This is a genomic window from Enterococcus sp. DIV2384, assembly GCF_050534975.1.
GTDB classification, from domain to species: domain Bacteria; phylum Bacillota; class Bacilli; order Lactobacillales; family Enterococcaceae; genus Enterococcus; species Enterococcus faecalis.
The window spans coordinates 2,387,672-2,445,342 of record NZ_CP172905.1 but is presented as its reverse complement, the minus strand read 5'-3'; the positions used below and the strand labels follow the sequence as shown (position 1 = coordinate 2,445,342).

The window sequence follows — 57,671 nt, the reverse complement described above, 5'->3', positions numbered from 1 at the left end:
TAATCAATGCCCGAACAGGCCAAGTTACGTATTATCGTGATACTAAAGTCGGCATTATGGATAGTGATGGCGCCATTTCTATCGCTTCAAAAATTTATCCAGAAAAGAAATGGAAAGCTAGTATGCCAGTCCTTTATAACATTGATGGTGTACCAACGTGGATTGTTTCGTTAATGGACAGTAAAGGGATTTTCAAAAAATATGTCTATATAAATGCTGTAGATAATGATATTGTAATTGATGCAGACACGGCTCAAGGCGCATTAGACGCTTATCGAATTGAGTTAGTAACAAAAGGAAGCAACAATGAAAATACAGACAAAGCCAACTTGAAAACGATGCAAGGTAAAGTAGCTCGTGTCTCAGTAGTAGCTGGGGAAGCGCAAACGGTAGTTTCATTTTTACTAGAAGATGAAAAAACCATTTTTAGCGTAACAACTAATAACAGTCCGCTGGCGCTATTCTTAAAAGAGGGCGACCAAGTGACATTTAAAGCCGTAGTGACTGAAAATGCTAAAGCAGCGAATGTTGAAGAATTGAAAATTGCAGGATTAAACTAAATAAAACACCTCTTTTCTATAGAAAAGAGGTGTTTTATTCTTGGAAAAGAAGAAAAATCCACTTATTTCTGCTATGATAAGAGAGAAAAAGAATACGAAGGAGCTTCGCCCATGCGCAACATAAAATTAACCATTGAATATGATGGTAAAAGATACTCAGGTTGGCAACGACTAGGCAATTCAGAGAAAACGATTCAAGGGAAAATTGAAAGTATTTTAACACAAATGACGGGTGAACTGATTGAAATTATTGGCTCAGGCAGAACGGATGCCGGCACACATGCACGTGGTCAAGTAGCGAATTTTAAAACGACTAGTTCACTAACAACAACCGAAATGTTATCCTTTTTAAATCGATATTTACCTGGCGATATTGTTGTTAAAGAAGTTACAGAAATGCCTGAACGTTTTCATGCACGGTATAACGCCACAGGCAAACAATACAGCTACTATGTTTGGAATAGCCCAATTCCTAATGCCTTTGAACGGTATCATAGTTTTCACTTTCCCAAAGCGTTGGATCAAGAAAAAATGGAACAAGCTTGCCAAAAATTAATAGGGACCCATGATTTTATTGGTTTTTCAGCATTGAAAAAAACCAAAAAATCGACTACTCGAACGATTGAAAAGATTACGATTGAAAGAAACGGCGAAATGTTACAGTTCACTTTTGTGGGCAATGGGTTCTTGCATAAAATGGTCCGCATCCTCGTTGGGACACTTTTAGAAATTGGTGTAGGCACCAAAGAATTAGCGATAATTGATGAATTGTTCGCAACAAAAGTCCGAGAAGGCGCAGGTGAAACGGCTCCTGCACAAGGGTTGTTTTTAGATGAAGTGTATTATAAATAACAAAAAAATAAATTTTCTTTAACCACACCAATTAAAAAGTTGAACTTTATCTAAAAAGTGCTAACGTTAAGAAGAGATTAACAATAGAAAGAGGTCATTTTTTTGCTATCTTTACTTATTTCTGTCAAAAAATTATTTTCATCTTTTTTAGGTATCTTAAAAAAAGAAGACACTCGTGCCTTGTTCTTTTTACTGGCAACCACGTTGTTGAGTGGGACTATTTTTTATTCAACAGTGGAAAAATTGTCGCCATTAGATTCGTTATATTTAAGTTTCATGACGTTAACCACGATTGGTTATGGAGATGTGCATCCAGTTACTGACTTGGGAAAAATTTTCACCATGATTTATGCTACAGTAGGCTTGGGGATTATGGCTATGTTTATTTCGGTCGTAGCAAAATCCTACTTGTATTCTAAACAAAGTCATCACCACCATCACCATAAAAACAAAGAACATTCAGCGGAAAAGTCTTCAGAAAAATAGACGAAATTGATGAGTTGACCAAGTGTTTCTCGAAAAATGAAAGTTTTTTGAGAAACACTCTTTTTTTATCTTAATAATTATGGTAGTATGTCCCAAACTGTATTTTATTTTAAAGGAGCGTGAAGTGAATGGTCAAAGCGATTCGGAAATTATCGTTAATTCAAAAAATCATGATAGGGATTGTGATTGGAACCACCTTGGGTTTCTTGGTGCCGGAATGGACCTTCATCAGCGTTCTTGGTGAATTGTTTGTGGGCGCCTTAAAAGCAATTGCGCCGATTTTAGTTTTTGTCTTAATTATTGCGTCGCTAGCCCAACAAAAGGCTGGGGCGAAAACATATGTTGGATCAATTTTAGTTGTGTATCTGTTAGCGACATTTTTGGCAGCTGTTGTTGCCGTGACGGCAAGCTATCTGTTTCCCGTTAAGATTGTCTTGGAGGCGGCGCAGGAAGCGCAAGCAGCCCCAACGCAACTTAGTGATGTTTTAAGCAATGTGTTAACAAGCGTTGTCCAAAATCCGATTCAAGCGATGATTGAAGGCAATTATTTATCTGTTTTATTTTGGTCCTCATTAATCGGTATTGGGTTACGTCAAAGTTCGGTCGCTACCAAGGATGTGATTGCCAATCTTTCAACAGGGATTACCACGGTCGTTCAAATGATTATCGGCATTGCGCCAATTGGAATTCTAGGTTTGGTGTTTCATTCGGTGGCAACAACAGGCATTGCAGGGTTAGCCAAGTATGGTCAGTTACTATTATTGTTAATTGGTACGATGGCCGTGGTTGCTTTAGTCGTTTATCCAGCGATTGTTTTTTGGAATATTCGGCAAAATCCGTATCCGTTAGTCTTTTTTGTATTAAAGGAAAGTGCGATTCCCGCATTCTTTACACGCAGTTCTGCGGCCAATATTCCCATTAATATGGAATTGGCGAAAGCAATGGATTTAAATGAAGAATCTTATGCGGTCTCTATTCCGCTAGGCGCAACGATTAATATGGGTGGCGCAGCCATTACGATTACCATTATGACATTGGCGGCAGTCCACACATTAGGCATGTCCGTACCAATCTATTTAGCATTATTGTTGAGCATCATCGCCGCTGTTTCTGCTTGTGGGGCTTCAGGAATTGCTGGCGGCTCCTTGTTGTTAATTCCGCTTGCATGTAGTTTGTTTGGCATTTCCAATGACATTGCCATGCAAGTCGTCGGCGTTGGCTTTATCGTCGGCGTAGTCCAAGATTCCATTGAAACAGCGTTGAACTCTTCTAGTGACTTGTTGTTTACCACCTCAGTTGAGTTAGCAGACCGACGTAAAAATGGTGAAATTATTGATGTCAAAGCATTAATTGGCAAAAGTCAATTGGTGGTCGAACAAGAAAATATTTAAAAGAAAGGAACAACCCGCTAAAATGCTGGTTGTTCTTTTCTTTAATAATCTCGGCCCCATTTTTTTCAGGGGCCACTGAAATTATCGACCATTTTGTGAAGAAAATCCTCTCTATAATAAAGGTATCAAGTAAATAGGAGGTACACGAAATGAAATGGTATCAACTTTCCTCAACAAAAGTAATCGAGCAGACTAAGACGAAGCAAACGGGTCTTTCTAGCGAAGAACGTCAGCAACGTTTACAAACGAATGGTCCAAATAAAATTGAAGAAAAACAACAACTGAAAACGTGGCAAAAGCTAGCCAAACATTTTACAGATTTACTAATGATGGTCTTACTCGCTGCCGCAATTCTAAAATTTGCCACAGGCGAAGTGGTCGAAGGAAGTATCATTTTTCTAGTGGTGCTTGTCAATGGCTTTGTCGGTTATTGGCAAGAGCGTAAAGCAGAAGAATCATTAGACGGCCTTAAACAGATGATGGGCCAAGAGGCAGTCGTTCTAATTGATGGACAAAAAACAACCGTTTCTTCTGAAACATTGGTTCTGGGAGATGTAGTCACGTTACAAGCTGGTGATGTAGTCCCAGCAGATTTGCGCTTATTTGATGTTCATAATCTGATGATTGAAGAATCAATTTTGACAGGTGAATCAGAAGCCGTGGAGAAAATTACCAGTTCCTTGAATGAAGAATTGCCAACAGGCGATCAAAAGAATTTGGCTTTTTCAGGAACACTTGTCCAAGCAGGTTCGGCCTTAGGTGTTGTAGTAGAAACAGGAGATTCCACTGAAGTTGGAAAAATTAATCACGCGTTGCAGTCAGTAGATCAAAAAACAACGCCGCTCGTACGGAAAATGCACCAATTAAACAAGCAAATTTTCCAAGGGATTATGGTCTTGATCGTGTTTCTGATTTTCTTTACCACTTTTCGTCATGGCATGGAATGGAGCCTCTTATTTTCTGCGATGATTGCATTAATTGTAGCAATGATCCCAGAAGGCTTACCTGCTGTGTTAACGATGATTTTATCGATGGGTGTTCATGAGATGGCTAGAGAAAATGCGATTATTAAAGGCATGCCTTCCGTTGAAACATTAGGTTCAATGACAGTTATCTGTTCAGACAAAACAGGAACACTAACTAAAAATGAAATGACGGTAATGGATGTAGTGACTGAAGAAATGACCATTGTCAAAGAGATTATGGCCAACTGTCAAGAATTGAAATTACAAGACCAACAAAAAATCGCCGACTTGCAAGGGAATCCTACCGAGTTAGCTTTACTACAATATGTTGATCAGGATCAACTGTCTTTACGCCCTGTAGAAAAGAAAATTCCGTTTAGTTCAAGTTACAAATACATGGCCACTCGCCATCCGCAAGCAGAAGGTTCAATTATTTATGTCAAAGGTGCGCCAGAAGTATTGTTACAACTTTCTACGTTATCTGATAATCAAAAAGGTGCTTGGCAAGCACAAGCTGCGCAATTAGCGCAAAAAGGACAACGGGTATTAGGTTTCGCTTATAAGGCAGTTACGTCACAACAGGAACTGACACATGAAACATTGTCAGGATTGACGTTTACTGGACTGGCAGGCATCATCGATCCGCCAAAAGAAAGTGCCATTCAAGCCGTCAAAGAATCTCAAGAAGCAGGTATTTCCGTCAAAATGATTACCGGAGACCATAAAGATACAGCGCAAGCCATTGGCGAGCAAGTTGGTTTAAAGCATACGAAAAAAGTCCTTGAAGGATTAGAAATTGATGCTATGTCAGATGAAGAATTAGCTCAGCATGTTCAAAAAGTCGATGTATTTGCACGAACGACGCCAGAACATAAATTACGAATTGTCACGGCGTTACAAAACAATGGCGAAATTGTCGGAATGACCGGCGATGGCGTGAACGATGCGCCAGCACTAAAGAAAGCCGATGTCGGAATTGCCATGGGAATTAAAGGAAGTGAAGTAACCAAACAAGCCGCAGATATGGTTTTGGCAGATGATAATTTCCATACGATTGCTAAAGCCGTGAAAGAAGGACGCCGCATTTTTGATAACTTGAAAAAGACGATTACCTTCTTCTTGCCAACTTCTTTGGCACAAGGCTTAATTGTTGTCTGGGCGCTTTTAATGAATCATCCTCTACCGTTGACACCTGTCCAGATATTATGGGTAAACATGGTAACTACGATTACTTTGTCTTATGCATTAGGTTTTGAAAAAGCGAGTGCTGATACCATGAAACGACCACCAAGAGATGTCAACGAAGGCATTTTAACAAAGTACAGTATTTTTAGAATCGTCTATGTGTCGGTACTCATTATGGTACCAGGTTACCTCATGGCGTTACAATTTGAGGGCCCAGCCTTACAGCAAACGTTCCTCTTACAAAGTATCGTCTTAGCGCAAGCAGCGTATATGATCAACTGTCGTAAGTTGGTTGATCCGTCGTTAAGCACAGGCTTTTTCCAAAATAAAGTGTTGTTTGCTTCATTAGGAATCCTCTTTTTACTACAAGCACTAGTGGTCTACTTGCCAGTAGCGCAGCAATTAATTGGCACAACTTCTTTAAATGGCCTTCAATTAGCAATGATTTTCGTCCATGTTGTGAGTCTGTTTTTCCTTGTTGAAGGGGAAAAATATATAACCAAACGATTCATGACGAAAGAAAGCCAAAAAACTAGCGAATGTCCTCGCTAGTTCCTTTAAAAATAAGAATGAAGAGTGAGCTCTGCTAGTCGGCGGAGTTCATTTTTTGTTGGAATTAAAGAGAGATAAAAGACAGGAAAATCAAGATGATCCAAGGGGAAATTGGAAATAATTATGTCGGCTTCATTTAACGTCAACTGGCTTAGTTCCACATATTCAATAGCTTGTAATTTCACACGAGTACCTAAATAAGCAGCTAATTCTTGTTGTAAAAAAGCTTTCCAAGCAGGTTCCCCTTGAAAGAGGAAATAGGCAGTCATCGTTTGCGCCTGAATGGAATAACTGGCTTGTTTTTCTAACAAAGAAGCCAAACTAAGAAAATAAGTCGGTTCTTCAATCGTGGTGTAGCGAGATAAAATCTCCAAAAGTTCTTGGTTGCTCTTTGATAACGCAAGGTCCTCTGCGGCTTGTTCGGTCATTAATTCTTGATATTCCAATTGAAATTGCTCAGAAAGTGTTGGGGACTCGGTATATTTAATGAATAACAATAACAGATTATCCAATAAATTTGTTTGGATTAAATCAGGCCGGGCTTCTTCAGTGGACAAATTAGTGACAAACTGTTGTAACGACTTTCGCAGCTGACTGTAATGAGTGTGGAGCGCAGAAGCCAACGTTTCGCCATAGACATTATCGTAATTCCAGCTTTCTAAGAAACAAAAGAAGGCGAAAAAACTTTCTTCCCCTTGCAAATAGATGCCTTCAGAAGCATAAAGCTTTGCCAAGGACGGTTGATAAAGTTGAAACAAGACATCTTTTGAGTCAAAAGAAAATTGACTCACTCGGCAATTGGCTTTGTTGCGAATCGTGTTAATGAAAAACCAACAAGCACCAAAAATTTCTTCCGTTTCCACCGTCAACTCACTACTGTAAACTTGTTTCAAAAATTGAAAATAATGCTCCTCATGAATAGAATAATCGTCAAAAAAATAATTATTATGAGTAAAAGGCACCAACAAACGATGATAAAAAATCCGAATATTACTTTCTGCCCCGATTAGCTGAATGGTCGTCGTGGTTAGTTGAATCGTTAAATGAAAATCACGTAAGGCCTGATTCATTTTTTTGATATGTCGCTTCAAAGTTTCATAAGAAACACCACTAGTGCTCAAAAAAGAAGTTGTTACTAACTCTTTCGTAAATAGTAGCTCTTTTAATAGCTGAATACTAATGGATTGAGGTAAAAATAATGACCAAAGCTCATTGGTTTGCGCATTCCCCTGATTACGTAACCGAATACCACTGCTATCGGTTTCAATGGACCAGTCGGCGGGTAATTGACTGCGAATATACTGTAAATCCGAAAAAACGGTTCGCTCTGTCGTTTGGATTTGCGCAGCTAAACGCTTGGCTGTCAGCTGGGGAACATTTAACAACTGTTCCAACAAACGAATTTGCCGAAGCAAATCTTTTTCCGTTATCACACGTTTTAACATGGAGTACATGGCAAAACCTCCTTTTGCTTAAGAATACGGATAAAAAGGGGATTGGTCAATCAAAAAAGGGGAGAAGTGTGAAAAGGGATTGACATTTATTGAGTTAATTCATTACACTTACACTGAGGTACTGTGTAAGTTCAAAATTTCTATCTTTGGAAATCAATCTTCACAGAAAATTCAGACAATTAGAAAAGAGGATAATATCTTGGGAGCAGAATTAAATCAACGGTTATTCAGCGCTGCAGACAATCTTAGAAGTAAAATGGATGCGTCTGAGTACAAGAACTACTTATTAGGATTAATCTTTTATAAATATTTATCTGATAAATTATTACAAACAGTAGTGACTTTAGCAGATGAGTCACTAGAAGAATATGATACGCCAACAAAACAAACAGAGCTATATAAAGAATTGCTAGAAGATGAGGACTCTCGTCAAGACTTAATTGACACCTTAGTCGATACATTAAGTTATGATATTGAGCCAGATTATTTATTTAGCAGTTTAGCAGAACAGGCAAAACAAAATGTTTTCCAATTAGATGACTTGAAAAAAGCCTTTGTTTATTTATCTTCAAATTATAAACAATTTAATGGCTTATTTGATGATGTTGATTTACAATCGAAAAAATTAGGTTCCGATGACCAACAACGAAATGTAACAATTACGGAAGTATTAAAAAAATTAAATGATATTGATGTCACGGCTCATGAAGGCGATGTGATTGGTGATGCGTATGAGTTCCTAATTTCGCAATTTGCGTCTGAAGCTGGAAAAAAAGCAGGAGAATTTTACACTCCGCATCAAGTTTCGGATATGATGGCGCGGATTGTGGCATTAGGTCAAGAAGATAAAAAGTTGTTTAGTGTTTTTGACCCGACAATGGGCTCCGGCTCGTTGATGCTGAATGTCCGTAACTACTTGAATTATCCAAAAAGTGTCAAGTATCATGGACAAGAGCTGAATACGACTACCTTCAATCTTGCAAAAATGAACCTAATTTTGCATGGTGTGGAAGCGGAAGATATGAACTTACGGAACGGAGATACGCTCAATAAAGATTGGCCAACAGATGAGCCATATACCTTTGATTCTGTAGTTATGAACCCACCATACTCGGCAAAATGGTCGGCGGATGCCTCATTTTTAGATGATTCACGCTTTAACCGTTATGGCAAATTAGCACCGAAATCGAAAGCAGATTTCGCCTTTTTACTGCATGGTTATTATCATTTAAAAGATTCAGGAACTATGGCGATTGTCTTGCCGCATGGGGTTCTTTTCCGTGGTGCTGCCGAAGGTGTTATTCGTAAAAAATTATTAGAAGATGGTAGTATTTACGCAGTTATTGGCATGCCTGCCAACTTATTCTTTGGTACATCAATCCCGACTACGGTTATTATTCTTAAGAAAAATCGTGACAATCGAGATGTTTTATTTATTGATGCAAGTAAAGAATTTACAAAAGGGAAAAACCAAAATAAATTAGCACCCGAACATATTGATAAAATTGTTTCAACTTATATTGAACGTCAAGATGTAGAAAAATATGCGCATGTGGCGACTTTTGAAGAAATTGTTGAAAATGATTATAACTTGAATATCCCACGCTACGTGGATACATTCGAGGAGGAACCGCCTGTGGATTTGGTGGCATTAAATAATGAAATCAAATCCACAAACCAGGAAATAAAAAAAGTAGAAGCTGAGTTATTAGCTATGCTTGATGATCTGGTGGTAACGGAGGAAACTCAAGCACTGATTGATGCTACGAAAGAGGTGTTTGGAGGATGAGGGACGAGATGAAAAAGGTCCCTCGGCTCCGTTTCCGCGGGTTTCAGGAAGATTGGGAACTGTGTAAGTTATCTAGCCTGATGTCATTTTCAAATGGTATCAATGCCCCGAAAGAGAATTATGGCAAAGGACGTAAGATGATCAGTGTAATGGATATCCTCGATGAGCATCCTGTAAAGTATGAATATATACGTAATTCTGTTCAAGTTAATGAAGAAATTGAATCAAAAAATAAAGTTGAGTATGGAGATCTAGTCTTTGTGAGGTCATCTGAAGTTCCAGAAGAAGTAGGGTGGGCTAAAGCATATTTAGAAGAAGAATATGCTTTATATAGCGGGTTTTCGATTCGAGGAAAGAAAACAAATGAATTTAATTCACATTTCGTTGAACTTACATTGAATTCTATCAACAGAAAACAAATAGAAAGAAAAGCAGGTGGTAGTACCCGTTTTAATGTTAGTCAAACTATTTTGAATAGTTTAGAGCTACTGGTTCCGAAAATTGAGGAACAGAATAAAATCAGTTACTTATTCAAAAAACTCGACGATACCATCGCTCTTCATCAGCGTAAGCTTGATCAGTTGAAAGAGTTGAAGAAAGCGTATTTGCAAGTAATGTTTCCTGCAAAAGATGAACGAGTACCTAAGGTTCGTTTTGCTGATTTTGAGGAAGAATGGGAACTGTGTAAGTTGAATACTATTTATAAAAAAATTAGAAACGCATTCGTTGGAACTGCAACTCCGTACTATGTAAAAGAAGGAAATTTTTATCTTGAATCTAATAATATTAAAGATGGAAATATCAATCAAAATACTAAAGTTTTTATCAATGATGAATTTTATGAGAAACAAAAGGATAAATGGTTAGAAACTGAAGATATAGTCATGGTTCAATCAGGACATGTAGGCCATACTGCTGTCATACCAAAAGAATTGAATAATACAGCTGCTCATGCATTAATTATGTTCCAAGAACGAAAAAGAGAGACCAATCCATACTTTCTCAATTATCAGTTTTTAACTGATACATCAAAAAGAAAGCTGGACATGATAACTACAGGTAATACAATCAAACATATATTAGCTTCTGAAATGAAAAGCTTTGAAGTTTTTGTATGTGAATCTGCAGAAGAAAATCTAATTTCAGATTTTTTTAGGAAATTAGACGACACTATCGCTCTTCATCAAAATAAATTAGAGCAATTAAAGGACTTGAAAACATCTTACCTCCAAAACATGTTCATCTAATTCAATCCCAGTTACTTCTACATGTAGCAGTAACTGGGATTGTTTACACAAACGATTGTTCAAAGTTGTACAATGTCATCGAAAGGAGTATCCTTGTTATGAGAAAGAAAGGAGGACTATCATTGGCAAATAGCTTGCAAGAAGAATATCAAAAACTTGTGAAAATGAACTATCCTGAACTTGTCACGTACTTAAATAATAAGTATGGTCCAGTTCCAGGTTCTTATTTCAGGACTCCAACTTGTAAATCAAAAAATTCTAAAATTACTCGGTCAATGGAAGGTTTGGAAGTTCATCATGTTGGTGAAGATAAGTATCCTAATTTATCGGATATAAAATATGCTTTAACTGCGCCATGGGAAGAACAATTACCAGACCGCTTAGTCTATTGCAATTTATTAGAACATACCTTATTACATACTCTGATTTCGGAAAAACATGGGACTTTACAGCCTTATTTTTCATTTAAAGCTGATCTGATTCGAGATATTATTAATGATTACGAGTTTAAAAGAGAATGGCTAAAAGTTGTTTATTCGCAAATGAAAGACAATAAAGAATTGTTAATCGAATTGTATGATCGTGTAAATGCAAAATCTTTACTTAACTTATAACGAAAGAAGCACTCCGAAATTTGGAGCGCTTCTTTCTACATCAACATCGACAAATGGCGCATAATTTTATCATTATCCTGATTCTCTAGTTCCTGAATAATATGCAGATAAGTTTCTTGCGTAGTTGTCATACTAGAATGGCCTAATCGAGTCGCCACGCTGGCAATTGAAACACCAGCAAATAATAACAGCGAGGCATGTGTATGACGCAAACTATGGACAGTAATCACTGGAATCTGCGCACGTTTACATAAGACTTTTAAGCGACTATTAATCGTAGAATTAAAGACACGTCCTTTCACAAAAATTGGTTCCATTGGTGGCATATTTCTTATCAATTGAGAAAATTGCATTGCTGTTTGCCAGTCAATTTGTACTTTGCGTTTAGAAGATTCATTTTTTGTTGATTGGAAAAAACCAGTGGGGTTCTTATAATTCCATGTTTTTTCAATAGTTATTTTTTGTTTAGAAAAATCAAAATCTTTTGGCGTTAGTGCCAATGCTTCGGAAAAGCGTAGGCCCGTTTTAACTACCAATAAAATAAACCAATCCCAGTTTAGTTGCTCACCTAACTCTAATTCTTTCAAAAGAGCTTGAACTTCAAATTGGTTTAAAAATTTTGATTTTTTAGGACGTGGTGCTTTTCCTTTAATGACAATTTTTCGTGTTGGATTTTTTGAAATAAGTCCTTCATCGACTGCATCTAAAATTGCTCCTTTTAATTGATGATGAAAATCCATAGTTGTCTGCCGTTCGTGGGTTAACGCATAGTCATTTAATAACTGCTGATACCGTTGCCGATCCAAATGTTTTACTTTTAAACCAGGTGCCAACTCAGCAAGCCGTTGTTCCGCAATATAATATTTTTGCAACGAAATATCCCGAATCGCTCCTACCTTGTATAGCTCCACCCATTCACTAAAATACTCATGAAATAACTGCTCTGTTCTCTTTCTCTTAACCAAAATAAAACCTCCTTGATAATTGTTGATGAACGAATCATCTTTTTTATTATCTCGGAGGTAGGAAAGTGTGTAAATATTCAGTTTTATATGAACATATTTTGGAGGTAGGATTTTTTTAAGTTCTTTAGTTGGTTAAGCTTGTTTTGGTAAAGTGCTGTGATATCATCTAATTGTTTACAGAGTGTACTAATCTTAAGCTGTTCATCTTTTGAAGGAGTATTGATTTCCAAATTCATCATAACTTCAGAATTTAATTTTGAACGTCCTCCACCAACTAAAAAAGGCTCTATATTGATACTTTTTATTGCATTCATTAAAAATTTGTTATCAGCTTTAGACCTTTTTGCTTGGAGAACATGTGCATGATTATTAACCCAAACTTTACCATTGACGTATTGAACCGGATAATCCTTTAAATTGCTAGCTCCATCTTCTGCTACTAAAATGAACTCTCCATCATGTGTGTATCCCTCAACAAAATCTTGAATTCCGTTAGCTCCATAGTAGGGTGTATTTCCATAAATACGTTTAGATGCTGTTATTGGTATACGCAAATTATTATATTTGTTTGCTAAATCTTCCAACTTACACTGTTCCCATTCTCCTTCAAAATCAGCAAAACGTAACTTCGGTACTCGTTCATCTTTTGCAGGAAACATTACTTGCAAATACGCTTTCTTCAACTCTTTCAACTGATCAAGCTTACGCTGATGAAGAGCGATGATGTCATCGAGTTGCCGGAAAAGACTACCAATCTTTTCTTTTTCGTCTTCATCGGTTGGCACTGTGAAGTGCATCCTCTTAAATTCACCAGTTGTGATTTGGTTTATTGTCGCCCCAAGATTTTTATGAATTTCCACGTTGAATTGTTGTGTATCAAGTAATGCCTTCAAAAATTTTGGTGATGGAGAACGAAGACCGGTCATGAACGCTCCAATGACTGTATTCGGCATTTCACGATTGATAGGAGCGTGTTTTCCAATAAGAGAACGTGATCCATTTCGGACAACAACAATTACATCGCCAACTTGCACATGTTCAGAGTTTGCTACCTCGTTTCTAACATAAACGTTATCAGCTGAAACTATCGCATTATCTTTGACGTTTGATGAGCGTAAAACAAAAGTTCCATCTTTTTGAACATTATCAGGTGAATAGGTTAATCCCGAGAAAAAATCTGTTAGCTTTTCAAACTTACACAGTTCCCATGTGTCATCATAAGTTTTTTCACCAAAATATAGTTATAAATTTATCAAAATGATATAATTTAATTAAATAAAACAATGTGAGGGTCAGGTTATGAAGCTAAGTGTCAACGATGAAGCAACAGTGGAAAACAAGTTAATTGCGATTCTTGGGGAAGATCGTAATCAGTGGACGTATCGAGCAGATTTAAAATCGGAACAAGATTTATGGCGTAATTTACGTGAAAAAATCATTCAAAATAATTTAGCCGCAATTGGGGAACACCCTTTAACAGACCAAGAATTTGAACGCATCAAAACAGGATTATTAGAACGAACACGCACGCCTTTTGAAGCAGCGAAATGGCTAAAAGGGGAAAATGGTATTGCGAAAATTACCATCGAACGAGAAGATGCTTCTCTAGGAACAATGAGCTTGATTTTATATTCGAATCGTGATATTGGTGGGGGAATTTCTAGTTATGAAGTCGTGAATCAAATTGCAAAAAAGAATACTAATTCTGCAAAGCATGATAGTCGGTTTGATGTGACATTATTAATTAATGGGTTGCCTATTGTCCAAGTCGAATTGAAACAAGTGACAGCGAAAGATGGTGTATTTCAAGCATTTAATCAAATTAAAAAGTATGCCGAGGAAGGTATGTTTCGTAATAATATTTTTTCAACTTTGCAATTATTTGTTGTTTCCAATGAACAAACCACTCGCTATTTTGCGAATGCGCTACCACAATTTATGCATAAAAAATTCTTATTTAGTTGGCGAACAAAAGACAATAAAAAAGTTGAAAATCTTTATGAGTTCTGTCGCCAAGTGCTAAATATACCAGATGCCCATCGCTTAATTGCCGATTATACGATTGTTAGTGAAGAACAAGACAACAAAGTATTAATGGTTTTACATCCTTATCAAATTCATGCGATTGAAGCCTTATATGTTGCCGCTAGTAAGCACACCTCCGGCTATATTTGGCATGCTACAGGTTCTGGAAAAACATTAACCAGTTTCGTTTCTACTAAATTATTAGCGCGTAAACCAGGGATTGATCGGACGATTATGCTTTTGGACCGAAAAGATTTAGATAATCAGACAACTAGTGAGTTTACTAAATTTGCTTCGGAGTTTAACACAGGGATTTCATCAGGTGATGGTAAAGCTAATAGTCTGATTGTCGGGACAGGCAGTGCCAAAGAATTGAGTAAAACATTGTTTGCTGATGCGAACTCTAACGTAGTCATTGTGACGACGCGTCAAAAGCTGGATGCTGCTTTGAAATATGCACGAAAACAAGAAGAGCAGAAGGGCACAAATCGTTTTCAAAAATTAATGGGGCAACATATTGTTTTTATTGTTGATGAATGCCACCGAGCAGTTAGTGCGGAAAATATGATGGATGTTAAAAAAGTATTTCCTAGATCCACTTGGTTTGGCTTTACAGGAACACCAATTTTTGAAGAAAATAAAAAGCAAGCGCAAGGACAACTAGCCAGAACGACACACGACCAATATGGAGAAGTTCTACATACGTATACAATCAAAAATGCGTTAGAAGATAAAGCTGTTTTGGGCTTTCAAGTGGAACATGAAGATACGATTGATAGCGAGTCGTTGTATAAAAAAATCTATGATGGTTTGTCTAACGAAACCAAATATGCAGAATACACGCCAGAAGAGTTAGCGAATGAAGTAGAAGCAATGGACAACATTCAAAAAGAGAAAATGTTGGATCGTTCTATTTATGAAAATGATAAGCATATTCAAGAAGTCATTCATAAAATGTTCCGCCCCAATAATGCTTATACTAAATTTGATTTTGGGAATGGTCGCCCTCGAAAATCAGCAATTTTAACAACAAGTTCAATTGATATGGCGAAACGTTATTATCATGCCATTAAAAAAATGACAGCGAAAGAAAATTGGTTAGAAAAAGAATTTCCTAAGCATCAGATTCGTCAAGGGAGAACGATGGAAGACCCTGATTTTCCGCGAATTGCCATTACTTATTCATTAGAAGAAAACGCTGAGAATAGTAGCGCACAGCAAGACGAGTTAGCAAAAATTATGGCCGAATATAATGCGTACTATGGTACTTCATGGACCTTACAAGACATTGAGCGCTATAACGGAGACATCAACAATCGCTTAGCTCGTAAAAAAGCAGAGTTTAAAGAATTTGGCCGTCATGTTGATTTGGTTATTGTGGTTGATCGGCTGTTAACAGGTTTTGATGCACCTACGATTCAAACGTTATTTGTCGATCGTAATTTAGAATACGCCAATTTGATTCAAGCATTTTCAAGAACTAATCGCACCTATCCTGATAAAACAAAAGGCTTAGTGGTTACTTTCCGAAAACCTCACACAATGGAACAAAATGTCGCAAATGCGACTCGTCTTTATTCAGAAGCAAAAGAAGAATCTGGACTAATCTATCCAACCTATAAAGAATCAAAACAACGATTTAAAAAAGCCTTTCGTAAAATGCAAGAATTTAATCCAGAAGAGATAGATGAGAACCAGCCGATTGATGTGCGAATTGATTATGTTCAATCATTTCAAGCGTTAAGTAATAGCTATGAAGCATTAGTGACCTATGATGAATATAATGATGAAATGGAAAAATCACCAGCTTTAGCTGAGCAAGTCCATTTGATTGAAGAACAGATAGGAACATACGAAACAATCAAAGGCTCTTTAGTAGAAGTAGAACCTGGGACAGATAAAGATTTTTCGGAGATTGAATTTTACAGCGATAATCATGCCAAAATGTACGACATTGACTCTTCTTATATTGATCAATTATTAGGAAATTATTCTGCAAATAGCCAAGGCGTTCGTGAAGAAATTGAAAAGGCTTTGCAAAAATTGAATAAAACGGAATGTGTTAAAGAAGTGTATCGGGAAATTTTAAATGCAATGGATAATGAAAAAGTAGATCAAAAAGAAGATGTATTTGTTTTGAAAAGACGCTACTTCACAGGAACTAGAAATCAAGTGATTGCACAATTTGCGCAAGAATGGTTTGTTTCAGAAGATCAACTTCATTCATCCGCTATTCAATATATGATTGGTATGAACCCAATCCCAAACATGGGGGACATTATCAGCAGCAAAGACTTCGAGTCATATAAAGCAACGCACCCAGAAGCAAAACCATTTAAATACCCGCAACAAATGAAGCGTGCTTGGCGTCAAACGTTAGATGAATATTTAGTACCGTTGGAGGATGAATTACGATGATGGAGGAAGAATCACATGAATTTGTCTCATCAAGACTTCAATCTATTCAACCGAGAAATCTTCACATTTAAACAACTCAAAGAGCAACAAACATCAGCAGAAATCGATGCCTTAAAGCAAACCTACAAGCAACATTGGGAAAAGTGGAAAGCCTTAAACCTCGCAATCGCTCAAGGTTTACCAGCTGAACTCGGCATCACTAAGCCGAAAATCGAAAGCTGGACCAACGGCTGGAATTTACGCAGTCATTTCTGGGCTGCGTATCGCAGTGAGCAACGCCAAGCGGAAAATGCTTGTCTGGCGTTGTTATTAAATAAAAAGCAATTTCAAGTATATTTGATGTTTCAACATTACAAAAGTGAGGAGCGGACAGGCTCAGTCGTCGCTTACAATCAATTGCTTAATCGTTTAGAAGCTTGGAGTCAAACCATCGACTGCGAAGGCTATTATATTTGGCCGCAGGAAGAGCATGAACTAGTGGACCATTTGCCTTTAAAAGATTATTTAGCAGATGAAAAACAACGGAAAATTCTAGAAGAGCGGATAGGCAATCGCTCATTTCAGATTGGTAAGTTGTGGTTCGCGACGGGAAAGCTTGAAACGATTGAAGAAAAAAGTTGTCAGGCGCTTCAAGAATTAGCGCCGTTGTATAACGCATTATCTGAAAAATGAACGAAACAACGTCTCTGACCAATTACCTGGTCAGAGACGTTGTTTGTGTTTTTATTGATTTAAATCTGTTAGTAGTAGCTCGTTAGAAACAGCAAAAGTAGTAACTTCTGTTAAAGCTGGATCCAAAGTGTATTTTGTAAATGAGGTAGTACTTTCTGGTTGGACATACATGGTTAGATTAGTCACATCATATCCTGACCAATAATGTGTGAAATCAGACAGAGAATTACTTTGACCTAAATGGCCAATCCCCCGAGGAATCATCACTGTTTGGAAGGCGCGATAGAGTTGCATAATCCCTTCAGAGCTATCAAATTCTTGGAGATTGTCAGAATAGTATAACGCACGAATGAAGCGTGACGGCGAAGTGAAGTCTCCTGGGATTCCTAATAGTCCGTAAGAAGTCCCACCTTCAATTGGGTCAAGTGTTGCGCCTGATTTTAAAGTGTAAGGTTCCTTAATAGCATAGTTGCGCATCCCGATATAGTTTCGTGCATTGGTTAAATGATAATTGTATTCTGGGCTGTTTGTGACTACGCCAAGCGAATCATAAATGACGAACGCTCCGTTATCTGTTGGTTGCAAAACGATACTATTATTATTTTTATCATTAATGGTCCAGTGTAAGGTAAAATGAACTTCCCCCAATGAATCAAGTTGGAATTTTTGATCTAACAGGCCGATTTTTTCAAAAGCTACTTTTACTTCGTCAACGCTTTCAAAATTACTCAAAATATAAGCGAGAACTTCTTCTGCAATATGAGGTGTTAAACCACGATCTGCTAAACTTTCAGCAGGTGCTGTTGAAGATTCCATTAAATATTGAATATCACCAGATAAGCCGGCTTCGTTGATACCATCTGTGATAGCAAGGCTGACGGTTTTACCATCGTTCGCTGGTTGATCTGTGCCTGACATTGCTAGTCCCATAAAGGCATATTTTGCCGTCCAAGGATTTAGTTGGCTGTTTAGAACTGTACCTTTTGGAAATTGAGCAATTAGAGTAGGGATTTTTGGTGCAATTGGATCTTCGTTGCCAAAAAAGTCAAACGTAAAATCCATCGTACGTCCATAAAAAATATCATTTGTTTTGGAAATAATCTTGATGCCTGTACACATAATAGTTTCCCCCAATTAATGTAAGTTTGTGAAGCCTGTTTACTAGTTAAGCATATCATACTCTAGGAAACAGCGGTGGCTAAATTCTTAAAATATTAGACAATTTTGTCTAAATGAGGTGAAAAAAATTTTTTAGCGATTTCCTTCACAAAACACCTTATTATCTTTCCGAAAATATGATATCTTTAGAATGGAAATTTCATGAAAAGAGGATGCGAATGTTTAAAAAGTACACACAAATGATAAGGGATGAATTTAAAGGGTATAATCAAAAAAAATTGAAAAAAGATTTCTTGGCAGGTTTGACTGTCGCAGCCGTCGCGTTGCCGTTAGCGTTAGCGTTTGGGGTCTCTAGCGGCGCCACTGCAGCAGCTGGCATGATCACGGCGATTATCGCTGGAATTGTGATTGGGAGCCTTTCAGGTGGGTTTTATCAAATTTCAGGACCAACAGGTGCGATGGCAGCTATTTTAATGTCAATTGCGGCAGTGCATGGCATGCAAGGGATTTTGTTGGCCACCTTTTTGGCGGGAATTTTCTTGCTTTTGGCAGGGATTTTGCGTTTAGGGAGCTTGACTTCTTTTATTCCGTCACCGGTCATTACCGGGTTTACTTCAGGAATTGCTATTATTATTGCGTTGGGGCAGCTTGATAATTTCTTTGGGGTTCGTTCAGAAGGCCACAATTTAATTGAGAAAATCAGCAGTTATCGTTCATTGGGCTTTGATTTAAGTATACCAACGACGGTTATGTCGATTTTAGTGGTGCTTGGATTAGTGTTCTTTCCGAAAAAGTGGAATGCGATGATACCAGCTTCATTGGTGATGATTATTTTAGCTACGTTAGCAACAGTGGTTTTTCAACTGCCAGTGGCCACTGTAGGGAAAATTCCGACAAGTATTTTTAGTGATACACGTTTGGAACTTGGTTCGCTTCAATTAAGTGCGTTTCAGGATATTTTGGTGCCTTCGATTAGCATTGCTATGTTAGGTATGATTGAAAGTTTGCTTTGTGGCGCTTCGGCTGGTCGCATGACAGGGAAGCCATTAGACAGTAATCAGGAACTAGTGGCACAAGGAATTGGCAACTTAATTTTGCCATTTTTCGGTGGCGTGCCTGCGACGGCAGCGATTGCCCGCACGAGCGTAGTGATTAAATCTGGTGCGCAAACACGTTTAGCGGGTATTTTTCATGCAGTCTTTTTATTGTTATCGATGTTGCTTTTATCGCCAGTCATGTCTAAAATTCCCATGCCTGCGTTAGCTGGTGTTTTAGTGGTGACAGCGTGGCGAATGAATGAATGGTCGGTGATTAAAGAATTCTTCCAGAAACGTTTCCACACAGCCTTATGTTTATTCTTTTTAACGATGGTAGCGACCGTTATTTTTGACTTGAGTTTAGCGATTGTTTTAGGGGTCTTAGCGGGTTGCCTGTTTTTCATTGCGAAAAGTGCCGTGATTACGATTAATGTTGAGGAAGTCGATTGGTCAAGAATGGGGCTAGTACCGACCGATTGTACAGAAAATTGGGTGGTGGTTTATTTGAGTGGTCCGTTATTTTTCATGTCTTCTGAACGATTGAAACAAACGTTACTGCAATTGGAAACAAAAAGTGGTGTAGTATTTTCAATGCGAGGAGTTCCTAGCATTGATAGCACGGCGTTAGATATTTTAGAAGAATTTTGTCTCGCAGCAGAAGGTCGTGGACAACAAGTTCAATTTGCCGCTCTGCAACCAGAAGTTGAAAAAATGATTCGAACCATTCAAGGAAATCAAGAGAAAGAATACCATTTCTCAGTCGCAGAATTTTTACAAACGGTGCATGTTGCAGAACCATAATTCATTTTCAAATGAAATGTTCTATTTTCTATCGCGAGCTTAATGGGTGAAGAAATAAGAAAAATAAGTGGGGGCTAAAACGAGTTTCTAGAGGAGTTCCTAAAAAATAATAAAGAGAAAACTTCTAAGTATGAAGTTTTCTCTTTATTATTTTTTTTTGGTTATTTATTGAATTACTTCTAGCATAACGTCTTTTTGATCATCCGTAACATTGCCTGCGTAGTTAGGAGTGATTAAAGATATCGAACCATTTTTATTGTTGAATAAGTATAAAGTGCCCGATCTATTTTGTTCATCGTTTGAAGAAATATTAGTTCCTAAAATTAACTCTGTATTTACTTTAACGGTGCGAATACTGTTATCGGCCGCTGAAAATATTCTAATCTCTTTTGTAGGAATTGTATTTATCGATAGCTCATATTTATTAATGGCTTCTTTCACTTGACCATTTTCAGCCCCAAACAATTTAGTTCGGAAGGTAGCAGTTGGTGTTGAATTTAAGTTCTCTAACGTAATTGAAGTTGGCACATTCATTCCTTTAAAATTAAATACGAGTGGATTGTTTAAACTACTAAGATCGACAGCATAAGGTGTTGCTTCTAAAGAATTTGCTTCTTCGACATTTGTGGATACTTCATTTTTAGACTTTGCCGAAGCTTGAGTGGTACTGGCACTTTCTGAAGTTTCTTTTAGTTTATTATTAGAGCTTGTTTCTGTGCTAGAACTGTAATGATTAGCACTGCTTTTCATTGATGTTGTATGATTGGTAGAATTTTCTTGTTTTTTAGGTTCATTCGCTTTTTGAGAACTACAACCTGTTAAAAAAATAACTAAAATAACACAAAATAATTTTTTCATACTATTCCTCCTATAGACGCTATAACTAATTTTATCTTACTTGTTAATATAACAAAAGAAATAATTATTTTATTTTCACGAATGCTCAAATTGTTTAAATCTGTAGTTTTTATACTTATTTTTGTTGCATTTGCAACAAAAATAAGTTAAAGTAATGACAATCATAAAATATTAGCGAAAGGAAGTGTCCTAGTGACAGATATTTTAAGAGAAATTGGCATGATTGCGCGGGCCTTAGATTCAATCAGTAATATCGAATTTAAGGAATTATCTTTAACACGAGGACAATATCTTTATTTGGTCAGGGTCTGTGAAAATCCTGGAATTATTCAAGAAAAGATCGCCGAACTGATTAAAGTTGATCGAACCACAGCGGCGCGGGCGATTAAGCGTTTGGAAGAACAAGGCTTTATTTATCGTCAAGAAGATGCAAGCAACAAAAAAATTAAGCGGATTTATGCCACAGAAAAAGGGAAAAACGTTTATCCAATCATTGTGCGCGAAAATCAACACTCGAATCAAGTTGCTTTGCAAGGCTTGTCAGAAGTGGAAATTTCACAATTGGCAGATTACTTAGTCCGGATGCGTAAAAATGTCAGCGAAGATTGGGAATTTGTCAAAAAAGGGAACACTCGAAATTATTAAGGAAAGGACGACTGATTGATGGGAGAAATAAAACAATTAACAATAGAAGATGCACCAGCGTTACAAGAAATCAGCATTGAAACTTATACAGATACTTTCGGACCATATAATACCCCAGAAAATATGCAAGCCTATTTAGTAGAAGCCTACAATTTAGAAAAATTACAAAAGGAATTGGCTAATCCCCACTCTGACTTTTATTTTATCTTTGTCGATAATCAATTAGCTGGCTACATGAAATTAAATCGTGAGACGGCACAAACGGAACCGATGGGGCCAGAAAAGCTCGAGGTTGAGCGATTGTATATTTTGCCTGCGTTTAAAGGAAAGAAGCTGGGGACACAATTGTTAGAACTGGCGGAAGAGAAAGCTCGTGAATTTGGTAAAAACGCACTGTGGCTAGGTGTCTGGGAACACAATGATGCGGCGCGGGCATTTTATAAAACGATTGGCTACCGCTATTATAGTCAACATTCGTTTTTTATGGGAGACGATGAACAGACGGATTTTATTTTGTTAAAGAAATTGTAGTAGAGAAAAGTTAAAAAAGTGAAAATAATCAAAAGGTGATTATTTTTACTTTTTTATTTTTATATAAAAAAATTATATTATTTTTTTTTTTTTTAGATTTCGTTTATCTTTAGAAGGCTGTTTAGTTAAGTTTTTTGTTTATATAACATTTATTTGTTTTTTAAAATATAATTTTAAATCTTATTAAATTTATTGTTAGTGAAAAATATTTTGATTTTAGTTATCATTTTATTTATAATTGATTTAGTTTGATGTGGGTAAAAAAATGAAAAGGAGTGATGAGGAAATATGGTAAAAATCGCATCCAATCAAGGCACTGCCCAAAAGGCAATTGCCGGGATCAAGAGTGTATCTGTGAATAAAAATCAAACATGTCGTTTAGGAGAAAGCAATATTTCAAGTATGAAAAAAGGGGTTAAAGTCAGTAATCAACTGCTCAATCAATTAGCAAAAGTAGTCAATGGTGTCAACGCACAAGCCAATAAATTCCCCAAGTTAGCGGCAACGATAGCGGCTAGAGATAGCCAAACAACGTTCAAATAAGGAGAAACGATGGAAAAGGATACGAATGAAAAATTAAGAAGGAACTATGCGGAACAGATTGTCGAAAAAGAACGGGCGATGGATCAATTGTCGAAGGAAAAGAAGCAAATCCAAACCATTTTTGGTACACTAGAGTATGAACTAACCAGAAATTTCCGCGAACTTGAGCAACTCAACGCAGAAGTGATTCATAAAGGCGGTAAGTCGACGTGTTGGGAGCAAGAGGAACTCTCTGGAAAACAACGCTATTTAAAGGGCTTTTTACAACAACAGACACATGAATTAAGTCAAAGATACACAAAAGCAACCGCACAATCGAATGAAGAACGACTACAGCTCCAAAGAGAAAGGAGCGCGTTATCATGGGATTAATCTATTCTAGTGCAGACTCATCAGAATTAATGAGTGCTCTGGCTAGTAATCTATCTGTCGCACGAACGACCACCAGTGAATTAACAGCTGGTTGTCAACAACTAATCGCAGCCATCGACGGTCATACATTGTCTGGTGCTGCCTATAATGCGGGAAAAGGGCTATTTTCAGAATTAGTGATTCCGACGATTCATCGAATGACTGCCGCCGTTGATAATGTCCAAAGTGATTTGGCCAAATACAGCGCTGCGGATGCGTTTATTGCCAGTGAAGGTTTTTTAGATGAAGACAAACTCAAATTGAAAATAAAAATCATGAAAGCCAACCAACAATTATTGCACGATTCTGCTAGGGCAGTCGCCACATTAGCCCATAGTCAGCCGATTCCAGGAATTTATGAACTCTTACAAAATGCCCAACGGACCTTTATTAAGATGGCTGATAGTATGCAACAAGACATTGACAAGCTCCACAAGCAAATACAAAAGCTCAATGAGTTTGACCGACAAACTAAAAACCTATTCGCCACTAGCTTAGAGGAAATGCATTATAAACAAAGATTTCTGATAAAATCAGAAATCTTTGTTTATTTTTTTGATTAAAATTAAGCATTTTTTTATTTTCAAAATGTTATTTTTTAAAACGTAAAAATTGAAAAAGAAGATTTTGAATCTGTGAAAAGTTGTCGATCTTGTGAGAAAACTCTTTTGTCAGTGTCTTTTTTCAGGATGGGTCTCTTCCTGAAAATCCACTTCAGTTTATCTGGTTTGTGTGTGTTTGATTAAAAAATGTTGTGTTGGATTTCATTTAACTGTATAATTTATTTATGTCATTTTTAATAATAAGCGTATTTTAGCATTTAAAAAGAGAATTTGTACATAATATGTGAATAAAAAGATTTGTTTCTTACTTTCTAGAGTGAGAGGACGATATAAAAAAGGTTGCTATTTTTTCGTTCAAAGTGAACAAAGAATCGTTTGTTATTTAGTTGGGGTAACTAATGATTGTTGTTATAAAAAGCGCTTACAATTTGTGTGATGAGAGTAGTACGCATGTTTGTGCAAAAGTGACAAAAAAGAGAAGGCAGGGTGTTTTAATAGAAAAAAATTTTTTAATAAAAAGGAGAGTTTGTCGTGGAGAAAAATGTGTCTCAAGTAACAGCTCAAGAAGAAACAGCGCTGAAAGCACGTGGCTACAATGAGGATTTGTTGCCAAGTAGCCCGAAACAACGGACAATGAGCGCGCGCAATTTTTTTACATTATGGATGGGTTCGATTCATAATATCCCGAATTATGCAGCAGTGGGCGGCTTTATTTTCTTAGGTTTATCGCCGCTGCAAGTTATGTTGGCAGTTGTGTTAAGCTCATTCATTGTAGCAACTTTCATGAATTTGAATGGCGTGGCTGGCTCTAAATATGGCATTCCTTTTGCGATGCACTTACAGTCTACTTACGGCAGTCTCGGGGCAAAACTGCCAGGGTTCTTAAGAGGTTGTGTGGCCGCGATTGCTTGGTTTGGTCTGCAAACATTTACAGGATCGCTGGCTTTATTAATTATTCTCGGGAAATTTTGGCCGAACTTTTTAGAAATTGGTGGATCATTCCAGTTTTTTGGTCTCAGGCTACCTGAATTAATGGCGTTTACTCTTTTCTGGCTCTTAAATGTGGCAATAGGTTTCGGTGGTAGCAAAATTTTGAACCGTTTTACCGCCATTTTAAGTCTGTTGATTTATGTCGTTATTATTGGATTAACGATTTGGGCCATTCGAGCTGGGGGCGGTTTAACACCAATTTTGTCCTATCAAGTTTCTGGTGCGATTCGTTCAGTCAATCCACTGGTGGCGTATCTGATTATTTTTAACTCGGTTGTGGCCGTTTGGTCAGCGCCTGGTGCGAGTGTGGCGGATTTTACTAAGAATGCGCGCTCGACACGTGCTCAGGTTGTGGGGCAAACAGCAGGTTTAGTTGTTGGTTATGGGATTTTCGCTTTTTCCAGTGTGGTTATTCTGTTAGGTGGTTCGTTGTATTTTGGGATTCAGGAATGGAATATTTTAAACATTATTGATCGTTTAGATAATGTGGCAGTGGTGGTCTTAGCCATGTCGGTTTTCTTATTAACGACTATTTCAACGAATGCAACGGGGAACATCATTCCGGCAGGTTATCAATTGGCGGCGCTATTTCCTAAAAAAATGACGTATAAAAAAGGCGTCATGATTGCCAGTGTTATCAGCTTTCTCATTATGCCTTGGAAACTGATGGAAAACGCCGATAGTATTTTTATTTTTCTGAACGCAATTGGGGCTGTTTTAGGACCAGTCGCTGGTGTGATGATTGCGAATTATTATTTTGTTCAAAAGCAACAAATTGATTTAAATGCTTTATACGTAGATAAACACAAAAAAGAGGAAGCCAATCCTTTTTACGGATTAAACAAGCCGGCATATGTTGCTACTATTCTAGCGTTGGCTCTTTCCTTAAGTGGTCAATTTATTCCACAGGTTAAAATCATTGCTGATATTTCGTGGTTTGTGGGCTTTGCCACAGGTTTTGTGCTGTACTTAGTGTTAAAAAAATGGACTTGGGATTCAAAAAAAGTGAAAGAAACAGCTTATCAGGAGGGAAAATAAATGCAAGCAGAGTTAGTGATTAAAAACGGGTTAGTTATTTTAGAAACTGGAGAAGTCATTACGGATGTCGCCGTTCAAGGAGGAAAAATCGTAGCGATTGGGCAAGACTTGTCAGGAGAACGTGTAATTGATGCGACGGGTTTAGTCGTTAGTCCTGGGATGGTGGATGCCCATGTTCATATCACCGATCCTGGTGGTGGTTACCGCGATGAATGGGAAGGGTATGTCACAGGAACAGCCGCTTGTGCCAAAGGGGGCGTGACGACCTTTATGGAAATGCCTTTAAATCAGATTCCAGCAACTGTGGATAAGACCTCTCTTGAGATCAAATACAAGGCAGGAGAAAATAAACTAAAAGTAGATGTAGGGTCATTTGGCGGCGTGGTCCCGACCAACTTGGCTGGTGGGATTCAGGAACTTGATGAAGGAGGCGTTTCCGGCTATAAATGCTTTTTAGGAACGTGCGGCGATCGTTCAATTGAAGGAGATTTTCAAAATGTCGACGATTATTCACTATATGAAGGAATGAAACAAGTTGCCAAGACTGGCAAAGTGCTAGCCATCCATGCAGAAAATGCGCCAATTACGGATAAATTAGGCGCGTTAGCTTATCAAAATGGTGAAACGACTTTAGCGGCATATGTAGCTACACGTCCTGTGTTTACCGAAGTTGAAGCGATTCAAAAAGCTATTTTATTTGCCAAAGAAACAGGTTGTCGGATTCATATTTGTCATGTGGCTTGTCAAGAAGGTGTGGAAGAAGTTTTAAAAGCCCAAGCAGAAGGGATAGATGTGACTTGTGAAACATGTACGCATTATTTATATTTTACCACGGATGAACTTGATGCCATTGGTCCAGTTGTCAAATGTTCGCCGCCGATTCGTGACGCGGACCAACAAGCCGCCTTATGGAACCACGTGCAAACAGGCGGCATCGCGTTTGTAACCTCTGACCATTCACCTTGTACGCCAGACTTAAAATATACAACCAATGCTTTTGAAGCTTGGGGCGGCATTTCTGGTGTTCAAAATAACGTCGATGTGTTATTCGATGAAGCCGTCCAAAAACGTGGTTTATCCTTGAAACAATTCGCGGATATGATTGCAGCAAACCCAGCTGACCGTTATCACTTAGCACAAAAGGGCCGCATCAGCATTGGTAAGGATGCCGATTTTGTACTAATTAAACCTAATGCGCCATATATCTTAAAAGCAGAAGATTTAGAATATCGAAATAAAATTAGTCCTTACATTGGTCGTGAAATTGGGGCCCAAGTGATTCAAACAGTTTTAAGAGGCGAAACAATTTACGCACAAGAAACTGGGGTAACCGAGGCGTTTAACGGCATATTTATCAAAAATTAAACACCTATTTTAGAAATGAAAAGGGACAGAAGTGTGATTGAATTAGCGCCTCTGTCCATGAGTTAGAGGATGTTTATTGGTTGTTTTGCACAAAAAAAGGCTTAATTTTGTTTGATAAGTACAATGAAGATAACTAGGGAAACGTTTACAATCAGAGTGTAATCAGTCAGGAGGTTTTGTGATGGACTTGGAAAAAGTTTTAAAACAAAGAATCGAAGAGTTGTCAGCAATTGGGAGTGATCCTGCAGGAGGGATGACACGCTTACTTTATACAGATTCGTGGTTGGCAGCACAAAAGTATGTGCAAAGCCAAACTGAGGCGTTTGGACTGGAAACGCAATTTGACGAAGTCGGGAATCTGTTTTGTCGAGTGGCAGGAACGGAATTTCCTCAGGAAACGATTTTAACTGGGTCACATATCGACACAGTAGTTAATGGTGGGACCTTAGATGGTCAATATGGTGTTATTGCTTCCATGACGGCTGTTCAATATTTATTAGACAAATATGGGAAACCACGGCGTTCTCTAGAAGTGCTTTCCATGGCTGAAGAAGAAGGGAGTCGTTTTCCAACGGTTTTCTGGGGAAGCAAAAATGTCGTTGGTGAAGCCAAACGTGAAGAAGTAGTCGATATCTCTGACAACGAAGGTAAAAAGTTTGTTGATGAGATGCATCGCCAAGGCTTTGATTTTCGGCAGGAGCAAACAAGACGTGAGGACATTGAAGCATTTGTCGAAATTCATATTGAACAAGGCAATATTTTAGAGAACGAAAAGCTCCAAGTCGGTGTTGTTCATAGTATTGTAGGACAACGTCGCTACACGGTTAACTTAAAAGGGCAAGCCAATCATGCAGGCACTACGCCAATGAGTTACCGTCATGATGCGGTGTACGGCTTTGCTAAAATTTGTGCAGAAGCCATTGATCGTGCGAACGAAATTGGGGATCCGTTAGTTTTAACATTCGGTAAAGTCATTCCGAAACCCAATACAGTCAACGTGGTGCCTGGAGAAGTGGAATTTACAATTGACTGCCGTCATACCGACGCTGCTTTTTTACGACATTTTACAGGTGAATTAGAAGAACGGATGAAGACAATTGCTCAAGAATTAGGATTAACGATTGCGATTGACCGCTGGATGGATGAAGCCCCTGTACCGATGAATCAAGCAATTGTAGAAGTTATTGAACAAAAAGCCAAAGAAGGCAAGTATCAGTATCGTATGATGCATAGTGGTGCTGGGCATGATTCGCAAATTATTGCGCCCCATTACCCGACAGCGATGATATTTGTGCCAAGTATTGGTGGGATTAGTCATAATCCAGCAGAAGCAACGGCATTTCCAGATTTGGTTGAAGGCGTCAAGCTTTTAGCAGATACCTTATATGAATTAGCGTATAAATAAGATAGAAAAGGAAGAATTGTGATGGGTTATAAAAATAATCGAGTTGGTTACCAAAAAGAATTGTTAACATCAAGAGCTGTGATAAAAAAAGACAATTACGCCATTATTCCCCATGATGGTTTGGTGCAAAATGCAGTACCTGGTTTTGAAAATGTCGATATTTCCATTTTGGGATCGCCTAAATTAGGTGCGACATTTGTGGATTACATTGCTACGTTTCATAAAAATGGTCAACAAACAACTGGTTTTGGTGGCGACGGGATCCAAACGTTGGTTTATGTCATTGACGGTCGTTTGCGCGTTTCAGATGGTCAAGAAACTCATGAACTTGAAGCAGGGGGCTATGCCTACTTTACGCCTGAAATGAAAATGTATTTAGCAAACGCACAGGAAGCGGACACAGAAGTTTTCTTATATAAAAAACGCTATCAGCCGTTGGCAGGCCATCAACCTTATAAAGTGGTTGGGTCAATTCATGACCAACAACCAGAAGAATATGAAGGAATGACAGACGTGTTACTTTGGAGTTTATTGCCGAAAGAGTTTGACTTTGATATGAATATGCATATCTTATCTTTTGAACCAGGTGCTAGTCATGCCTATATTGAAACGCATGTCCAAGAGCATGGTGCGTATTTAATTAGTGGCCAAGGGATGTACAATTTGGACAATGAATGGTATCCAGTGGAAAAAGGGGACTATATTTTCATGAGTGCCTATGTGCCACAAGCAGCCTATGCGGTTGGCCGTGAAGAACCGCTAATGTACGTTTATTCCAAAGATGCCAATCGTGAACCAGAATTATAAAGAAAAGCCGAATGTAAAGTAATGACCTCGGAACAATAGGATTTGAACACGCAGTGGTGAACGGTAGAGTCCTTTTTCTTGGTAGACGTTACTTTTATTCGGCTATTTTCCTGTTAATTATTTTTCTGAAAGTTCTAGCGCTACCCGTAAGAGTAAACTCGTCTCAGGCTCTTGAATAGAGGTGCCTAATAATTTTTCACATTGATTCATGCGATATTTAATGGTGTTTCTGTGAAGGTAAAGAGCGTTGGCCGTTTTAGTAATTTCACAATTGAAATCTAAAAAAACTTTCAAGGTTTTTCGTAATTCTTGTAACGTCGGTTCCGTCGGATAGGCCAACTCTTTCAATTGTTGCTGGCAAAAGTATTCAACATCTTCAGTGCCAATCTTTTCAAAAAGTCCAGCTAGGCCTTTGGGATGGAACAATTGCACAGTCGCTGGTTTTTGAGCGTGTAAAGAAGCCTCTAATGTCGAGGAAGCTTCAATATAAGAATTAGGCAATTCTTCTAGGTTTTCATAAGCATTGCCTAAAGCAAAGCGAATGGTAATAGGCAAAGCCTGTTGCAAACGTTCAGCGAGGTTTTGCAAAATCATCAAATGGTCATTTTTCTTAGATTGAAAAATCAAGATACTTTTATTTTGATTTTTTAATTTAAACAAGGCGACATCTGGCAGGATTTCCGGCAATTGTTCTTTGAGCCATTGGAAAATTAGTTGCCCTTCCGCTTGCTGATAACGAATATGGGTTTCATTTTCTGGTTTAGTCACGCCGTAGACAATCGCTAATTGATAATAATCACTGTTGATTAAACGATAATTTTTCCAAAGTTCCAACCAATTTTGATGTTTACTCAGCGCTTCTTGATGTGTATCAAGCAAGCGGTCCAAAAAGTCTGTTTTGAGATGTTCAAAAGATTCAGCAATTTTCTGGTTTTTAAATAACATAAAAGTCAAAACTAAAATGGCCTGATCAATGGCAAATTCAGAAATAGGGTAAGGAATCTGTTCAGGAGATAAGACCAATAAATAATAGGGAAAATAATCGTTCACACGAATTGGAAAGCCAGCTACTTGAATGTTTTCTTGTCGCTCATCCTGTAAACGAAAGATTTTCTTTTCTTGTGCCAATTGTTGAAAGTGGTCTTTTGATAATTGTTCGATGAAAAACTCCGCCGATTTTTGATTGCCATAAAAATAATTCGAGTGGGCAATCACCTGTTGCCAAGGACTTAATAAAATAATTGGCGCATTTAAAATTTTCGCAAATTCAGCGATGAAACGCGTAGCATCAACATCTTGCATTAATAATGTTGAAAAACGCTTTTGGATGTCAAATGCTACAGACATCTGTTCGGTTTTGCTATCACGAAGATAGCCTACAATTTCATGCAACAACCCGCCTAGTGGCTGTGTGCTAGGAATTTTAATCAGGGGCAAATCAACGGCACTGGCATAGGCAACAATTTCTGGTGAAATTTCGTCAAGGAACCGCCCAACTTTGATTCCTAAAGCCGTACATTCTGCTTGTTTTAGCGAGTCAATAAAAGGTTTCAATTTTTCTTGATCATCTTTATAAATCATTGCCGTTGTTAAAATCATGACATTTTTAGGGATAAAATCAGCCACATCAGGTGTTTCCGTGATTTCTACACTTTCCAAGGGCTGTGTTAAGTTTGAGTGAGACGATAATAATTGTAAGTCAGAAAATCTTGGTAAAGCCAAGACCTCAGCTAATATTTTCATCACAACAACCTCCTTTTTTTATAGTATAGCGAAGAATAAAAAGGAGTACAAAAGATAGTTATTGAATATGTCTAAAAAACAAAGTCAAAATAGTGCAAATTGAACAATGAATTTCTGGGTTTTTCCAAAGATAATAAAAGAGAAGAATTAAAAATGAAGTGAGGGATTACTATGTATCAACAACCAAATTTTGTACGGCGAACAATCATGACGCCGGGACCAGTCGAAGCCCATCCATCGGTACTTCGTCAAATGGGTCAACCAATTTTAGGGCAATTTGATCCAGAATTTCTACAGATTATGGACGAAGTTCGGGAAATGATTAAAGTACCTTTTGCCACAAAGAATCAACAAGCCTTTGCCATTGATGGCACGTCACGTTCAGGCTTAGAAGCGGGGTTATTTGCATTGATTGAGCCAGGTGACAAAGTGCTTGTGCCTGCGTATGGCCGGTTTGCTTATTTATTAGGTGAAATTTGCGAACGCGCCCGGGCCGAAGTCATTTATTTAGAAAAGGACTGGCTCGCACCGTTTGAACAAACAACGGTGATTGAAGCGATTAAAGAACATCAACCAAAAATTGTTGCGATGGTCCACGGCGAAACGGCGAATGCACAAATGCAACCGCTGGATCAAATTGGCGCCTTTTGTCGGGAAAATGAAATTTTCTTCGTAGTAGATATGGTGGCGACTTACGGCGGTGTCGAAACAAAGGTCGATGATTGGAAGATTGATATTGCGGTAGCAGGCACTCAAAAATGTGTCAGTGTACCTTCAGGCCTTTCTTTGATTACTTACAACCAACGTGTGGCCGACTATCTGGCGGGCCGTTACCAAAAAGAGTTAGGGCTTGGCGCGGATGCGCGGAATGAACGGTTCATTCAAAGTAACTACTTGGATTTATCGCAATTAGAAAAATATTGGGGACCAGAGCGCTTAAATCACCATACAGAAGCGACTACAATGATTTACGGGCTACATGAAGGGCTGCGCTTGTTACTTCAAGAAGGCATGGAAAATGTCTACGCACGCCATCGGAAAAACGATCGTATTTTAGTTGAAAGTCTGCAAAAAATGGGCTTAGAAATTTTCGGGAAGTTAGACACAAAAACACCAACAGTCATTCCTGTGGTCATTCCAGAAGGAATTGATGGTGAAAAGGTGCGAAGCTTATTACTGGATCATTTTAAAGTTGAAATTGCCTCTTCCTTCGGTGATTTAAAAGGAAAAATTTGGCGGGTCGGTAATATGGGTTACAGCAGTCGCGAAGACAATGTGTTGCATTTTTTAAGTGCCTTTGAGACTGTATTGAAACACCAAGGCTATCAATTTGAAGGCGGTAGCGGTAGTACTCATGCATTGGCTGAGTATTTAAACTAAAAAAGAAGGTAGGACAAAGGTCACTACGTAAAAAAGCGTAGTGCTTTTGTTCCTTGTGAAACGTTAACCAAAAAAATGATTGGTGGAGGAAAAGAAAATGACAGACAAGACAAAAAGTTCGTTGGCTTATTGGAAAAAAATCGTTATTTTACTATGTATGGGCTGGGTAACAATCTGGATTTATCGTTCCGCGCTTTCTCCTGTTTATCCACAAATTCGCGCGTCTCTAAATGGTAACGCTTCCGATACGGCCCTAGGGTCCATTTCTAGCTTTTATTTTCTCGGTTACGTAGTCATGCAGATTCCTGCAGGCTTCTTGGTAGACAAAATTGGGAAAAAACGTGTATTAATTCCAGGATTTATCTTGTTTGCGCTGGCAGCATTACTGATTGCCCAAGCCCAAACGATTGGAACAATTTACTTAGGTAGCTTATTGGCAGGCTTAGGATGTGGTTCTTTCTATGGCTCGGCTTACTCGTTGACGTCGCAAAACATTCCTCAAGCCAAAAAAAGTTTTGCAACAGCTATTGTCAACAGTGGTTCAGCCGTTGGTTCAGGTTTAGGAATGATTTTATCTAGTTATTTAGTTGCCCAAAAAGGATTACCTTGGCAAGTGATGATGTACATTTCCGCCTTTATGATTATTTGTATGTTAGTGGCTTTTCAAGTGATTATTCGCAATCATAAAGAAGACATGGCCTTGATTCAGCCAACCGTTGTTGATGAAAAAGATAACGGAGCGGTAAAAGAAAAAGTGCCCTTTAAAAAACTGTTTGCGCCACATATGCTATTTGCGTATATTTTATATTTTGGCACTTGTTATGCATATTATATGATTGTGACTTGGTTACCTAATTTTTTAAGTACCGAACGCGGTTTCCAAGGAGCGGCAATTGGATTGTCCTCTTCGCTGGTCGCATTTGCCTCTATTCCAGGAGCGTTATTTTTTAGTCGGTTGGCGGATAAGTACATGCATAAAAAAGTTCAATTCATCGTTGTTTTAGAATTTTTAGCAACAGCTATGCTCTTGTTAACTGTACAAGTAAGTAATGCAACGTTGTTATTAATTGCTTTAATTATGTATGGGTTCTTAGGAAAATTAGCTGTAGAACCGATTATTATTTCTTGGCTAGGTGAAAATGCACCAAAAATTGGAATTGGCACTACTTTGGGCGTGTTTAACTTTTTCGGCATGATGTCATCTGTGATCGCCCCAGCTTTAACTGGGAAAATTTCAGACACAACGGGTTCGAAAGTCATGGGCTTTTATATCGCCGTCGTGATTTTACTAATTGGCACGATTCTTTTTATGCTTGTTAATTTAAAAAAACGCGGGGCAGATTCGTCTAATAAATAAAAAAACAACGCAAACTTATCTTTCGCTGAATAAGTTTGCGTTGTTTTACTTTTTGACAATCATATTAATCGCTTGTGCTAATCGCTCTTCTTGTTCTTTAGGATCTTTTTCAGGATTTTCAAAGCAATGCTTTAGATTCTCCGCAACTATCATTCCCATTACGCGATCAATACTAGAACGGACCGCACTCAACTGAGTGATAACATCGATACATTCTTTTTCTTCATCAATCATTTTTTGAATCCCGCGAATTTGACCTTCTGTGCGGCGTAAACGATTCAGCACTTTCTTTTTTTCTTCAGTCATTTTGCCCCTCCTTAAGAGTAGTGATTGGTTTAAAATATACCTATACGAGGTATTTTTGTCAACTATCTTTTCTTTGAATCTAAAAAGAGCAGAAATCTCTTCAGTTGACAAGTCTAACTTTTTCATGTTAAATATACCCCATAAGGTATATAAGAGAAGGAGAAAAAGATGTTATTTCAATTGTTTAAAAAAACGCCAAGTATTTCAACAAAAGAATTGCAGTCACGTTTATCTAAAGAGATAACGTTATTAGATGTCCGGACACCTAGCGAATACCGCGCAGGGCATATTCCACAAGCGATTAATGTCCCACTTAACAAAATTCCCGCCTACAACAAATCCGCTAACGAGGTCTATGTGATTTGCCAGTCCGGCATGCGCAGCAAAAATGCGGCCAAAATTTTAGCGAGAAAAAACTATCACGTGATTAATGTTCGTGGCGGGATGTCCCAATGGTCTGGTCAAATTAAAGGAGGAAAATAAATGAAAATTGTAATTATCGGAGGCGTGGCTGGTGGTATGTCAGCAGCGACACGCTTACGTCGTTTAATGGAAGATGCTGAAATTGTTGTCATGGAAAAAGGCCCTTTTGTTTCATTTGCAAACTGTGGTTTGCCTTACTACGTTTCTGGCGAAATCGCAGAAAGAGAGCAACTGCTTGTTCAAACACCCGAAGCGTTAAAGGCACGGTTTAATTTAGATGTTCGTCCTCACCATGAAGTCGTGGCTATTGATCCAATAGAAAAAGTGATCACAGTGAAACATGAAACAGAAATTTTAACAGAACACTATGACAAATTGATTCTATCACCAGGGGCGAAACCTTTTGTGCCACCAATTACAGGATTGGCAGAAGCCAAAAATGTTTTTTCATTAAGAAATGTTCCTGATTTAGATCAAATTATGACAGCCTTGACACCAGAAACAAAACGAGCCGTCGTGATTGGCGCAGGCTTCATTGGCTTGGAAATGGCAGAAAACTTGCAAAAACGCGGATTAGAAGTCACTCTCGTGGAAAAAGCACCCCATGTTTTACCGCCATTAGACGAAGAAATGGCCGCTTTTGTCAAAGCTGAATTAAGCAAAAACAATGTTCAAGTAATTACGGGACAATCTGCGGTTGCTTTTGAAGAAGAAGGGCAAGTGATTCGCTTAGAAGACGGTCAAACATTAGCTTCTGATTTAACCATTTTGTCGGTGGGTGTCCAACCAGAAAATACCTTAGCAGTTGAAGCAGGTGTAGCAACTGGTTTACGTGGCGGAATTGTTGTTGATGAACACTATCAAACGAATCAACCCGATATTTATGCGGTTGGGGATGCTATTGTAGTGAAACAACAAATCACTCAAGAGGATGCGTTGATTTCTTTAGCTTCTCCTGCCAATCGCCAAGGACGTCAAGTAGCGGATGTGATTGCTGGGTTAGAGAGAAAAAATCAAGGAAGCATTGGGACCGCCATTGTGCGAGTCTTTGATTTAACCGCTGCTTCAACTGGTTTAAGCGAACGGGCTGCTAAAGCTGCTGGACTAACAACAGCTGTTGTGCATATCAGTGGAAAAGACCATGCGGGGTATTATCCTGGCGCAACAGATCTTCAGTTAAAATTAGTTTTCCATCCTACGACAGGGGAAATTTATGGCGCACAAGGAATTGGGGCAAAGGGCGTAGATAAGCGGATTGATATTCTTGCGACCGCTATTAAAGGACAGTTAACTATTTTTGATTTGCCTGAATTAGAGTTTACCTATGCGCCGCCGTTTGGTTCAGCGAAAGATCCTGTGAACATGTTAGGCTATGCAGCGATGAACCTTGCAGAAGGATTGAGTGAAAACATTCAATGGTATGAGCTATCCAACGAATTAGCTAAGGGGGCTGTTTTATTAGATGTCCGTAATCCCGCCGAACGAGCCAATGGTCAATTTAAAAATGCTGTGTCTATTCCTTTAAATGAGTTAAGAGAACGTTTGGAGGAATTAGACAAGTCAACGGAGTACATTGTTAGTTGTCACAGCGGTTTGCGTAGTTATATTGCAGAACGGATGCTAAAACAAGCAGGCATCTCAGCCAAAAATTTAGATGGTGCTTTTGCGCTATATAGAATGGTAAAACCGGAGGAACTAGAAAATGTATAACACGATTGGCATGCCTGAATTTTATCAGGAAGCAAAACGAAAAAAATTACCGATTATTGATGTACGAGAAGAAATGGAATACCAACTGGGGCATGTCCCTCAGGCCATCAACTTACCTTTAAGTACTTTAACCGAAAATTATCAGCAATTAGATAAAAACCAACCCTATTATCTGATTTGTCAAATGGGATCGCGCTCCGCACAAGCGTGTGCGTTTCTCAGTCAACAAGGGTATCAAGTAACCAATGTTCTAGGTGGTACATCTGGCTGGTTGGGTCAATTAGAACAATAAAATAACAAAAAACGTTTATCCTTTTACACAGGATAAACGTTTTTTTGTTAGATAAAGATGTGTCAAAACTGTAAGAGGAATGATAGGAAGATGAAGGGACCAGTTTTTTTATTCATTATATACTAAATAAAATGACAAACTCGTCAACAGAAATCAAGGAGGAACAAATAAATGAAAAAGTCAGGCCAGAAGAAGCGAAATAAAAAAGTGTGGTTCGGTATTGGTGCCGCAGTGGTCGTCGTCGGATTTATCGGAGCAAAAACAGTTTTTTCTTCAAAAGAAGTTGAACCTGAATACACAACGTATACCATTACAGAAATGGCCTCATTAAAATTAGATGGTCAAGTGAGTTTTCTAGATACTCGGGATATTTTCTTTGATCCTTCTTTAGGAAAAATTGCCGAAATAAATGTTGAAAATGGTAAAGAAGTCAAGAAAGATAGTCCATTGTTAACGTACAATAACTCAGACATCCAAGCCACAGAAACAGAACAAGCGAATGCCGTTAATCGGAATAATCTTCAAGTTCAACAAGCACAAGAGAACGTTAACTTAGCCACTCAAAAATACAATGAAGCCTTAAACAAAGTTGCTGCAGCCAAGCAAAAATTAAACACCGCAAAAGAGGCTGAAGAGAAAGAAACACTAAATGCGGAAATTCAGCAATTGAATGAAGCCGTTAGTGCTGCGAATAGTGAAGTCGCCCAAGCTAACCAAGCCCTTCAATTAGCCAACAGTGATGCCGTCGGAGCAGCAAACACGCTTGAACAAACACGTGGCAAAGTCAACACAGTCGTTACAGCACCAATTGATGGCCAAGTCACTGTCGATGCTAGTGCCATGAGTAGTACCGACAAACCAGTCATTAAAATTGCAACACAAAAGAAAAATATTCAAGGAAAAGTAACCGAATATGATTACGATAAATTACAGACAGGGGAAGAAGTAACAGTGACGACCGTTGGTTCAGGCAAATCAGCGCCAGGCAAAATTGTTTCCATTGCGCAAACCCCAATAGCTAAAAATGAAGGCAATCCAGTAGTGAGTTATCAATTTACAGTAGAAGGTGATTTTCCTTGGGCAGAAGGCTTGTCTACTAGTATCGCTGTGCCACAAAAGCAAATGATTATACCGACAGCAGCAATCCAAAAAGAAGGCCAAAAAGAATTTGTCTATGTTTACAAAGCGGGCAAAGCGAAAAAAACACCGATTGAAACAGAAACAAATTTAGGTCGTAAAGTTGTCAAAAGTGGCTTGAATTGGAAAGACCAAGTGATTGCCAATCCCAATAAAGAATTAAAAGATAATCAAGATGTTCAGGTAGCTGCCAATGATTAAGCTAGCCCATATTCATAAATATTATTATTCCGAAGAAGAAACACTGCATGTGTTAGATGATATTAACCTCCAAGTAGACGCTGGAGAATTTTTAGCGATTATGGGTCCTTCTGGTTCTGGGAAATCGACTTTGATTAATTTGCTAGGCTTTATTGATAAAAAGTTTGAAGGAACGTATTTATTTGAAGACCGTGAAATTGGCGACTTTTCTGATAAGGAACTATCCCGAATTAGAAATGAAGCAGTCGGCTTTGTCTTTCAGAATTTTAGTTTAATTGAAACACTAACAGTTGAAGAAAACATTGAATTACCTCTTTTATATAGTGGGTTAACCCCAAAAGAAGCCAAAGATCGTGTCCACGAAGTTCTGACAAAAGTCGGCTTGCCAGATAAAGGCAAGAAGCATCCAAAACAACTTTCGGGCGGACAACAACAACGTGTTGCCATTGCGCGTGCGATTGTCAATCGGCCAAGTTTTATTATTGCAGATGAACCAACTGGGGCTTTAGATAGTAAAACATCGGAAGAAATTTTAACGCTCTTTCAGCAATTAAACAATGAAGGTGTCACCATTATTTTAGTGACACATGATGAAGAAACAATTGAATACTGCAATCGTTTGATTAAAGTTCGTGATGGAAAGATTTTAGAGGAGGTGCTGACATGAAACGTTCAATTATTTGGAAAACCGCCTTCCGTTCCATTTTGAAAAATAAGCGACGCAGCTTGTTAACGATGCTAGGGATTGTCATCGGGATCGCTTCGGTGATTACCATCGTGGCTATCGGTAACGGCTTTAAAGAAGACATGGTCGATAAATTATCTGCTGAAAAACAAAAAGAAAATGTGAAAAAGATTTCTTTTTCGGCCTACAACACTTCGGATATGTTTAGTGACCAAGCGATGTTTACCGACAATGATTTAGGGGTCGTGCGCATGGTTCCTGGCGTAGAAAAAATTGATTTTGATCAAAGAGAAGTTGATGGCGCCCAAAAAGGTACACTGAATTTTCAAGCAGGACCGAAAAATCTTTCCGTAACCTATGAACTTGCCGACAAAACCACCAAAGAATTGTTGGTGGGACGCCAACTGAATGATGGAGACAATGCAAAACTGGATAAAACAGTGGTGGTGGATGAACTGGTTGCCAAAGAACTCTACCAAGACCCGACTGCAGCAGTTAATCGAACTTTTCCATATAAAGAGCAACTTTTTACCATTGTTGGCGTGACAACCAATACCAGCGGTGCCATTGGTCCAGGTAATGATGACTCATTACTTTATTTTCCCAAAAAGACCTATGAACATTATTTCGGCAAGCTAAAAGATACATCTACGTTGAAGCTAACAGTAGCACCTGGCTATCAACAAGATCAAGTATTGAAAGAAACAATAAAAACTCTCTCTCAACAAGGAACCATGAAAAACAGCGGGACGTATCAAGAATATAATGTTAAAGATACCATCAAAGAAATGGGCTCTTTATTAAATAATTTAACCTTGTTTATTTCCGCAATTGCGGCCATTTCACTGGTAATTGCTGGGGTCGGCGTTATGAATATGATGTACATTTCGGTCTCAGAACGGATTAAGGAAATTGGTATCCGACGTGCATTGGGCGGGACAGCCAGTGATATTAAAAAGCAATTCTTAACAGAAGGGATTGCCTTGACCTTAATCGGCGGAATTACTGGTTATCTTTTAGGAATGATTATTGCCTACTTAGCATCAATGGCACTACCGTTTTCTGTTCGTCCAGATTTAATGACGGTTTCATTAGCCATCGGGATTTCTGTCTTTATCGGGGTTGTATTTAGCTATTTCCCTGCCTCGGCAGCTTCAAAAAAAGACTTAATCGATATTATGAAATAAATATAAATAGCAAAGAAACAGCCATTTTTGGCTGTTTTTTTTAGTGAAAGTAGAAAAAAATCCAAAGATTTCAAGAGAAAGTAGCTAACAAACGTCAAAAGGTTGATATTAGCTACCAACTTTTTGACGTTTGTTAGCTAAATAAAAAAGAAAAAAATGAAAAAAATAGCACGTTGAGAATTAAATAACAAACATTTTTTAAATAAGACTATTGGAAATCCTTTATAAATCTGGGATTACAGGAATGACTGTTAATGACTGATTTGCTTGTAAATTTCTAAATTTTAATTCGAAAAATTTCCAGTATACTAAATATATCAAAACAAAACACGAAAATTGAGAAAATTTTGAACTAAAAAAGAATTAAGGAGGAATCAAGAATGAAAATAATGGTCATCACAAAAAATATTTTATCAGAAACTGCTTTTCAAAACCGCTTACAGCATTTAGATCACCAAGTTTTTTGTACGACGTGTCTGATTGGTGAAATTAAGGAAAGTCATTTGTTTTATCGAAAATTTGATGCCATCATTCTCAGCGAAACGATTCCTCGCAAAGAACAATATTTATATCTAAAGGAATTAGCCAGAGTTAAAACGCCGTTGTTTCTTCGCTCGGAAGACATTCCTACCTCGGAAGAATTGAGCATTAGCTATCAATATGGCATTCTCAATTGGTTACGATTGGATGCGACTTTGGATACATTAAGAGAAAATCTCCTTTTGGCAGAATTAAATAAACCCATCCAACGAGAAGATGAAAAGTTAGATGTAGAGGGGATAAAGCTAACAGCCGCAGAACGTGCACTACTGGCTGTCTTGTATAGTACGCCAAAAGAACACTTACCAATGGAACGCCTTTGTAAATTAATATATGACACAGAAGAAACAGCCAATAATCGAAAAAAAATGACCAAACAGCTGACAAAATTAAATAAAAAAATTCAAGTAGGGGGCTTTAAAAAACAAGGTATCCAAAATACACGGTATAAAGGCTACAAACTGCATCCGCAGTTGCTTCCTTACATTGGTGAATTATTTACTTAAATTAGAGAAGCACTTGACGAATGAAAATCACCATCACAGGATGACCCCTAAAAACCATGCTATACTAATAAGGAATAGTATAGGAGGTGGGTCTGTATGAAAGACGGACTATATTGGGTACAACAATTAAAAGAACAGAAAGTAAGTCGCACAGAACTCTTAAAGGATATTGAGAAAAAAGTCCAAAAGTTAAATCCAAAGATCAATGGCTTTGTAACCTTTGACAGCCAAAAAGCAGAAGCAACTTATCAAAGAAATAAACAGCAGGACACACTATTTGCTGGTTTGCCATTTCCTTTGAAAATGTTAGGCCAAGAAAAAGCGGGGTGGTCGGCAACGGCCGGCTCGCAACTTTTTAAAAATAGTACTGCAACAACGACCTCTAACTTTGTCAAACAAGCAGAAACGATTGGCTTGATGCCTTTAGGACAAACCAACGCTCCAGAGTTTGGCTTTAAAAATATTACGGACCCTGCGCTTTACGGGCCAGCCCGCAATCCTTGGAACCTGGAACATTCGCCAGGCGGTTCCAGTGGCGGCGCTGCCGCAGTTGTCGCTAGCGGGATTGTTCCTATCGCCGGCGCTAGCGATGGCGGTGGCTCCATCCGAATTCCCGCCTCTTTTAGTGGCTTAATTGGCTTAAAACCTAGCCGTGGCTCCATGCCTGTCGGCCCAGAAGGCTGGCGAGGCTGGCAAGGTGCCTCGATTGACTTTGCGTTGACTATTTCTATGAGAGACACCAAAGCGTTATTTTATGGCCTACGTGGTAGCCACAGTGGCGCCCCATACCAAGCGCCCTTGGCAGAATGGCAAACACACCCTAAAAAACAACGGCTAAAAATTGCTCTGTGTACCGCTTCGCCTATCGGCTCAATGATTTCGCCAGAAGCAACACAAGCGGCGAAACAAGCGGCTGATTTTCTGGCAGCCGCTGGCCATGAAATCATTGAGATTCCTTATCCAGTCGATGGTGCAGCGCTGATTCGCTCCTATTATCAAATGAACGGCGCAGAAACTACAGCGATGATGAATAGCATTCAACAGGGGCTCGGGCGCCCAATTCGTAAAGAAGAAATCGAACCTTTTTCATGGACCATGCATCAATTTGGCCAAAAGATTCCAGCAGCCACCTATGTTCATTCATTACAGTTGTGGGATCAAGCAGCAGTAACGATGGAAGAACTTTTTCAAAAATTTGATCTGTTTTTATCACCAACAACGGCTTTTTCAGCACCAAAAATTAACGAAGATTTGCAAAGTGAGCACATTCGTCAACGAATGGCGCAAGCAGCAGAATTAACAGAAGCAGAGCTAGCTGAATTAATCTATGATTATTTTGATAAAAGTTTACAGCTAACACCGTATACTCAACTAGCTAACTTGACAGGACAACCAGCCATCAGCTTGCCCACACATGTTACGGCAACGGGGTTACCCTTAGGTATTCAATTGCTGGCTGCTCGTGGACGTGAAGATCTCTTATTCCAAGTAGGCGAACAGTTTGAGCAAGAAGGAAAATTTAAATTACCAGAAAGTTACCGCTAAATAGGGTGTTATTGTGACCAAATTTCAGATAAAATAGACACAAGACAAAAAACTGAGGTGGAAAAATGCTGTACGTAGTGAGACATGGTGAAACAGATTATAATGTGGCCCGTAGAATTTGTGGTCATGCGGAAGCGCAATTGACCGAAAAAGGCTATCAACAAGCGGAATTGGTAGCTGAAAAAATTGCCAAACAAGGAATTCAAATCGACCGTTTACTGGCGTCGCCTTTAAAACGGGCGCAAGAAACAGCCCGTAAAATTGCAGAACGAAATCAATTGACGACTGAAACAGAACCTCGTTTAATTGAGATGAATTTTGGCATTTATGATGGTGAACCGATTGAAACAACGGCTTTCCAAGAAAATCGTTCTGAGATTTCCTTGCCGTTTCCAGAAGGGGAATCAGTCCTAGATGTCGCGGGTCGAATTTATCCCTTGATTGAGGAAGCCTTAGCTTCAGAGGAAACTTACCTATTTGTTTGCCACAATGCGGTTATGCGAGTCATTGATAACTACTTCAATGGTAAAAAAATCCAAGATTTCTTGGATTTTCATTGTGAAAATACACAACTTGTACAATATGGAGAATAAAAATCAAGTCTTTAATCTTTTGGTTAAAGACTTGATTTTTTTATGGTAAATAAGAAACCGCTTCCGTTTTAATGTATAATAAATTAACTTTTGGATCAAAAAAGAAATGGGGAAAAGACTATGAGAATTGATAATATTCATCAAGCGTTAAAACAGTTTCACATACAAAATCCAAGTAGCAAAGAAACCTTGTTGCCCGCAACGGCTTCGCAATTAAGTCAGGCCTCTGGCTATACCCGAACCGCTGTTAGTGAAGAGCTTTCAGAATTAGTGAGAAAAGACCAAGTCGTTAAAATTAAATCTAGACCAGTGTTATTTTTTGATAAAAACTACTTAGAGGAACAGTTTCCTTTTTTTAAAAGTAGCACGTGCTACGATTCCCTCGCTTCGCTGCAAGAGGACATTTATCAACAGACAGAACAGATACATAAGAAAAAGCAGCTACTGAAAATGAATCCATTTGCGAACGTAATTGGTTTTGATGGGAGCTTAGCAGACGCCATCAAGAAGTTGAAAGCCGCTATTTTATATCCGCCTAATGGCTTGAATATTTTACTAACTGGAGAATCTGGGGTGGGCAAAACCTTAATTGCGGAACAATTACACCAATTTTATCAAGTTAAAATGAACCAAGAAGTCCCGTTTATTTATTTTAATTGTGCAGAATATTTCAACAATCCAGAATTATTAACTTCGCATCTGTTTGGCTATAAAAAAGGCAGTTTCACTGGTGCCGTCAATGACCAAAAAGGCTTAGTGGAGTTGGCAGATGGCGGTTTTTTATTTTTAGATGAAGTCCATCGATTAACGAGCGAAGGCCAAGAAAAATTGTTTACAGTTTTGGATAAAGGGTATTTTACACGGATGGGCGAAGCCGAAAAACAAAGAAATGTATCGATAAAATTTATTTTTGCAACAACCGAAGCAGTCAATCAACATTTTTTGAAAACGTTTTTAAGAAGGATCCCTGTGACATTAGCTATTCCAGCTTTAGCCGAGCGCTCTATGAAAGAAAAAATTCAATTGATTTTGTCCTTTTTCTTAGAAGAAAGTCAACGGATTCAAAAGAATATCCATATTCGTTATGAGGCGTTGAAACAATTAACGTTTACTCATTTTGAAGCCAACGTTGGCGAATTGAAAGCGGCGATTCAATTTATGAGCGCACAAGCCTATTTAGAAGTGTTCGATCAATTAACGGAAACTATTTGCATTGAAGCAAACGAGGGGACAGTCAAAGAGCAACCTGATGTAGAAAGTCTGCTGGCTTTTAATGAGTGGATACCTAACGATGGCCTCACGATTCAATACAACCATTTTTATTTAAGCAGTCAAGAGTTACTCAAATCAGAAAGTCTGAAAAATGATCGTTTTTATAATTTTCTATTGAAAGAATATGCGGATTTGAAAAAATTAACTCTTTCGACAGAGGATGCGCTAGCAATCATGCAAAACAAAGTCGAGCAACTTTATGATATGGATATTTTTGCTCAAGAACCGCTAGCCATAGAGGCCATTGACGAAACATTGCAGCCAAAAATTCAAGAAGCCATTGTCTTTTTTGAACAATTAATCCAAGAAAAATTGACAGAGGATTTCCAGAATATTTTAATTGTCCACCTTTATTCTGCTGTTTTTTATTCTGCACAAATGAATGAAACATTTTATTCAGATACCAAAAATATCTATTCTGGCAAAGTAACCCAGTATCAAGCTGCTAAGACCATGGTGGACTTTCTACAAACATTGTTTGGGATTTCTTTTGCTGATACGGAAATCCTCTTTTTCGATCTATTTATTCGTAAAGTCACAGCTAAAAAAAGAGCGCACTCAGATGAAGAAAACTGTGGCGTTATCGTCGTTGCACATGGTGCCGCGACGGCCAGTAGCATGGTTGAGTACACCAACCTTCTGTTTTCAACAACGGTCATGCGTGCAGTTGATATGCCGATTAATCAATCAGTGGAAGAAACATTAGAAAAAGTCCGTACAATTGTAAAGCAAAATCAGTATAAAAAAATTATTTTAATGGTGGACATCGGTTCCCTGGTTTACTTTGGTAATGCTATCAGTCAAACGTTTCAAATGGAAGTGCTGCTAATTAGCAATATCAATCTCTTAACATTGCTAGAAGTGGCGCGAGAAGTCATTTATGAATCGACGGCGTTTGAGTATCTATTACCAGTCTTAAAAGAAAAAAATCATCGCGCCTTGATTTGCAGTAAAGGTCGCTTCAACGAGGCAAAAGTTCTCATTATTTCCTGTCTAACTGGCATGGGGACTGCTATTAAAATTGAACAGTTGTTACTAAAAACTTTTCCCAATGAATTACTAACGAATGTACGCATCATTACTTTAGAGAAAAGAGAAGTGGAAGACATTGATCGCTTGCATTCTTTTGTTCGGAAAGAAGAGAAAATCGTTGGTATCATTGGCACCGTAAAGACAGAAGTGCCAGATATTCCGTTTATTTCTTTACAAGATTTACTATCGAAGCGGGGCATTCAGCTAGTTTTCGAATTATTAGGCCATCATTTAGAAGAAAAACAAAACCAAGAGTTACTAAAAAAAGTTTCAGCTAAATATATTCAAGGATTATCAATCGAAGCTATTACAGACTTACTAACGGTTTTGAATCCTACAACCATTTCGATCGAATTAGCTAAGATTTATTCAGATATTTGCTTGCAAACCAAAATAAAAAGTGACGAAAAGATTTTACTTCGTTTTATCATTCATTGTGCCTGTATGTTAGAACGGCAATTATTGAATCCAGAATATGACCCGACAGCTTATGAAGTGTCATACCGAGAGTTGCCAGAAGCAGTATCTGTCATAAAAATGGCGTTTCGACCGCTTGAAGTGTCCTATAATTTGTTGATTCCACCTTTGGAAGTGCGCTATATTTATGAATTGCTCTTTGAAAAGGCTTAATTCAAACGGAAATGAAAGTTGGCACACTTATTGCTTTTAATAAAATGATTAATTAGCAAAGGAGTTTGTTTATGGAAAATGAACCAATTTTACTTTTAACACACAATGGTTGGGGCTTGGAATTAGTCAAAAGCGTCCAGATGATTGTTGGAGAAGTTACAAATGTACATGAAATTGCATTACAAGCAGAGGATTCACTGGGGGATTATTTAGAACGAGTCACAGAAAAAATTGACCAATTAACGTGGCACAACCAGTTGCTAATTTTAACAGATGTTAAAGGTGGCACACCTAGTAATGTTGCATTACGTTTATCAAAAGATTATGACCTCCTGATTGTGTCCGGATTATGTACATCGTTATTATTAGAATCCGTCATGAAACAAAGTGGTCCTGGATTTCGTTTACAAGATGCAGAGATGATTCAACAAGCAGCAGTAGACAGTTGTCAAATTTTAGAAATTCCAAAATAAGAAAGTATAGGTGAACAGAATGTCAAAAATCGTATTAACAAGAGTCGATAGTCGTTTAATCCATGGACAAGTAGTGACTAAATGGTTACAACAATCAGGTGCAAATGAAATTTTGGTAGTGAGTGATGAACTAGAGCAAGATGAATTTTTACAAAGTATTTATTTAATGGCGGCGCCTCCAGGGGTTTCTGTAGTAATTAAAGGGATTGAAAGTGCCAAAGAATATTGGGAATCGCAAGAAAAGGAAGAGAAAAAGGTGTTATTTTTAGTGCCAGATTTAACGACCTTAAAAGCGATGGTGGACCAAGAAATTATTAAAGAGGAGATTCAAGTTGGTGGCTTAGGTGGCGGACCAAATCGGAAAAATGTTTTAAAAAATATCAATTTATCTGAAGAAGATGTTGCAATTTTGACTGAACTTTTAACGAAGGGCATCCATGTTTTCTTCCAAGCGATTCCCGAAGAAAATCCCCTACCAATTCAAAAATTAATTGAAAAATATCAATCACTATAATCAGAGAAAAAGGAGAGAATCATATGGGCGTTTTAGGTGTTTCAATTATTATGGGACTTTATTATTGGTTTGCACGTTTGCGTTTTGGGTACACATTTTCAGGCATGCTGTCTCAGCCATTAGGTGCAGCGTTGGTGGCTGGTTTAGCAACAGGAAAACTTAGTGAAGCAATGGTTGTGGGTGCGGGGATTCAACTTGTTTATCTAGGAGTCACCTCCACACCGGGCGGCAATGTACCTAGTGATCCGGCTTTAGCTTCAGCAATCGCGATTCCGATTGCTTTAGGTGTGGGAATGAATGCCGAAGCTGCCGTTGCACTAGCTGTTCCTTTTGGTGTGTTAGGCGTCTTTATGGATCAATTACGGCGGACCATCAATGCGACGTGGGTGCATATGGCTGATAAATATGCGGAAGAGTTAAATTATGGGGGGATTTACCGAGCTGCGTTTGTTTATCCAGCTTTAGCGGGATTTTTAATTCGCTTTCCGTTAGTTTTTGCGGCGAACTTTTTTGGTCAATCTGTGGTGAATAAAGTCTTAGAAGTTATCCCAGCATGGTTGATGCACGGCTTTGAAGTAATGGGTGGTATTTTACCAGCGTTAGGATTCGCCTTAACAATTATGGTAATTGGCAAGAAAAATTTGATTCCTTATTTTTTAATCGGTTTTGTTGCAGTAGTATATTTTGGCGCAGAAGTTATGGCCGTCGCTATTTTAGGAATCTGTATTGCCTTTTTAGTTAGAAACAAGGCATTGAGTGAGGAGGCAGCATAATGGAACAAATGACACAAGCAAATGAACAACAATTGGAACAGAAAAAAATTACTAAAAAAGAATTATCCAAAGCCTTTTGGATTTATCAACTAGGCTGTGAATTATCAAATTCTTATGAACGTCTTCAAAGTTTAGTTTTTTGTGCATCGATGATTCCTGCAATTAAAAAACTTTACGCAGACGATGAAGAACAACAAAGAGAAGCTCTGAAACGTCATTTGAATTTTTTTAATACTGAAGGAACAGTAGGAGCTTCCATTCAAGGGATTGCAATTGCTATGGAGGAAGAAAAATCCAATGGCGCAGCGATCTCTGATACGGCGATCACATCGATTAAAACTGGGCTGATGGGTCCGCTGGCTGGGATTGGCGATTCGATTATTTGGGCAGCATTAATGCCGTTAATCATTTCCATTTTTATTCCAATGGCTAAAGGAGGTAACGTGATTGGAAGTATCGGTCCGTTGGTTCTGTACACAGCCATTACGTTATACATCAGTTGGACGTTAGTAAATAAGTCCTATACATTAGGGCGTAATTCAATCTTAAGTTTGTTAAAAGACGGCAAAATTAAGCAAGTCATTTATTCAGCAAATGTTTTAGGAATGATGATGATGGGCGCTTTAAGTGCGAGTTATGTTAAAATTGCTAGCCCGATGACGTTTAAAGTTACTGGCGGTGCCACAATTGTTTTACAAGATATCCTAGATCAAATTATGAAAGGCTTACTTCCTTTAGCAGCAGTCATGGCTATTTATTTTTTCATGGTAAAAAAAGGCCCACGTTACGGTATCATTATCGGCACGATAGTCTTAGTTAGTTTGGTCACTTCATTCTTTGGTTTGTTATAAAGGAGAAAATAATGAATAGTTACGAAAAATTTTACTTAAAAGAAGTCATTAATGCTTCTGGCAAAATGACCATTCTAGGTGTCTCCAAAGTTTCGGAGGCAGTCCTAGCGGCGCAACGATTCGGTGGTGAACATTTCTTTGAAATGAGTGAACTTAGTCTGCAAACAGGGGCCTTTTTAGCCAACTTGTTGAAGGTAGAAGATGCCCAAATCGTTTCCTCGGCTTCGGCGGGGATTGCCCAAGCGGTGGCTGCCTTGATTGGAAAAGGCAGCTTGTACCACGCGTATCATCCCTATACAGAAAAAATCGAACAACGGGAGATTGTTTTACCTAAAGGGCACAACGTGGACTACGGCACGCCTGTAGAGGTCATGGTAGCGCAAGGCGGCGGCCAAGTAGTGGAAGCTGGCTACGCCAACATGTGCAGTCCAGAACACGTGGAAATGATGATTTCCGAAAAAACAGCGGCCATTCTATACATCAAAAGCCATCATACCGTGCAAAAAAGTATGCTGACGGTGGCCGAAGCGGCCAAAGTGGCGCAACGCCACAAGGTGCCGCTAATTGTTGACGCGGCAGCAGAAGAAGATCTTTTCAAATACACTGAAGCAGGCGCTGATTTGGTGATTTACAGCGGCGCCAAAGCCATCGAAGGGCCAAGTGCCGGTTTAGTGGTCGGGAAAAAAGAATACATTGATTGGGTGCGCCTACAAGGCAAAGGCATTGGTCGAGCAATGAAAATTGGCAAAGACAATATCTTGGGCTTTACGCAAGCAGTGGAAGAATACTTGACGCATGGCAGTGAATCAGGGGCTTCGATGCAAGAACGCTTAAAACCGTTTGTTGAAGCCATCAACAGTTTGTCAGATTTAACCGCTAAAATCGTCCAAGATGGCGCTGGCCGAGACATTTATCGCGCCAGTGTCAAAGTGGACGGCAGAAAAACCGCTAAGGAAGTCATCCAAGCGTTAAAAGCAGAAAGTCCAGCCATTTATACGCGAGAATATCAAGCCAACAATGGCATCATTGAATTTGACATTCGTTCTGTCAATCAAGAAGAAATGAACAAAATCGTGCAACGATTACAAGAAATTATGGACACAAAGGAGAAATAAGCCATGTCATTAAAACCTAATTATTTAGAAGAACGCATTTGTTTAAACGTCTTAGCCAATTCAGTAGAAAATGCCCAAGCCTGTTATGAAGCAGCAGAAGGGCATGTTGTGTTAGGCGTCCTTTCAAAAAACTATGAAACCGATGAAGCAGCCATTGACGATATGAAAAAATACCAAGCAGCAACCAACAACGCTTTATCTGTCGGCTTAGGGGCTGGCGATCCTAATCAAAGTCAAATGGTGGCTCGCTTATCAGAAGTTCTACAACCGCAACACGTGAACCAAGTCTTCACAGGTGTCGGCGCTTCGCGGGCCTTACTTGGTCAAGACGAAACAGTGATTAATGGCTTGGTTTCACCCACAGGCAAAGTTGGCTATGTTAACATTGCGACAGGTCCGTTAAGCTCTGGTGCGCCAGCAGCGGAAGTGCCTATCGAAACCGCCATCAAATTGTTGAAAGACATGGGGGGCAGTTCCATTAAATATTTCCCGATGAAAGGCTTGGCTCACAAAGAAGAATACCAAGCAGTAGCAGCAGCTTGTGCCAAGTATGACTTTTATTTAGAACCAACAGGGGGCATTGATTTAGAAAACTTTGAAGAAATTGTTCAAATTGCGGTGGATGCTGGCGTAAAAAAAATCATTCCTCATGTCTACAGCTCAATTATCGATCAAGAAACAGGGGACACTAGAACAGAAGACGTGAAAACGTTACTAACCATGATGAAAAAGACATTGAATAAGTAAAGGGCCAATCTTTATTTGACTTTCTTCGCCAGATTTGCTACTCTCAAGTGGAGAATAAATAAAAACCAACAAATGAATGTGGGGTATTTTGGTGAGTGTCGTAGGTATCTAATTGATAAGTTGAATAACCAGTGAACCAAGCAAGGTTTATTTGGTGTGCTTAGAAAGTGATACCTGTCAGTCATCTCAATTACTAAATACCTCCTTTAAAAGAGGTTTCTTTAGTAACCTTTATCCAATGATAAAGAGGACAGCGGTAGAACGTTGTCCTCTTTTTTCTGTAGAAACTGGTTTTTATTTAAAGGCGCCAGGTATTCTTTTCGTGATAGAAAGGAAGAAAAAACAAATGAATCATGAAACCATTCAAAAATTACAATTTACAACAATTCTTAAAGAAGTTCAAACACGTGCGATTGGCGAGTATAGTAAAGAACGGTTGGCGAAAATGGTCCCTGCAACACGTTTAGAAACAGTGCAGTCCCGCTTAACGGAAACAACCGAGGCCCGCTTAATTATTGATAGCGGACAACACGTCCCTTTCATGGGCTTGAGCCAAATTACCCGCTTGCTTCAACAAGTGAAAAAAGGCTTAATCCTTACACCAAACGAATTGATTGAGGTCGCTGACTTTTTAAGAAGTAGTCAGCGAACCCAGAAGTTTTTTGAAAAAAATCAATACCAAACACCACGCCTATTTAGTTACAGTCAGCACTTAGCTGATTTCAGAGCAATCGAAGAACAAATTTATACGAAAATCCATAACCAAAAAGTTGCCACCGATGCTTCTCGACAACTTCGGAAAATCCGGCGTCAAATCAATGAATGCCAACAAGAAATTGAAACAAAAGTCACCAAATTTTTACGCAATAAAAATAATCAACTGTATATTCAAGAAAATATGATGGTGAAAAAAGGGGAACATTACACGGTACCAATCAAAGCTAGCTATAAAAATAAGGTTTCAGGCACAATCATTGAGCAATCCAATAAAGGACAAACGGTCTTTATTGAACCTGTAGCAATTAGTAAATTAAATGAACAATTGACACTCTTAAAAGCGGAAGAAACAGCGGAAGAATATCAAATTTTGGCAGAACTAACAGGGTTAATCAATGAGCAAGAACGACTTGTCGATCAAGCCGTCGATACAATGACCACCTTAGATATTATTTTTGCACGAGGAAAGTATAGTCGCGAAATTGGTGGGATTACGCCAAAAGTAAACAAAGAAGAACGCTTGCGCATTGTTCAAGGAAAACACCCTCTTTTATTAGAACACGCAGTACCATTGACGTTTTCTTTAGGAGCAGAGTATCGAGGACTTGTCATTACAGGTGCCAATGCTGGTGGTAAAACGGTTGTCTTGAAAACAGTTGGCTTATTGACTGTCATGACACAATTTGGGTTGCAAATTCCAGCACAAGCGGGCACAGAGATTCCAGTATTAGATGAAATTTTTGTCGATATTGGTGATCAGCAAAATCTGGAAAATGCGTTAAGCACTTTTTCTGGACACATGAAAAATATTGCGGAAATGTTGCGTAACGTTAAGCGACACACGCTTGTTTTATTAGATGAAATTGGCAGTGGAACCGAGCCGAACGAAGGAGCTGGCTTAGCGATTGCTATCATGGAAACGATGTATCAAAAGGGGGCCTTGGTAGTTGCAACGACCCATTATGGTGAAATTAAACGTTTTGCCCAAGAGCATGACGATTTTGTGCCCGCCGCAATGGCCTTCGATCGTGAAACATTAACGCCCAAATATCAATTGAAAATTGGTGAAGTTGGCGATAGTCAGGCTCTTTGGATTGCACGTAAAATGAAGATGGAGCCACAGCTCATTGAAAAGGCGGCTCATTATATTCAGCGGAAAGAATACCCTACTAATCGAAGTCTATTTAAACCCCTGAAAGCAAAAGAAACGACCTTTGCCACGTTTGTAGAAGAAACACACCGTTATCAAAAAGGTGATCGTGTCCTATTGACAGAAACACAACAAATTGGGTTGGTTTTTACAGATGAGGGTGAACAAGAAATCCAAGTATTTGTGAATGATAAAATCGAAAATGTACCACGAAGACGGTTGAAATTACAAGCGAAAGCACAAGATCTATATCCGCAAGACTATGATTTAGAAAGTTTATTTACAGATTTCCATGAACGAAAGAAACTCAAAGATATTGAACGCGGCTCAAAAAAAGCGCAGAAACAATTACGCAAAGAAGCCGAAAAAAGAGCAGCAAGACGCGACAAATAAGGAACTTAACAGAAGCAATACAACAACTTAACACTTTGTTTACTTGTTATTTATCAGAAATCAACTAAGACTTGTTATAGTCAATGTATGGGTAGATATGAAGGAGGAAACAAGGAAATGAAGAAAAGAGCTTTGCTAGGGGTTACCTTATTAACATTCACAACATTAGCGGGTTGTACAAATTTATCTGAACAAAAAAGCGGCGAAAAACAAACAGAGGTTGCTGAAGCGAAGGCAACTGAATCCGAAAAAGCACCAGTAAAAAATGTTATTTTTATGATTGGAGATGGCATGGGGAATCCGTATACAACGGGCTATCGCTATTTCAAAGCCAATCACTCAGACAAGCGTGTTCCCCAAACAGCTTTTGATACCTATTTAGTTGGGCAACAAGCCACTTATCCAGAAGATGAAGAAGAGAATGTCACCGATTCAGCGTCCGCAGCGACAGCGATGGCTGCTGGAGTGAAAACCTACAATAATGCTATTGCGCTCGATAATGACAAGTCCAAAACAGAAACAGTGCTGGAACGTGCGAAAAAAGTGGGGAAATCAACGGGGCTTGTAGCAACATCTGAAATAACACATGCAACCCCTGCTGCATATGGCGCACATAATGTTTCACGCAAAAATATGGCAGAAATCGCTGATGACTATTTTGATGATCAAATCGACGGACAACACAAAGTCGATGTGTTACTTGGCGGCGGCTCCGAATTATTTGCCCGGAAAGATCGTGATTTAGTCAAAGAATTTTCCCAAGCGGGTTATGGTCATGTCACAGACAAAAAGTCGTTAAATGAAAACCAAGACGACAAAATTTTAGGCTTGTTTGCACCAGGCGGGCTACCTAAAATGATTGACCGAACGGAAGAGGTCCCTTCATTAGCTGATATGACAGAAGCGGCTCTTCAACGGTTAGATAAAAATGAAAAAGGTTTCTTTTTAATGGTTGAAGGTAGTCAAATTGATTGGGCCGGGCATAGCAATGATATTGTTGGCGCGATGAGCGAAATGCAAGACTTCGAAGCGGCGTTTGAAAAGGCCATCGATTTTGCCAAAAAAGATGGTGAAACATTGGTGGTTACAACTGCAGATCATTCAACAGGGGGCTTGTCTTTAGGCAAAGGAGATCAATACAACTGGTTGACGGAGCCTTTACATGCGGCAAAACGCACGCCTGATTTTATGGCAGAAGAAATTATTAAAAATGGTAATGTGGAAAAAACAGTGACTGAGTATATTGATTTTCAATTAAGTGAGGCTGAATTGAAAGCAGTGAAAACAGCGGCGGAGTCAAAAGATGTTGAAAAAATCGCTCAGGCATTAAGAAAGATTTTTGATGAACGTTCGAATACTGGTTGGACTACTGGCGGACACACAGGAGAAGATGTAAATGTCTATGCTTATGGCCCACAAGCAGAAGCTTTTTCAGGACAAATTGATAATACAGACCAAGCGAAGATTATTTTTGGCTTAGTAGATGGCACCGGGCAAAAAGCTGAGATTAAAGATAAAGGTATTGGCAAATAACAAAATGAAGAAAAAGCAGAACGTATAGAAGTTCTGCTTTTTCTTCATTGAAGGCATAAAAATTTTATCTCTGTTATAATGAAGGTAACCAGATAAAAGTGAGGTCAAATAATGAAAAAAATGCATGTTGAAAGTGAATTTGCACCGTTACGTTCAGTTGTTTTAGCACAATCGCAATTTTGTTTACCAGATAAATTTGATGAAGCGGATACGACTTTTTTAACAGAGGAAAATGCCCGTTTAACACAGAATAATGAAGGGCGCGATTTAGCAGACTTTGCACCAGAACAACAAGTGCGTTGGGAAAAAGAAAAAGAAGTCATGCAAGGAGTATTAGAATCTTATGGCGTAGAAGTATTTCGTCCACGTTTATTGACAACCTATGAAAAAGAACATGGCAAGGAATTGGGCGTAGGATATAGTAACTTCTTTTCACGAGACCCTTTTTTTACAATTGGCAATCTCTTAATAGAAGGAAACTTAAGATTTCAACACCGTCGACAAGAAATTTTACCAATTCGTCCGATTATTCAGCAGTGGACACAAGAAGCAGAAGGCTATTATTTTGCTGCGCCACAACCTGACATTTCTGAAGGGGCTTTAAGTGAAGCAGGTCCCTTTATTGAAGGCGGCGATGTTTTAGTTCTAGGAAAAACAATTTTTGTGGGCTACTCTGGCTTGGCAAGTAACCTAGCAGGAATTCAGTGGTTAGCCAATATGATTGGTCATTTTGGTTATGAAGTGGTGCCGGTTCGGTTACATCCGCATATTCTCCACTTAGATTGTGCGTTAAGCTTGTTGAGAGAAGGCTTGATGATTGTTTGTGAAGAGGCCTTTTTGGATGGACTTCCTGCGCAATTAGCCAACTGGGAAAAAATTCACGTTACTTTGCAAGAAGCAGCGTATTTAGTGACAAATGGTCTACCGCTTAACGAAGAAACGTATATAACGGACCAATCGTTTACAACCTTAATTCCTCAAATAGAAGCAAAAGGTATCAAAGTTGAGGCAATTGATTACCATGTTTCTAGAATGTTAGGTGGTTCTTTCCGTTGTACAACGCAAGCTTTGATTAGAGAATAGTCAGCGAGTGATTATCAATTTTCGTAAGAAAAAATGTACGTTTTGTCTATGAAAACGATATAATTTTAGTTTTCACTATTTTTTTTAAAAATATTGAGGAAATTTTGATTTAATAAATGCGAGAAAACGTCAAAATGTTAGTGTTTGTTACTAATATTTTGACGTTTTCTCGCTGTTTTTTTATAAAATTACCACTTTATATATGAAAAAAACGATATCTTTTTTGAAAATTACGTTTTCAAAGACACAAAAAGTCGTTGGAACCTTGCTGTTATAGTAAATTCATTTTTTTTGCATGAGGTGTTTAAAATTTGAAATCACAAGCAGTCTTTTTTTCGCTATACTTAGTTTACGTTCTACTGAGATAGAAAAGTTTTTCACTTTTTTATTCATTAATTAACCAAGATATAAAGGAGAGAGTAAAATGAAGAAAAAAACATTGGTAACTTTATTTGCAGGAACAGCTATTTTAGGGGCAAGCATCGCTCCTGCAGCAGCGCATGCAACAACGACTGGTACAACACCAGCAAACGTAGAGATGACAAGTGGTTCATTACCAGGCGGTACGGGTGATGGAGATGACGGAAGCACACAAGAGCCAGGACCAGGTACGAATACTAACTTTGATTTGTTATATGTTCCAACAGAATTCAAATTTGCTTCGACAGAAGTTAGTTCTGATTTATCAGCGATTTCGTTAGATGCGACAGGTACCCAAACAAAACGTTATGGTGTCGGGGATGTTCGTGGAACACAAGCGGGTTGGTCAGTTACTGCCGGCGTTGCTGAAATGAAAAACGGTACTGCTACGTTAGAAGGTTCAATTACCTTTGCACAAACAGGAGCGGTAGCGAAATATGATGAAACAACAACAAAATACTCACGTGATGTGGCTGCCTTTGCAGCAGATCCAGGAAGTCCTGAATTTGCTGGAACAACTATTCCAGTAGGTGGAGCAGCTGTATCAATTGCTACAGCAGCAGTTGGTAAAGGTCAAGGTACATGGGATTCTGAATTATCAAATGTAAAATTAAACATTACAACACCTAGTTCACAAATTATAAATGGTGCGTATACAGGTAACGTAACTTGGACATTAGTGGCTGCGCCATAAACAGTTACTAACGAGAATACTGCATTACTAGAAAAGGAGCTGCGCAGTGGTGCACGGCTCCTTTTCGATACATAGGAGGAACAAATAATGAAGACAATGCGCTGGCTAATCGTCACAGTTTTTATTTGTGTGATGGCATTAAGCATCCCTTCTGCTGTACAAGCAGAAGAAGCGGATGACAACATGAATACAAAATTTACAGTTAAACCCAATATTCCTGAGAATCAAGCGAAAAATACGCAATCCTACTATGATCTCATTGTAAAACCAGGACAGAAACAAGAAGTCGAATTATCATTAATTAATAAAACAGATGAAGAATTGACGATTGATTTAAATTTGGCGAATGCTGTGACGAATGACAATGGTTTAATTGTGTACAATGATTTCGAGAAAAAACCAGATTCAAGTTTAAAAGTACCCTTGACAACATTAATTAAATTACCTGAGGAACATGTAAAAGTTCCCGCTAAGAAAACCGTAACAGCCAAAATGACTGTCGAAATTCCAGCGAATGGTTTCCAAGGATTAGTTTTGGGTGGTGTTTATGCTTCGCTTGCAGAAGATGAAAAGGAAGAAAAAGGAAAATCAACGGGTTTAACCAGTCGATATGGATTTAATGTAGCAATTGCTTTACGAATGTCAGAAGATACACCGATGTATCTAGCAGAGACTCTTCAATTAGTTAAATTAGTTCCGACCATTGCTTTAGGAAATAAATCGGTCCAAGCGGTTATTCAGAATCCGACATCCGCTATTTTTCCTGAAGTACGTTTAGAAGGAAAAGTAACGAAAAAAGGCGAAACGAAAGAATATGCCAAACGGATTTTACCAAGTGTTCGTTTTGCGCCAAATTCGACGATGAACTTCCATTTAGATTTCGGGAAAGAAGATGTTCGTCCAGGAACCTATATTTTTGAAGGAAAAGCGGTCTTGAAAGAAGATGAACAACAAGTGTGGCCGTTTAAGCAAGAATTTACCATCAGTAGTCAAGAAGCCAAAAAATTAAATAAAGAAGCAGTAGTGAAATTGGTCCTACCGACTTGGTGGAATCAAGCTTTTTATGGCTTGTTAGCTGCAACAATTGTGAGTCTAATTCTAGCTATTTGGCGTTTTACGCAACAGAAAGCAACACTGAAACAACAAGCCTATTTACAACAAGAAAAACAGGCAGCCTTGAAAAATAGACAAGGAGTGCGCGATGATGACAGCGAAAAGTAAAGGATCACTTCTGGTGACATTGGGAATACTTTTAACCGTCAGCATTGCGATTCTGACCGCTTCTTCTGAGAGCTTTGCAGAAGAAGCGGGACAAACGAATATCGGTGTGACGTTTTATGGAGGGAAGGCACCCCTAAAAACGAAAGGTGGCACTAAGTCA

51 protein-coding genes (2 of these 51 running past the window's edge) are annotated in these 57,671 nt (G+C 38.5%); 44 read left to right on the top strand and 7 right to left on the bottom strand.

Annotation, left to right across the window (positions count from 1 at the left end; translation table 11 throughout):
• The 5 genes from IGK54_RS11700 to IGK54_RS11680 all read left to right on the top strand — a co-directional run.
• Nucleotides 1–560, top strand: the 3' portion of a protein-coding gene (locus tag IGK54_RS11700) for a DNA-binding protein (protein ID WP_430603029.1). Its footprint begins 1,222 nt before the window's first position; only the last 560 of its 1,782 coding nucleotides appear in the window; its start codon lies beyond the left edge, outside the window; its stop codon occupies nt 558–560.
• A gap of 111 nt (nt 561–671) precedes the next feature.
• Complete coding sequence (truA, locus tag IGK54_RS11695; RefSeq protein ID WP_430603027.1) at nt 672–1,412, top strand: tRNA pseudouridine(38-40) synthase TruA; 741 nt, start codon at nt 672–674, stop codon at nt 1,410–1,412.
• Nucleotides 1,413–1,514: 102 nt separating this feature from the next.
• Nucleotides 1,515–1,898 carry a potassium channel family protein gene (locus tag IGK54_RS11690; protein ID WP_002367385.1) on the top strand — a complete coding sequence of 128 codons (384 nt, stop codon included), beginning with the start codon at nt 1,515–1,517 and terminating at the stop codon, nt 1,896–1,898.
• A gap of 128 nt (nt 1,899–2,026) precedes the next feature.
• A complete protein-coding gene (gene sstT / locus IGK54_RS11685) occupies nt 2,027–3,289 on the top strand; it encodes a serine/threonine transporter SstT (RefSeq protein WP_002355037.1) in 1,263 nt (420 codons plus the stop codon).
• Between the two features lie 149 nt (nt 3,290–3,438).
• Nucleotides 3,439–5,991, top strand: a complete 2,553-nt coding sequence (locus IGK54_RS11680; protein ID WP_142957056.1) for a cation-transporting P-type ATPase — start codon at nt 3,439–3,441, stop codon at nt 5,989–5,991.
• Between the two features lie 5 nt (nt 5,992–5,996).
• On the opposite strand, the gene IGK54_RS11675 is transcribed toward IGK54_RS11680, so the two are convergent.
• Nucleotides 5,997–7,436 carry a helix-turn-helix domain-containing protein gene (locus tag IGK54_RS11675; RefSeq protein WP_161796742.1) on the bottom strand — a complete coding sequence of 480 codons (1,440 nt, stop codon included), beginning with the start codon at nt 7,434–7,436 and terminating at the stop codon, nt 5,997–5,999.
• A 208-nt stretch (nt 7,437–7,644) separates the two neighbouring features.
• Here IGK54_RS11675 and IGK54_RS11670 point away from each other — a divergent pair, with 208 nt between their 5' ends.
• From IGK54_RS11670 to IGK54_RS11660, 3 genes are all read left to right on the top strand, one after another.
• A complete protein-coding gene (locus tag IGK54_RS11670) occupies nt 7,645–9,234 on the top strand; it encodes a type I restriction-modification system subunit M (RefSeq protein ID WP_002396645.1) in 1,590 nt (529 codons plus the stop codon).
• Entirely contained in the window at nt 9,231–10,481 is a 1,251-nt protein-coding gene (locus IGK54_RS11665; RefSeq protein ID WP_430603025.1) for a restriction endonuclease subunit S, read from the top strand. Before IGK54_RS11670 ends, IGK54_RS11665 begins: the two co-directional genes overlap by 4 nt.
• A gap of 98 nt (nt 10,482–10,579) precedes the next feature.
• Nucleotides 10,580–11,095: a hypothetical protein gene (locus tag IGK54_RS11660; protein ID WP_016616414.1), complete on the top strand. Its 516-nt coding sequence runs from the start codon at nt 10,580–10,582 to the stop codon at nt 11,093–11,095.
• 35 nt (nt 11,096–11,130) lie between these two features.
• Here IGK54_RS11660 and IGK54_RS11655 read toward each other — a convergent pair whose 3' ends face one another.
• Nucleotides 11,131–12,060: a site-specific integrase gene (locus tag IGK54_RS11655; RefSeq protein WP_128437953.1), complete on the bottom strand. Its 930-nt coding sequence runs from the start codon at nt 12,058–12,060 to the stop codon at nt 11,131–11,133.
• Nucleotides 12,061–12,143: 83 nt separating this feature from the next.
• A complete protein-coding gene (locus IGK54_RS11650) occupies nt 12,144–13,262 on the bottom strand; it encodes a restriction endonuclease subunit S (protein ID WP_430603372.1) in 1,119 nt (372 codons plus the stop codon).
• 97 nt (nt 13,263–13,359) lie between these two features.
• On the opposite strand from IGK54_RS11650, the gene IGK54_RS11645 reads away from it, so the two are divergent.
• Nucleotides 13,360–16,503 carry a type I restriction endonuclease subunit R gene (locus tag IGK54_RS11645; protein WP_430603022.1) on the top strand — a complete coding sequence of 1,048 codons (3,144 nt, stop codon included), beginning with the start codon at nt 13,360–13,362 and terminating at the stop codon, nt 16,501–16,503.
• 15 nt (nt 16,504–16,518) lie between these two features.
• The gene (locus IGK54_RS11640) at nt 16,519–17,175 is read left to right on the top strand and encodes a glucose-6-phosphate 1-dehydrogenase family protein (protein WP_104866573.1); all 657 of its coding nucleotides are present in this window, start codon (nt 16,519–16,521) and stop codon (nt 17,173–17,175) included.
• Nucleotides 17,176–17,226: 51 nt separating this feature from the next.
• On the opposite strand, the gene IGK54_RS11635 is transcribed toward IGK54_RS11640, so the two are convergent.
• Nucleotides 17,227–18,294, bottom strand: a complete 1,068-nt coding sequence (locus IGK54_RS11635; protein ID WP_142957052.1) for a choloylglycine hydrolase family protein — start codon at nt 18,292–18,294, stop codon at nt 17,227–17,229.
• A 176-nt stretch (nt 18,295–18,470) separates the two neighbouring features.
• Between IGK54_RS11635 and IGK54_RS11630 the strand changes: the two genes are divergently transcribed.
• Nucleotides 18,471–20,132: a SulP family inorganic anion transporter gene (locus IGK54_RS11630; protein ID WP_033596895.1), complete on the top strand. Its 1,662-nt coding sequence runs from the start codon at nt 18,471–18,473 to the stop codon at nt 20,130–20,132.
• Nucleotides 20,133–20,297: 165 nt separating this feature from the next.
• Here the strand turns inward: IGK54_RS11630 and IGK54_RS11625 are convergent, their stop codons facing one another.
• On the bottom strand, nt 20,298–20,990 hold the full coding sequence (locus tag IGK54_RS11625) for a hypothetical protein (RefSeq protein ID WP_002370054.1): 693 nt from the start codon (nt 20,988–20,990) through the stop codon (nt 20,298–20,300).
• Nucleotides 20,991–21,182: 192 nt separating this feature from the next.
• On the opposite strand from IGK54_RS11625, the gene sylA reads away from it, so the two are divergent.
• From sylA to allE, 9 genes are all read left to right on the top strand, one after another.
• On the top strand, nt 21,183–21,635 hold the full coding sequence (sylA, locus tag IGK54_RS11620; RefSeq protein WP_002359121.1) for a transcriptional regulator SylA: 453 nt from the start codon (nt 21,183–21,185) through the stop codon (nt 21,633–21,635).
• An 18-nt stretch (nt 21,636–21,653) separates the two neighbouring features.
• Nucleotides 21,654–22,166 carry a GNAT family N-acetyltransferase gene (locus tag IGK54_RS11615; protein ID WP_185938057.1) on the top strand — a complete coding sequence of 171 codons (513 nt, stop codon included), beginning with the start codon at nt 21,654–21,656 and terminating at the stop codon, nt 22,164–22,166.
• 288 nt (nt 22,167–22,454) lie between these two features.
• Nucleotides 22,455–22,709 (top strand): hypothetical protein, encoded by a 255-nt coding sequence (locus tag IGK54_RS11610; RefSeq protein WP_142957049.1) that lies wholly within the window; start codon nt 22,455–22,457, stop codon nt 22,707–22,709.
• Between the two features lie 9 nt (nt 22,710–22,718).
• Nucleotides 22,719–23,081 (top strand): hypothetical protein, encoded by a 363-nt coding sequence (locus IGK54_RS11605; protein WP_142957048.1) that lies wholly within the window; start codon nt 22,719–22,721, stop codon nt 23,079–23,081.
• Nucleotides 23,072–23,683, top strand: coding sequence for a T7SS effector LXG polymorphic toxin (locus tag IGK54_RS11600; RefSeq protein WP_430603018.1), 612 nt, complete (start codon nt 23,072–23,074; stop codon nt 23,681–23,683). The genes IGK54_RS11605 and IGK54_RS11600 overlap by 10 nt, the downstream gene beginning before the upstream one ends.
• A 531-nt stretch (nt 23,684–24,214) precedes the next feature.
• Nucleotides 24,215–25,711 (top strand): allantoin permease, encoded by a 1,497-nt coding sequence (gene allW, locus IGK54_RS11595; RefSeq protein WP_430603016.1) that lies wholly within the window; start codon nt 24,215–24,217, stop codon nt 25,709–25,711.
• Nucleotides 25,712–27,076, top strand: a complete 1,365-nt coding sequence (gene allB, locus IGK54_RS11590; protein WP_430603014.1) for an allantoinase AllB — start codon at nt 25,712–25,714, stop codon at nt 27,074–27,076. It begins immediately after the preceding gene.
• A gap of 181 nt (nt 27,077–27,257) precedes the next feature.
• Entirely contained in the window at nt 27,258–28,481 is a 1,224-nt protein-coding gene (gene allC / locus IGK54_RS11585; RefSeq protein WP_002383320.1) for an allantoate deiminase, read from the top strand.
• Between the two features lie 21 nt (nt 28,482–28,502).
• Nucleotides 28,503–29,288 (top strand): (S)-ureidoglycine aminohydrolase, encoded by a 786-nt coding sequence (gene allE / locus IGK54_RS11580; RefSeq protein WP_002384779.1) that lies wholly within the window; start codon nt 28,503–28,505, stop codon nt 29,286–29,288.
• A 117-nt stretch (nt 29,289–29,405) separates the two neighbouring features.
• On the opposite strand, the gene IGK54_RS11575 is transcribed toward allE, so the two are convergent.
• Nucleotides 29,406–31,031: a PucR family transcriptional regulator gene (locus IGK54_RS11575; RefSeq protein WP_002378917.1), complete on the bottom strand. Its 1,626-nt coding sequence runs from the start codon at nt 31,029–31,031 to the stop codon at nt 29,406–29,408.
• A 171-nt stretch (nt 31,032–31,202) separates the two neighbouring features.
• Here IGK54_RS11575 and IGK54_RS11570 point away from each other — a divergent pair, with 171 nt between their 5' ends.
• On the top strand, nt 31,203–32,411 hold the full coding sequence (locus IGK54_RS11570; RefSeq protein ID WP_002355061.1) for a pyridoxal-phosphate-dependent aminotransferase family protein: 1,209 nt from the start codon (nt 31,203–31,205) through the stop codon (nt 32,409–32,411).
• A gap of 97 nt (nt 32,412–32,508) precedes the next feature.
• Nucleotides 32,509–33,768 carry an MFS transporter gene (locus IGK54_RS11565; RefSeq protein WP_002368361.1) on the top strand — a complete coding sequence of 420 codons (1,260 nt, stop codon included), beginning with the start codon at nt 32,509–32,511 and terminating at the stop codon, nt 33,766–33,768.
• Between the two features lie 45 nt (nt 33,769–33,813).
• Here the strand turns inward: IGK54_RS11565 and IGK54_RS11560 are convergent, their stop codons facing one another.
• Nucleotides 33,814–34,074 (bottom strand): metal-sensitive transcriptional regulator, encoded by a 261-nt coding sequence (locus IGK54_RS11560; RefSeq protein WP_002355063.1) that lies wholly within the window; start codon nt 34,072–34,074, stop codon nt 33,814–33,816.
• 168 nt (nt 34,075–34,242) lie between these two features.
• On the opposite strand from IGK54_RS11560, the gene IGK54_RS11555 reads away from it, so the two are divergent.
• The 22 genes from IGK54_RS11555 to IGK54_RS11450 form a co-directional block, all read left to right on the top strand.
• Complete coding sequence (locus tag IGK54_RS11555; RefSeq protein ID WP_002365287.1) at nt 34,243–34,557, top strand: rhodanese-like domain-containing protein; 315 nt, start codon at nt 34,243–34,245, stop codon at nt 34,555–34,557.
• Nucleotides 34,558–36,207 carry an FAD-dependent oxidoreductase gene (locus IGK54_RS11550; RefSeq protein ID WP_109538062.1) on the top strand — a complete coding sequence of 550 codons (1,650 nt, stop codon included), beginning with the start codon at nt 34,558–34,560 and terminating at the stop codon, nt 36,205–36,207.
• Complete coding sequence (locus tag IGK54_RS11545; protein WP_002355066.1) at nt 36,200–36,499, top strand: rhodanese-like domain-containing protein; 300 nt, start codon at nt 36,200–36,202, stop codon at nt 36,497–36,499. Before IGK54_RS11550 ends, IGK54_RS11545 begins: the two co-directional genes overlap by 8 nt.
• A gap of 171 nt (nt 36,500–36,670) precedes the next feature.
• Nucleotides 36,671–37,837: an efflux RND transporter periplasmic adaptor subunit gene (locus tag IGK54_RS11540; protein ID WP_002359132.1), complete on the top strand. Its 1,167-nt coding sequence runs from the start codon at nt 36,671–36,673 to the stop codon at nt 37,835–37,837.
• Nucleotides 37,830–38,504: an ABC transporter ATP-binding protein gene (locus tag IGK54_RS11535; protein WP_002365285.1), complete on the top strand. Its 675-nt coding sequence runs from the start codon at nt 37,830–37,832 to the stop codon at nt 38,502–38,504. The genes IGK54_RS11540 and IGK54_RS11535 overlap by 8 nt, the downstream gene beginning before the upstream one ends.
• Nucleotides 38,501–39,709, top strand: coding sequence for an ABC transporter permease (locus tag IGK54_RS11530; RefSeq protein ID WP_142957044.1), 1,209 nt, complete (start codon nt 38,501–38,503; stop codon nt 39,707–39,709). The genes IGK54_RS11535 and IGK54_RS11530 overlap by 4 nt, the downstream gene beginning before the upstream one ends.
• 380 nt (nt 39,710–40,089) lie before the next feature.
• On the top strand, nt 40,090–40,755 hold the full coding sequence (locus IGK54_RS11525) for a helix-turn-helix domain-containing protein (protein ID WP_002359135.1): 666 nt from the start codon (nt 40,090–40,092) through the stop codon (nt 40,753–40,755).
• Nucleotides 40,756–40,851: 96 nt separating this feature from the next.
• Nucleotides 40,852–42,300: an amidase gene (locus IGK54_RS11520; protein WP_430603011.1), complete on the top strand. Its 1,449-nt coding sequence runs from the start codon at nt 40,852–40,854 to the stop codon at nt 42,298–42,300.
• A gap of 65 nt (nt 42,301–42,365) precedes the next feature.
• The gene (locus IGK54_RS11515) at nt 42,366–42,893 is read left to right on the top strand and encodes a histidine phosphatase family protein (RefSeq protein WP_002393993.1); all 528 of its coding nucleotides are present in this window, start codon (nt 42,366–42,368) and stop codon (nt 42,891–42,893) included.
• A 120-nt stretch (nt 42,894–43,013) separates the two neighbouring features.
• Nucleotides 43,014–45,827, top strand: a complete 2,814-nt coding sequence (locus IGK54_RS11510; RefSeq protein ID WP_430603009.1) for a sigma 54-interacting transcriptional regulator — start codon at nt 43,014–43,016, stop codon at nt 45,825–45,827.
• Between the two features lie 71 nt (nt 45,828–45,898).
• Complete coding sequence (locus IGK54_RS11505; RefSeq protein ID WP_430603007.1) at nt 45,899–46,300, top strand: PTS sugar transporter subunit IIA; 402 nt, start codon at nt 45,899–45,901, stop codon at nt 46,298–46,300.
• A 19-nt stretch (nt 46,301–46,319) separates the two neighbouring features.
• Nucleotides 46,320–46,814: a PTS system mannose/fructose/N-acetylgalactosamine-transporter subunit IIB gene (locus IGK54_RS11500; protein WP_002355078.1), complete on the top strand. Its 495-nt coding sequence runs from the start codon at nt 46,320–46,322 to the stop codon at nt 46,812–46,814.
• A gap of 23 nt (nt 46,815–46,837) precedes the next feature.
• On the top strand, nt 46,838–47,587 hold the full coding sequence (locus IGK54_RS11495; RefSeq protein WP_002355079.1) for a PTS mannose/fructose/sorbose/N-acetylgalactosamine transporter subunit IIC: 750 nt from the start codon (nt 46,838–46,840) through the stop codon (nt 47,585–47,587).
• Nucleotides 47,587–48,438 (top strand): PTS system mannose/fructose/sorbose family transporter subunit IID, encoded by an 852-nt coding sequence (locus IGK54_RS11490; protein WP_002359140.1) that lies wholly within the window; start codon nt 47,587–47,589, stop codon nt 48,436–48,438. Before IGK54_RS11495 ends, IGK54_RS11490 begins: the two co-directional genes overlap by 1 nt.
• Nucleotides 48,439–48,449: 11 nt before the next feature.
• Nucleotides 48,450–49,553 (top strand): DgaE family pyridoxal phosphate-dependent ammonia lyase, encoded by a 1,104-nt coding sequence (locus IGK54_RS11485; protein ID WP_430603005.1) that lies wholly within the window; start codon nt 48,450–48,452, stop codon nt 49,551–49,553.
• A 3-nt stretch (nt 49,554–49,556) separates the two neighbouring features.
• Nucleotides 49,557–50,300, top strand: a complete 744-nt coding sequence (dagF, locus tag IGK54_RS11480; RefSeq protein WP_430603003.1) for a 2-dehydro-3-deoxy-phosphogluconate aldolase — start codon at nt 49,557–49,559, stop codon at nt 50,298–50,300.
• 346 nt (nt 50,301–50,646) lie between these two features.
• Nucleotides 50,647–52,560 carry an endonuclease MutS2 gene (locus IGK54_RS11475; protein ID WP_430603001.1) on the top strand — a complete coding sequence of 638 codons (1,914 nt, stop codon included), beginning with the start codon at nt 50,647–50,649 and terminating at the stop codon, nt 52,558–52,560.
• Nucleotides 52,561–52,647: 87 nt separating this feature from the next.
• Complete coding sequence (locus IGK54_RS11470; protein WP_002381148.1) at nt 52,648–54,093, top strand: alkaline phosphatase; 1,446 nt, start codon at nt 52,648–52,650, stop codon at nt 54,091–54,093.
• 111 nt (nt 54,094–54,204) lie between these two features.
• The gene (locus IGK54_RS11465; protein ID WP_002359145.1) at nt 54,205–55,176 is read left to right on the top strand and encodes a dimethylarginine dimethylaminohydrolase family protein; all 972 of its coding nucleotides are present in this window, start codon (nt 54,205–54,207) and stop codon (nt 55,174–55,176) included.
• A gap of 424 nt (nt 55,177–55,600) precedes the next feature.
• Nucleotides 55,601–56,290, top strand: a complete 690-nt coding sequence (locus tag IGK54_RS11460) for a WxL domain-containing protein (protein ID WP_048737538.1) — start codon at nt 55,601–55,603, stop codon at nt 56,288–56,290.
• A gap of 87 nt (nt 56,291–56,377) precedes the next feature.
• Nucleotides 56,378–57,511: a DUF916 and DUF3324 domain-containing protein gene (locus IGK54_RS11455; RefSeq protein ID WP_002397621.1), complete on the top strand. Its 1,134-nt coding sequence runs from the start codon at nt 56,378–56,380 to the stop codon at nt 57,509–57,511.
• Nucleotides 57,492–57,671 carry the beginning of an LPXTG cell wall anchor domain-containing protein gene (locus IGK54_RS11450; RefSeq protein ID WP_048955723.1) on the top strand. It continues 222 nt past the right edge of the window, so the window shows 180 of its 402 coding nt (coding positions 1–180); it begins with the start codon at nt 57,492–57,494; the stop codon falls past the right edge of the window. Before IGK54_RS11455 ends, IGK54_RS11450 begins: the two co-directional genes overlap by 20 nt.

Excerpts from the sequence above, each read along its gene's own strand:
- truA (WP_430603027.1), top strand. The coding sequence starts at position 672 with ATGCGCAACATAAAATTAACCATTGAATATGATGGTAAAAGATACTCA.
- sstT (WP_002355037.1), top strand. The coding sequence starts at position 2,027 with ATGGTCAAAGCGATTCGGAAATTATCGTTAATTCAAAAAATCATGATA.
- IGK54_RS11680 (WP_142957056.1), top strand. The coding sequence starts at position 3,439 with ATGAAATGGTATCAACTTTCCTCAACAAAAGTAATCGAGCAGACTAAG.
- IGK54_RS11675 (WP_161796742.1), bottom strand. The coding sequence starts at position 7,436 with ATGTTAAAACGTGTGATAACGGAAAAAGATTTGCTTCGGCAAATTCGT.
- IGK54_RS11665 (WP_430603025.1), top strand. The coding sequence starts at position 9,231 with ATGAGGGACGAGATGAAAAAGGTCCCTCGGCTCCGTTTCCGCGGGTTT.
- IGK54_RS11660 (WP_016616414.1), top strand. The coding sequence starts at position 10,580 with ATGAGAAAGAAAGGAGGACTATCATTGGCAAATAGCTTGCAAGAAGAA.
- IGK54_RS11645 (WP_430603022.1), top strand. The coding sequence starts at position 13,360 with ATGAAGCTAAGTGTCAACGATGAAGCAACAGTGGAAAACAAGTTAATT.
- IGK54_RS11640 (WP_104866573.1), top strand. The coding sequence starts at position 16,519 with ATGAATTTGTCTCATCAAGACTTCAATCTATTCAACCGAGAAATCTTC.
- IGK54_RS11635 (WP_142957052.1), bottom strand. The coding sequence starts at position 18,294 with ATGTGTACAGGCATCAAGATTATTTCCAAAACAAATGATATTTTTTAT.
- IGK54_RS11630 (WP_033596895.1), top strand. The coding sequence starts at position 18,471 with ATGATATCTTTAGAATGGAAATTTCATGAAAAGAGGATGCGAATGTTT.
- IGK54_RS11625 (WP_002370054.1), bottom strand. The coding sequence starts at position 20,990 with ATGAAAAAATTATTTTGTGTTATTTTAGTTATTTTTTTAACAGGTTGT.
- IGK54_RS11615 (WP_185938057.1), top strand. The coding sequence starts at position 21,654 with ATGGGAGAAATAAAACAATTAACAATAGAAGATGCACCAGCGTTACAA.
- IGK54_RS11610 (WP_142957049.1), top strand. The coding sequence starts at position 22,455 with ATGGTAAAAATCGCATCCAATCAAGGCACTGCCCAAAAGGCAATTGCC.
- IGK54_RS11605 (WP_142957048.1), top strand. The coding sequence starts at position 22,719 with ATGGAAAAGGATACGAATGAAAAATTAAGAAGGAACTATGCGGAACAG.
- IGK54_RS11600 (WP_430603018.1), top strand. The coding sequence starts at position 23,072 with ATGGGATTAATCTATTCTAGTGCAGACTCATCAGAATTAATGAGTGCT.
- allB (WP_430603014.1), top strand. The coding sequence starts at position 25,712 with ATGCAAGCAGAGTTAGTGATTAAAAACGGGTTAGTTATTTTAGAAACT.
- allC (WP_002383320.1), top strand. The coding sequence starts at position 27,258 with ATGGACTTGGAAAAAGTTTTAAAACAAAGAATCGAAGAGTTGTCAGCA.
- allE (WP_002384779.1), top strand. The coding sequence starts at position 28,503 with ATGGGTTATAAAAATAATCGAGTTGGTTACCAAAAAGAATTGTTAACA.
- IGK54_RS11575 (WP_002378917.1), bottom strand. The coding sequence starts at position 31,031 with ATGAAAATATTAGCTGAGGTCTTGGCTTTACCAAGATTTTCTGACTTA.
- IGK54_RS11570 (WP_002355061.1), top strand. The coding sequence starts at position 31,203 with ATGTATCAACAACCAAATTTTGTACGGCGAACAATCATGACGCCGGGA.
- IGK54_RS11565 (WP_002368361.1), top strand. The coding sequence starts at position 32,509 with ATGACAGACAAGACAAAAAGTTCGTTGGCTTATTGGAAAAAAATCGTT.
- IGK54_RS11560 (WP_002355063.1), bottom strand. The coding sequence starts at position 34,074 with ATGACTGAAGAAAAAAAGAAAGTGCTGAATCGTTTACGCCGCACAGAA.
- IGK54_RS11555 (WP_002365287.1), top strand. The coding sequence starts at position 34,243 with ATGTTATTTCAATTGTTTAAAAAAACGCCAAGTATTTCAACAAAAGAA.
- IGK54_RS11550 (WP_109538062.1), top strand. The coding sequence starts at position 34,558 with ATGAAAATTGTAATTATCGGAGGCGTGGCTGGTGGTATGTCAGCAGCG.
- IGK54_RS11545 (WP_002355066.1), top strand. The coding sequence starts at position 36,200 with ATGTATAACACGATTGGCATGCCTGAATTTTATCAGGAAGCAAAACGA.
- IGK54_RS11540 (WP_002359132.1), top strand. The coding sequence starts at position 36,671 with ATGAAAAAGTCAGGCCAGAAGAAGCGAAATAAAAAAGTGTGGTTCGGT.
- IGK54_RS11535 (WP_002365285.1), top strand. The coding sequence starts at position 37,830 with ATGATTAAGCTAGCCCATATTCATAAATATTATTATTCCGAAGAAGAA.
- IGK54_RS11530 (WP_142957044.1), top strand. The coding sequence starts at position 38,501 with ATGAAACGTTCAATTATTTGGAAAACCGCCTTCCGTTCCATTTTGAAA.
- IGK54_RS11525 (WP_002359135.1), top strand. The coding sequence starts at position 40,090 with ATGAAAATAATGGTCATCACAAAAAATATTTTATCAGAAACTGCTTTT.
- IGK54_RS11520 (WP_430603011.1), top strand. The coding sequence starts at position 40,852 with ATGAAAGACGGACTATATTGGGTACAACAATTAAAAGAACAGAAAGTA.
- IGK54_RS11515 (WP_002393993.1), top strand. The coding sequence starts at position 42,366 with ATGCTGTACGTAGTGAGACATGGTGAAACAGATTATAATGTGGCCCGT.
- IGK54_RS11510 (WP_430603009.1), top strand. The coding sequence starts at position 43,014 with ATGAGAATTGATAATATTCATCAAGCGTTAAAACAGTTTCACATACAA.
- IGK54_RS11505 (WP_430603007.1), top strand. The coding sequence starts at position 45,899 with ATGGAAAATGAACCAATTTTACTTTTAACACACAATGGTTGGGGCTTG.
- IGK54_RS11500 (WP_002355078.1), top strand. The coding sequence starts at position 46,320 with ATGTCAAAAATCGTATTAACAAGAGTCGATAGTCGTTTAATCCATGGA.
- IGK54_RS11495 (WP_002355079.1), top strand. The coding sequence starts at position 46,838 with ATGGGCGTTTTAGGTGTTTCAATTATTATGGGACTTTATTATTGGTTT.
- IGK54_RS11490 (WP_002359140.1), top strand. The coding sequence starts at position 47,587 with ATGGAACAAATGACACAAGCAAATGAACAACAATTGGAACAGAAAAAA.
- IGK54_RS11485 (WP_430603005.1), top strand. The coding sequence starts at position 48,450 with ATGAATAGTTACGAAAAATTTTACTTAAAAGAAGTCATTAATGCTTCT.
- dagF (WP_430603003.1), top strand. The coding sequence starts at position 49,557 with ATGTCATTAAAACCTAATTATTTAGAAGAACGCATTTGTTTAAACGTC.
- IGK54_RS11475 (WP_430603001.1), top strand. The coding sequence starts at position 50,647 with ATGAATCATGAAACCATTCAAAAATTACAATTTACAACAATTCTTAAA.
- IGK54_RS11470 (WP_002381148.1), top strand. The coding sequence starts at position 52,648 with ATGGGTAGATATGAAGGAGGAAACAAGGAAATGAAGAAAAGAGCTTTG.
- IGK54_RS11465 (WP_002359145.1), top strand. The coding sequence starts at position 54,205 with ATGAAAAAAATGCATGTTGAAAGTGAATTTGCACCGTTACGTTCAGTT.
- IGK54_RS11460 (WP_048737538.1), top strand. The coding sequence starts at position 55,601 with ATGAAGAAAAAAACATTGGTAACTTTATTTGCAGGAACAGCTATTTTA.
- IGK54_RS11455 (WP_002397621.1), top strand. The coding sequence starts at position 56,378 with ATGAAGACAATGCGCTGGCTAATCGTCACAGTTTTTATTTGTGTGATG.